At 57.0% G+C, this 57,118-nt stretch carries 58 protein-coding genes (2 of these 58 cut by a window edge); 24 read left to right on the forward strand and 34 right to left on the reverse strand.

Annotated elements, in window-relative coordinates; all coding sequences use genetic code 11:
• From BLW01_RS02755 to BLW01_RS02785, 7 genes are all read right to left on the reverse strand, one after another.
• On the reverse strand, positions 1-894 hold the start of the coding sequence (locus BLW01_RS02755) for an ATP-binding protein (protein WP_092567952.1). The gene continues 1,293 nt to the left of window position 1, outside the view; 894 of the gene's 2,187 nt are visible here — the first part of the coding sequence; the start codon lies at positions 892-894; its stop codon lies off the left edge, out of view.
• A 20-nt stretch (positions 895-914) separates the two neighbouring features.
• A complete protein-coding gene (locus BLW01_RS02760; RefSeq protein WP_229806328.1) occupies positions 915-1,427 on the reverse strand; it encodes a putative pterin-binding protein in 513 nt (170 codons plus the stop codon).
• A gap of 90 nt (positions 1,428-1,517) precedes the next feature.
• Entirely contained in the window at positions 1,518-2,000 is a 483-nt protein-coding gene (locus BLW01_RS02765; protein WP_092567953.1) for a lysozyme inhibitor LprI family protein, read from the reverse strand.
• 71 nt (positions 2,001-2,071) lie between these two features.
• Positions 2,072-2,875: an MOSC domain-containing protein gene (locus tag BLW01_RS02770; RefSeq protein ID WP_092567954.1), complete on the reverse strand. Its 804-nt coding sequence runs from the start codon at positions 2,873-2,875 to the stop codon at positions 2,072-2,074.
• Between the two features lie 85 nt (positions 2,876-2,960).
• Entirely contained in the window at positions 2,961-3,389 is a 429-nt protein-coding gene (locus BLW01_RS02775; protein ID WP_092567955.1) for a universal stress protein, read from the reverse strand.
• A 33-nt stretch (positions 3,390-3,422) separates the two neighbouring features.
• On the reverse strand, positions 3,423-6,020 hold the full coding sequence (locus tag BLW01_RS02780) for a TRAP transporter permease (RefSeq protein ID WP_092567956.1): 2,598 nt from the start codon (positions 6,018-6,020) through the stop codon (positions 3,423-3,425).
• 187 nt (positions 6,021-6,207) lie between these two features.
• The gene (locus BLW01_RS02785) at positions 6,208-7,197 is read right to left on the reverse strand and encodes a TAXI family TRAP transporter solute-binding subunit (RefSeq protein ID WP_092567957.1); all 990 of its coding nucleotides are present in this window, start codon (positions 7,195-7,197) and stop codon (positions 6,208-6,210) included.
• Between the two features lie 382 nt (positions 7,198-7,579).
• Here BLW01_RS02785 and BLW01_RS02790 point away from each other — a divergent pair, with 382 nt between their 5' ends.
• Complete coding sequence (locus tag BLW01_RS02790) at positions 7,580-8,128, forward strand: macro domain-containing protein (protein WP_092567958.1); 549 nt, start codon at positions 7,580-7,582, stop codon at positions 8,126-8,128.
• On the opposite strand, the gene BLW01_RS02795 is transcribed toward BLW01_RS02790, so the two are convergent.
• The 3 genes from BLW01_RS02795 to BLW01_RS02805 form a co-directional block, all read right to left on the reverse strand.
• Positions 8,118-9,419, reverse strand: a complete 1,302-nt coding sequence (locus BLW01_RS02795; RefSeq protein WP_092567959.1) for a TRAP transporter large permease — start codon at positions 9,417-9,419, stop codon at positions 8,118-8,120. The two genes, BLW01_RS02790 and BLW01_RS02795, sit on opposite strands and share 11 nt — an antisense overlap.
• A complete protein-coding gene (locus tag BLW01_RS02800; protein WP_092567960.1) occupies positions 9,409-9,891 on the reverse strand; it encodes a TRAP transporter small permease in 483 nt (160 codons plus the stop codon). Before BLW01_RS02800 ends, BLW01_RS02795 begins: the two co-directional genes overlap by 11 nt.
• A gap of 66 nt (positions 9,892-9,957) precedes the next feature.
• A complete protein-coding gene (locus BLW01_RS02805) occupies positions 9,958-10,968 on the reverse strand; it encodes a DctP family TRAP transporter solute-binding subunit (RefSeq protein ID WP_092568094.1) in 1,011 nt (336 codons plus the stop codon).
• Positions 10,969-11,175: 207 nt separating this feature from the next.
• Between BLW01_RS02805 and BLW01_RS02810 the strand changes: the two genes are divergently transcribed.
• The 3 genes from BLW01_RS02810 to BLW01_RS02820 all read left to right on the forward strand — a co-directional run bounded on the left by BLW01_RS02810 (position 11,176) and on the right by BLW01_RS02820 (position 12,596).
• Positions 11,176-11,838, forward strand: coding sequence for a DUF1722 domain-containing protein (locus BLW01_RS02810; protein WP_175529745.1), 663 nt, complete (start codon positions 11,176-11,178; stop codon positions 11,836-11,838).
• 154 nt (positions 11,839-11,992) lie between these two features.
• Entirely contained in the window at positions 11,993-12,211 is a 219-nt protein-coding gene (locus tag BLW01_RS02815; protein WP_092567962.1) for a helix-turn-helix transcriptional regulator, read from the forward strand.
• Positions 12,174-12,596, forward strand: coding sequence for a hypothetical protein (locus BLW01_RS02820; protein ID WP_092567963.1), 423 nt, complete (start codon positions 12,174-12,176; stop codon positions 12,594-12,596). Before BLW01_RS02815 ends, BLW01_RS02820 begins: the two co-directional genes overlap by 38 nt.
• A 33-nt stretch (positions 12,597-12,629) precedes the next feature.
• Here BLW01_RS02820 and BLW01_RS02825 read toward each other — a convergent pair whose 3' ends face one another.
• Positions 12,630-13,529, reverse strand: a complete 900-nt coding sequence (locus BLW01_RS02825) for a LysR substrate-binding domain-containing protein (RefSeq protein WP_092567964.1) — start codon at positions 13,527-13,529, stop codon at positions 12,630-12,632.
• A 163-nt stretch (positions 13,530-13,692) separates the two neighbouring features.
• Between BLW01_RS02825 and BLW01_RS02830 the strand changes: the two genes are divergently transcribed.
• Positions 13,693-14,034: a DUF1127 domain-containing protein gene (locus BLW01_RS02830; protein WP_092567965.1), complete on the forward strand. Its 342-nt coding sequence runs from the start codon at positions 13,693-13,695 to the stop codon at positions 14,032-14,034.
• Positions 14,035-14,174: 140 nt separating this feature from the next.
• On the opposite strand, the gene BLW01_RS02835 is transcribed toward BLW01_RS02830, so the two are convergent.
• Positions 14,175-15,188 carry a LacI family DNA-binding transcriptional regulator gene (locus BLW01_RS02835; RefSeq protein WP_092567966.1) on the reverse strand — a complete coding sequence of 338 codons (1,014 nt, stop codon included), beginning with the start codon at positions 15,186-15,188 and terminating at the stop codon, positions 14,175-14,177.
• 155 nt (positions 15,189-15,343) lie between these two features.
• Between BLW01_RS02835 and BLW01_RS02840 the strand changes: the two genes are divergently transcribed.
• Positions 15,344-16,216, forward strand: a complete 873-nt coding sequence (locus BLW01_RS02840; RefSeq protein WP_092567967.1) for a DMT family transporter — start codon at positions 15,344-15,346, stop codon at positions 16,214-16,216.
• Here BLW01_RS02840 and BLW01_RS02845 read toward each other — a convergent pair.
• Genes BLW01_RS02845 through modA form a run of 4 tightly spaced genes read right to left on the reverse strand, consistent with a single transcriptional unit; the run spans position 16,213 to position 19,289 of the window.
• Complete coding sequence (locus tag BLW01_RS02845; protein ID WP_092567968.1) at positions 16,213-16,722, reverse strand: DUF192 domain-containing protein; 510 nt, start codon at positions 16,720-16,722, stop codon at positions 16,213-16,215. The two genes, BLW01_RS02840 and BLW01_RS02845, sit on opposite strands and share 4 nt — an antisense overlap.
• A complete protein-coding gene (locus tag BLW01_RS02850; RefSeq protein WP_229806327.1) occupies positions 16,719-17,831 on the reverse strand; it encodes an ABC transporter ATP-binding protein in 1,113 nt (370 codons plus the stop codon). Before BLW01_RS02850 ends, BLW01_RS02845 begins: the two co-directional genes overlap by 4 nt.
• Positions 17,824-18,492, reverse strand: a complete 669-nt coding sequence (gene modB, locus BLW01_RS02855) for a molybdate ABC transporter permease subunit (RefSeq protein WP_092567970.1) — start codon at positions 18,490-18,492, stop codon at positions 17,824-17,826. Before modB ends, BLW01_RS02850 begins: the two co-directional genes overlap by 8 nt.
• Positions 18,492-19,289 carry a molybdate ABC transporter substrate-binding protein gene (modA, locus tag BLW01_RS02860; RefSeq protein ID WP_175529746.1) on the reverse strand — a complete coding sequence of 266 codons (798 nt, stop codon included), beginning with the start codon at positions 19,287-19,289 and terminating at the stop codon, positions 18,492-18,494. The genes modB and modA overlap by 1 nt, the downstream gene beginning before the upstream one ends.
• Before the next feature lie 246 nt (positions 19,290-19,535).
• Between modA and nfo the strand changes: the two genes are divergently transcribed.
• Both nfo and BLW01_RS02870 read left to right on the forward strand, forming a co-directional pair.
• On the forward strand, positions 19,536-20,387 hold the full coding sequence (nfo, locus tag BLW01_RS02865; protein ID WP_092568096.1) for a deoxyribonuclease IV: 852 nt from the start codon (positions 19,536-19,538) through the stop codon (positions 20,385-20,387).
• Between the two features lie 103 nt (positions 20,388-20,490).
• Positions 20,491-20,766, forward strand: a complete 276-nt coding sequence (locus BLW01_RS02870) for a hypothetical protein (protein WP_092567971.1) — start codon at positions 20,491-20,493, stop codon at positions 20,764-20,766.
• A gap of 46 nt (positions 20,767-20,812) precedes the next feature.
• Here the strand turns inward: BLW01_RS02870 and BLW01_RS02875 are convergent, their stop codons facing one another.
• Both BLW01_RS02875 and BLW01_RS02880 read right to left on the reverse strand, forming a co-directional pair.
• Entirely contained in the window at positions 20,813-22,201 is a 1,389-nt protein-coding gene (locus BLW01_RS02875) for a uracil-xanthine permease family protein (RefSeq protein ID WP_092567972.1), read from the reverse strand.
• Between the two features lie 200 nt (positions 22,202-22,401).
• Positions 22,402-23,148 (reverse strand): TIGR01458 family HAD-type hydrolase, encoded by a 747-nt coding sequence (locus BLW01_RS02880; RefSeq protein WP_092567973.1) that lies wholly within the window; start codon positions 23,146-23,148, stop codon positions 22,402-22,404.
• Positions 23,149-23,318: 170 nt separating this feature from the next.
• On the opposite strand from BLW01_RS02880, the gene BLW01_RS02885 reads away from it, so the two are divergent.
• Positions 23,319-23,708, forward strand: coding sequence for a RidA family protein (locus BLW01_RS02885; protein ID WP_092567974.1), 390 nt, complete (start codon positions 23,319-23,321; stop codon positions 23,706-23,708).
• Between the two features lie 254 nt (positions 23,709-23,962).
• Here the strand turns inward: BLW01_RS02885 and BLW01_RS02890 are convergent, their stop codons facing one another.
• The gene (locus BLW01_RS02890) at positions 23,963-24,331 is read right to left on the reverse strand and encodes a phasin family protein (protein WP_092567975.1); all 369 of its coding nucleotides are present in this window, start codon (positions 24,329-24,331) and stop codon (positions 23,963-23,965) included.
• Between the two features lie 331 nt (positions 24,332-24,662).
• Here BLW01_RS02890 and BLW01_RS18440 point away from each other — a divergent pair, with 331 nt between their 5' ends.
• The 4 genes from BLW01_RS18440 to BLW01_RS02910 all read left to right on the forward strand — a co-directional run bounded on the left by BLW01_RS18440 (position 24,663) and on the right by BLW01_RS02910 (position 29,211).
• Entirely contained in the window at positions 24,663-24,821 is a 159-nt protein-coding gene (locus tag BLW01_RS18440; RefSeq protein ID WP_175529747.1) for a hypothetical protein, read from the forward strand.
• A gap of 162 nt (positions 24,822-24,983) precedes the next feature.
• Positions 24,984-25,937, forward strand: a complete 954-nt coding sequence (locus BLW01_RS02900; RefSeq protein WP_092567977.1) for a threonine ammonia-lyase — start codon at positions 24,984-24,986, stop codon at positions 25,935-25,937.
• Positions 25,938-26,214: 277 nt separating this feature from the next.
• Positions 26,215-27,105 carry a glycine betaine ABC transporter substrate-binding protein gene (locus BLW01_RS02905; RefSeq protein WP_092567978.1) on the forward strand — a complete coding sequence of 297 codons (891 nt, stop codon included), beginning with the start codon at positions 26,215-26,217 and terminating at the stop codon, positions 27,103-27,105.
• A 69-nt stretch (positions 27,106-27,174) separates the two neighbouring features.
• Positions 27,175-29,211, forward strand: coding sequence for a CocE/NonD family hydrolase (locus BLW01_RS02910; protein WP_092567979.1), 2,037 nt, complete (start codon positions 27,175-27,177; stop codon positions 29,209-29,211).
• 12 nt (positions 29,212-29,223) lie between these two features.
• Here BLW01_RS02910 and BLW01_RS02915 read toward each other — a convergent pair whose 3' ends face one another.
• Entirely contained in the window at positions 29,224-30,087 is an 864-nt protein-coding gene (locus BLW01_RS02915) for a nitrilase-related carbon-nitrogen hydrolase (protein WP_229806326.1), read from the reverse strand.
• Between the two features lie 61 nt (positions 30,088-30,148).
• Here BLW01_RS02915 and BLW01_RS02920 point away from each other — a divergent pair, with 61 nt between their 5' ends.
• On the forward strand, positions 30,149-31,447 hold the full coding sequence (locus BLW01_RS02920; protein ID WP_092567980.1) for an MmgE/PrpD family protein: 1,299 nt from the start codon (positions 30,149-30,151) through the stop codon (positions 31,445-31,447).
• Between the two features lie 25 nt (positions 31,448-31,472).
• Here BLW01_RS02920 and BLW01_RS02925 read toward each other — a convergent pair whose 3' ends face one another.
• Positions 31,473-32,183 carry a glutathione S-transferase N-terminal domain-containing protein gene (locus BLW01_RS02925; protein ID WP_092567981.1) on the reverse strand — a complete coding sequence of 237 codons (711 nt, stop codon included), beginning with the start codon at positions 32,181-32,183 and terminating at the stop codon, positions 31,473-31,475.
• Positions 32,184-32,548: 365 nt separating this feature from the next.
• Here BLW01_RS02925 and BLW01_RS02930 point away from each other — a divergent pair, with 365 nt between their 5' ends.
• Positions 32,549-34,246: an L-lactate permease gene (locus BLW01_RS02930; RefSeq protein WP_092567982.1), complete on the forward strand. Its 1,698-nt coding sequence runs from the start codon at positions 32,549-32,551 to the stop codon at positions 34,244-34,246.
• Positions 34,247-34,307: 61 nt separating this feature from the next.
• Here BLW01_RS02930 and glcC read toward each other — a convergent pair whose 3' ends face one another.
• A complete protein-coding gene (gene glcC / locus BLW01_RS02935) occupies positions 34,308-35,087 on the reverse strand; it encodes a transcriptional regulator GlcC (RefSeq protein ID WP_092567983.1) in 780 nt (259 codons plus the stop codon).
• A gap of 235 nt (positions 35,088-35,322) precedes the next feature.
• On the opposite strand from glcC, the gene glcD reads away from it, so the two are divergent.
• The 5 genes from glcD (at position 35,323) to BLW01_RS02960 (ending at position 40,419) form a co-directional block, all read left to right on the forward strand.
• Positions 35,323-36,822 (forward strand): glycolate oxidase subunit GlcD, encoded by a 1,500-nt coding sequence (glcD, locus tag BLW01_RS02940; protein ID WP_092567984.1) that lies wholly within the window; start codon positions 35,323-35,325, stop codon positions 36,820-36,822.
• A 9-nt stretch (positions 36,823-36,831) separates the two neighbouring features.
• The gene (gene glcE, locus BLW01_RS02945) at positions 36,832-37,908 is read left to right on the forward strand and encodes a glycolate oxidase subunit GlcE (protein ID WP_092568098.1); all 1,077 of its coding nucleotides are present in this window, start codon (positions 36,832-36,834) and stop codon (positions 37,906-37,908) included.
• A gap of 1 nt (position 37,909) precedes the next feature.
• Positions 37,910-39,163, forward strand: a complete 1,254-nt coding sequence (gene glcF, locus BLW01_RS02950; protein WP_092567985.1) for a glycolate oxidase subunit GlcF — start codon at positions 37,910-37,912, stop codon at positions 39,161-39,163.
• A gap of 32 nt (positions 39,164-39,195) precedes the next feature.
• A complete protein-coding gene (locus BLW01_RS02955) occupies positions 39,196-39,597 on the forward strand; it encodes a heme-binding protein (RefSeq protein WP_092567986.1) in 402 nt (133 codons plus the stop codon).
• 159 nt (positions 39,598-39,756) lie between these two features.
• Entirely contained in the window at positions 39,757-40,419 is a 663-nt protein-coding gene (locus BLW01_RS02960) for a phosphoribosylanthranilate isomerase (RefSeq protein WP_092567987.1), read from the forward strand.
• A 29-nt stretch (positions 40,420-40,448) separates the two neighbouring features.
• Here BLW01_RS02960 and BLW01_RS02965 read toward each other — a convergent pair whose 3' ends face one another.
• Positions 40,449-41,327 (reverse strand): NAD(P)-dependent oxidoreductase, encoded by an 879-nt coding sequence (locus BLW01_RS02965; protein ID WP_092567988.1) that lies wholly within the window; start codon positions 41,325-41,327, stop codon positions 40,449-40,451.
• A gap of 193 nt (positions 41,328-41,520) precedes the next feature.
• Here BLW01_RS02965 and BLW01_RS02970 point away from each other — a divergent pair, with 193 nt between their 5' ends.
• Positions 41,521-41,787, forward strand: coding sequence for a DksA/TraR family C4-type zinc finger protein (locus BLW01_RS02970; protein ID WP_092567989.1), 267 nt, complete (start codon positions 41,521-41,523; stop codon positions 41,785-41,787).
• 42 nt (positions 41,788-41,829) lie between these two features.
• Here the strand turns inward: BLW01_RS02970 and BLW01_RS02975 are convergent, their stop codons facing one another.
• From BLW01_RS02975 to BLW01_RS03000, 6 genes are all read right to left on the reverse strand, one after another.
• Positions 41,830-43,350 (reverse strand): tripartite tricarboxylate transporter permease, encoded by a 1,521-nt coding sequence (locus tag BLW01_RS02975; protein WP_092567990.1) that lies wholly within the window; start codon positions 43,348-43,350, stop codon positions 41,830-41,832.
• Between the two features lie 22 nt (positions 43,351-43,372).
• Complete coding sequence (locus BLW01_RS02980; RefSeq protein ID WP_092567991.1) at positions 43,373-43,849, reverse strand: tripartite tricarboxylate transporter TctB family protein; 477 nt, start codon at positions 43,847-43,849, stop codon at positions 43,373-43,375.
• A 66-nt stretch (positions 43,850-43,915) separates the two neighbouring features.
• Positions 43,916-44,860 (reverse strand): tripartite tricarboxylate transporter substrate binding protein, encoded by a 945-nt coding sequence (locus tag BLW01_RS02985; RefSeq protein WP_092567992.1) that lies wholly within the window; start codon positions 44,858-44,860, stop codon positions 43,916-43,918.
• A 121-nt stretch (positions 44,861-44,981) separates the two neighbouring features.
• A complete protein-coding gene (gene hpaI / locus BLW01_RS02990; RefSeq protein WP_092568099.1) occupies positions 44,982-45,803 on the reverse strand; it encodes a 4-hydroxy-2-oxoheptanedioate aldolase in 822 nt (273 codons plus the stop codon).
• 31 nt (positions 45,804-45,834) lie between these two features.
• The gene (locus tag BLW01_RS02995) at positions 45,835-47,310 is read right to left on the reverse strand and encodes an NAD-dependent succinate-semialdehyde dehydrogenase (protein ID WP_092567993.1); all 1,476 of its coding nucleotides are present in this window, start codon (positions 47,308-47,310) and stop codon (positions 45,835-45,837) included.
• Between the two features lie 24 nt (positions 47,311-47,334).
• The gene (locus BLW01_RS03000; RefSeq protein ID WP_092567994.1) at positions 47,335-48,870 is read right to left on the reverse strand and encodes a UxaA family hydrolase; all 1,536 of its coding nucleotides are present in this window, start codon (positions 48,868-48,870) and stop codon (positions 47,335-47,337) included.
• A 121-nt stretch (positions 48,871-48,991) separates the two neighbouring features.
• Between BLW01_RS03000 and BLW01_RS03005 the strand changes: the two genes are divergently transcribed.
• Complete coding sequence (locus BLW01_RS03005) at positions 48,992-49,924, forward strand: LysR family transcriptional regulator (RefSeq protein ID WP_092567995.1); 933 nt, start codon at positions 48,992-48,994, stop codon at positions 49,922-49,924.
• Positions 49,925-49,943: 19 nt separating this feature from the next.
• Here BLW01_RS03005 and BLW01_RS03010 read toward each other — a convergent pair whose 3' ends face one another.
• From BLW01_RS03010 to BLW01_RS03025, 4 genes are all read right to left on the reverse strand, one after another.
• A complete protein-coding gene (locus BLW01_RS03010; RefSeq protein WP_092567996.1) occupies positions 49,944-50,792 on the reverse strand; it encodes a carbohydrate ABC transporter permease in 849 nt (282 codons plus the stop codon).
• 18 nt (positions 50,793-50,810) lie between these two features.
• Positions 50,811-51,698: a carbohydrate ABC transporter permease gene (locus tag BLW01_RS03015; protein ID WP_092567997.1), complete on the reverse strand. Its 888-nt coding sequence runs from the start codon at positions 51,696-51,698 to the stop codon at positions 50,811-50,813.
• Between the two features lie 73 nt (positions 51,699-51,771).
• Positions 51,772-53,013: an ABC transporter substrate-binding protein gene (locus BLW01_RS03020; RefSeq protein WP_308428087.1), complete on the reverse strand. Its 1,242-nt coding sequence runs from the start codon at positions 53,011-53,013 to the stop codon at positions 51,772-51,774.
• A 50-nt stretch (positions 53,014-53,063) separates the two neighbouring features.
• Entirely contained in the window at positions 53,064-54,293 is a 1,230-nt protein-coding gene (locus BLW01_RS03025) for an ABC transporter ATP-binding protein (protein ID WP_229806324.1), read from the reverse strand.
• Positions 54,294-54,465: 172 nt separating this feature from the next.
• On the opposite strand from BLW01_RS03025, the gene BLW01_RS03030 reads away from it, so the two are divergent.
• Both BLW01_RS03030 and BLW01_RS03035 read left to right on the forward strand, forming a co-directional pair.
• A complete protein-coding gene (locus BLW01_RS03030) occupies positions 54,466-56,052 on the forward strand; it encodes a bifunctional GNAT family N-acetyltransferase/carbon-nitrogen hydrolase family protein (protein WP_092567998.1) in 1,587 nt (528 codons plus the stop codon).
• 3 nt (positions 56,053-56,055) lie between these two features.
• A complete protein-coding gene (locus BLW01_RS03035) occupies positions 56,056-56,925 on the forward strand; it encodes a M90 family metallopeptidase (protein ID WP_092567999.1) in 870 nt (289 codons plus the stop codon).
• Here the strand turns inward: BLW01_RS03035 and BLW01_RS03040 are convergent.
• A protein-coding gene (locus BLW01_RS03040; protein WP_092568000.1) for a LysR substrate-binding domain-containing protein crosses the window boundary here: on the reverse strand, positions 56,862-57,118 show its 3' end. Its footprint extends 616 nt past the window's final position; the window shows 257 of its 873 coding nt (coding positions 617-873); the start codon falls outside the window, past its right edge; the stop codon is at positions 56,862-56,864. The two genes, BLW01_RS03035 and BLW01_RS03040, sit on opposite strands and share 64 nt — an antisense overlap.

Genomic DNA, 57,118 nt, shown 5'->3' on the forward strand with positions numbered 1-57,118 from the left:
ACGCTCGATTTCCAACCGCCCGGCTTCGATCTTCGAAAAATCGAGAATATCGTCGATCAAGCTCAATAGCTGGCCGGCGCTATCATGAATCGTATGCGCATAATGCCGTGAAGCCTGATCCAGGGGCTGTTCGAGCAACAGATCGCTCATGCCGATGACGCCATTCAACGGCGTACGTATTTCATGACTGACAGTCGCCAGGAACTCCGACTTGGCCTGACTCGCCGTTTCCGCTCGATGAGCTGTCGCTTCCAGCTCACCGCTCAAGCGCTCCAGATCACCACGTGCACGCACATTGTCGCGCACTTCACGAAACAGAAAGACCACGACCAACATGGCCGCCAGGCTCATGGCGACGATGAGCGCGAGGAGCAATCCATAAAGCTGGTTCAACGAACGTCGCTCGGCGGTCGTGGTATCGGCGATATGTGAATTGATCGCGATGAGTAGCCGCTCGGTATATTGACCCAACTCCTGCAATACACGATCGATACGTTGCCGACGCGCTTCATCGAGCTCCTCCAGTGAGTCGAATTCAGCGTCGAGCTGTTCCAGACGAGCTTCGATTTGCGGCATCAGTTCCCGGGTATCGGGGATCGAGGAAAATAACTCGCCTATCTCGCCACGCCGCAGAATATTGATCCGGCTGTACAGCAATTCAAAGTGCAATTGCAGGTCATCCACTGACTCCGTATCGTCGCTCATCGCCAGCAGATTGCGTAATTGCACCGCCTCACGATCGAGTTTATAGGCCGCCCAGGCCGTGTCACCGCCGACGCTCTCGGCAAGGCTCTCCTGACGCCACAAGACCAATCCCACTACCACCACCGCCGCGGTGAACAGCAGCAAGGCCGCAAAGGCTCCAACTTTCAGTCGTAATGGGTTGCGTAGCATGAACAGGTGACTCTCCGATGTCACTCAATATGGATTTCCGACACCTGCCACACTGAGCGAAAACGGATCGTTTCGTTATTCAGGTCAGGATGATCGTCAAACGGATAGAGAACGAAAATCGGACCATAATCGCGGATCGGCATGGGTTCCCCATCACGCTCCATGGCCAGAATCACGTCATACTCCTCGAGGTCCGATCTCGGCACATCGGCAGCGAAATCATTCAAGGCTCGAACCTTGAGCCAGCCTCCTCTGGCACCGGCAGCCTCAAGGACTGCCGTCGCCAAGGGCCCCTTATAGCGGCTTTTTCCATCCGTCCAGGGGGTATGGGTTTCGATCACGCGGGAGGGCAGTTCATCGAGCATTGCCCGATCGAAATGGGCTTCATCACCCACATTGGTGTTATGCAAGTCACCACTCAATTTCAGTATCACTGCTCCCTGAGGTCGAGGTAGTTCATGCCCCCATACCGGCACGACGAAACAGAGCAACACCAAGCTCATCACAGTGGCAGACGCAACACCTCGGATCATGACGGACGCTCGATTCAACAGTAACAATACATAATAAAGGCAAGGTTACGCGATCTCTGATCACGGGTCAGTGTCTTGTTCCAAAACGGCTCATTCACGTACCTCCTCCAGGCCGTCAAGGTAACGCTGTAGCTGCGCCGCTCTATCCTTGAGCACGGTATTGCGACTCATGATCTCCGATACGGACAGCAGATCGCCCTGCCCCAGTTCCGCTTTCCGAAGTTCTTCATGGTAAGCAGAGATGAAACGGAATTCGGCGTCGCGGCTCGCTTCCCAAGCCTCCTGCGATGCATCAAACGCATCCCTGGCATCGCCTGCCAAGGCCCGAGAAAGGCGCCCCCTCAAGGCGTCCAGCTCGTCTTCCCACTCATCAGAGGCCTTACTCGCACATTCGCGCATGGCATCTGCCGTCCAGTCACCCTCTTCCATGCATAGATCGAGCTGGTGTTCAATCTGCCGGGAGACATCCTCCCTATCGGCCTCGTCAGGGTTGGTTTGCGCGTGACCCGTCGAAATCATCAGACTCGATAGAATCAGCCCGCAAAGGCAGCAAGCTTGGCGTACGTGCTCCATTTCCGTTCTCCCATCGTTGCAACGATGCCCACCATCGATATTATCTTGTCGTTGGGTCGCGCCCGGCCCGTTTATGCCAGCACCTCTACCGTATCGCCCACTGCCACTTCCCCCGGTGTCAGTACGACCAGGTTCTGCCCGAAGAGAATCTTGCCATCAACTCCACGTCGATATGAGGCCAAGGTGCGCAGCGGCTCTCGATCAGGCAGGAAGCGACCGGTCGCCGGATCGACGGTCACCATCACGCACCGAGAACAAGGCTTGTCCACTGCCAGTTCGAGCTGCCCGATCCGAATCCGGTGCCAGTTATCTTCGGCATAAGGTAATGTTCCAGTGACGACCAGATTGGGACGAAACTGTGACATCTGTTGTGGTGTGGATAATCGTGAGTTGAGTTCATCAAGGGACGACTCTCCGATCATCATCATCGGATACCCATCGGCAAAACTGACCCGTTTGCCGATGGCCTGACGGTAACGCGGTGAACGTTCACCCAACCACAACAATCTGACCGGTTCGCCCAGTGCTTGACTCACCCATTCGTCCGCTCGGTCTGTCGTCGTCAGGGCATTGACGGCATCACTCCATACCTGGGTTGTGAAACGTGCTTGCTCGAAAGCGTCATGCGCCACGGACAGGGAAGATAATTCAGGGTGACTGAGCACCAGACCAGCAGGCTGCAATGTCACTCTCACCCGTTGCAGATGAGGGTGAGTACGAGCGGTGACGAAGGTGCCGTCGGGTTTCACGACCATGTAACGTCGATCACCAACGACCCCCTCCTCACCGACCTGAGTGCGGGCCAATGCTTCTCCGGCTGTCGATTTGACGGGATAGCGGTATAGGGCTGAAACAACTGGAGCCGTTTCTGTCATCCTTGCAATTCCTGGCTAGTGATTTGGGCGACACCGTGCCCCAGCATAGCGTCGAACAAATGCGACTAGCCAGCGAATTGCCCCGTTATCGCACGATCATGACGGATGCCTTGGCATGATGCACGACATGTTCCGCGTTCGGCCCGAGTACATAGTCAGCGAACTTGCGCTTGGTATGTGAAGCCATCACGATCAAATCGGTATCGAGTTTCTTTGACGACTTGACAATGGCCTCCCAAGGGGAGCCATCAACGACCGAGTTCTTGACCGTGATATCCTCGGGGACATGTGCCTTCACGAACTCTTTCTGTGCCTCGATAACGGCGTCACGCGCATTCTTGGCAAAGTCTTCGGGAAAATATGAGCCTACCATCGGTAAGCGATAGTCCGGTATCACGGTAACGATATGCAGCGAAGCCGAGAAGGTGCGGCACAATGTCAATGCCGTCGGTAACGCTTTGTTCCAGGAGGCCTCTTCATTGAGGTCCACCGGCAACAGAATCTTGTGGTACATGTTGCGTTCCTCTCGTTAAGAACACCGCTCGAGTCATGATGCCGTTGCGGGTTCGCCGCTGGCATCCCGTCGGCGAAGCTGCAAGAGTACGATACCTCCAAAGACCAGAAATGCCGGAATCCACATCAGCTCCTTGGGCCAGGTATCCACAGGAGCCTGTACCTGCATGATCTCCTGGTCGAAATCGAAGCCAAGATCTTCGGCTTCACTACCATACTGGATCATATCCACGATCGTACGACCGTCCTCGTTCAACAGCTCCAATCCCAGATTTTCAAGCCGTTCTTCACCGGTATCGCCCTCGGGAACCGGGACCAGTAGATACGTCTCCATCGGTGCGCCAAAATCATCCTCACCGGCAATTCTGACGCGCAGATTGCTGTCTTCGTCGACCTGTTCCAGCGCTTCGACGAACTCGCTCCCCGGCATCGTTTCATAGGGGTCATGAATTCTGTCCATCCAGAACCCCGGCCGGAACAGCGTAAAAGCAACCAACAACAGCAACAGGCTTTCGTACCAACGGTTGCGTGCCAGAAAGAACCCCTGTGTGGCAGCTGCAAAAATCAACATCGCAATGGTCGCGATTATGAAGACCAGCACGCCTTCGAAGAGCGACACATCGATCAGCAACAGGTCATTGTTGAAGATGAACAGGAAGGGCAGTGCTGCCGTACGCAGACTGTAGTAGAACGCCTGGAACCCCGTGCGCAAGGGCTCTCCTCCAGATACGGCCGCGGCCGCAAACGAGGCAAGGCCCACCGGTGGAGTGACATCCGCCATGATGCCGAAATAGAACACGAACAAGTGAACGGCGATCAATGGTACCAGCAAACCGTTCTGCTCACCGAGCTGGACGACGACAGGGGCCAGCAGTGCCGAGACCACGATGTAGTTGGCCGTGGTCGGCAACCCCATGCCCAGGATCAGGCTCAGCACCGCAGTAAACAGCAGGATCAACAACAGATTGCCCATGGCCAGGGTTTCGACCACATCCGCCAGTACGAGCCCGACGCCGGTCTGGGAGACTGCGCCGACGATGATCCCCGCTGTCGCCGTTGCAATACCGATACCGATCATGTTGCGGGCGCCGGTTACCAGGCCGTTCCAGAGATCCAGCAGCCCCTCCTTGATATCCTCTGCCGGTCGGCTACGGTTCCGAAACAAGGCGGTAACAGGCCGCTGAGTGACAATAATGAAGATCATGAAGACCGTCGCCCAGAATGCCGACAGCCCCGGTGACAACCGCTCGACCATCAAACACCATACCAGCACCACGACAGGCAGGATGTAATGCAGTCCAACCATCACCGTGGGCTTTGTCTGTGGAAGCGATACCACTTCCGAGTCTGGATCGTCCATTTCAAGTTCGGGGTAGCCAGCCCCCAACTTGAGCAACGCAATATAGACGGCCAGCAACAGTATCCCCACTACCACGACGGCAGCATCCCCAAGGACCGGTTTCAGCCAACCGAGGCCATAATAGACGGCGAAGGATAATCCCATCAGCATCAACAGTCCGGCCAGGAAGCCAACGACTTTTCTGACCAGGGGCTTGGGAGGATTGCTCGTGGGCAACCCTCGCATGCCAGCTTTCATGGCCTCAAGATGAACGATATAGATGAGTGCAATGTACGAAATCAGCGCGGGGAGAAAGGCGTGTTTGATGACCTCGATATAGGGAATACCAATGTATTCCACCATCAGGAAAGCAGCTGCCCCCATGACCGGTGGCATGATCTGACCATTTACCGAGGAAGCCACTTCCACCGCTCCGGCCTTTTCCGCCGTAAACCCCACACGTTTCATCATCGGTATCGTAAAGGTTCCGGTGGTCACGACATTGGCAATGGACGATCCAGAAATCACCCCGGTCATGCCCGAAGCGACAACGGCGGCCTTGGCAGGCCCCCCCTTGTAATGTCCCAATAGCGAGAAAGCCACCTTGATGAAATAATTGCCTGCGCCCGCTTTGTCCAGCAAGGCGCCGAACAGCACGAACAGGAACACGAAGCTGGTCGAGACTCCCAGTGCGATTCCGAATACCCCCTGTGTGGTCAGCCACTGGTGGTTGATCAATCCCGAGAAACTGACACCGCCATGCGCCAGGATGCCTGGCATGTAGGGGCCCGCCAACGAATATACGATGAAGATTGACGCGATAATCATCAAAGGCGGTCCCAAGGCACGTCGTGTTGCTTCAAGCAATAACAACATGCCCATCACCCCGATAACGACATCTATGGTGATCGGTGCACCCGGGCGTTCCGCCAATTGAGAGTAAAACAGGCAAATGTAGGCAGCGCAGAACGAAGCCATCAGTGCCAGAATCCAGTCCTGAACGGGGATGTGGTCTCTGGGCGAGCGTTTCAAAGCCGGATAGGCCGTATAGGCAAGGAATAACGCGAACGCCAGATGAATGGAGCGTGCCTCAGTAGCATTGAATGACCCGAACCCGGTCACGAAAGGCAGTGGAGAAGCAATCCACAATTGAAACAGTGACCAAGCTGCCGCTACACCTATCAATATCTTGCCTGGTGTTCCCAACGGTTTACGCGCCCCGCTGTCCGTCGACGCCACCAGTTCTTCGAGTTCTTCGTCCGATGCCGGAGATGTCTTCTTGTCATCAGCCATGGGATGCCCTGCTACAGTCAGCCAACTTGTTGGAATATCAAGAAATTCGCTCGTGCACGCTACCTGCTCATGTCCACATTATTCTCCATACCCGTAATGTAACGGGTACCCAAAACCGAATGCGCGGCCCAAGGGAAGGGCCGCGCATCCATTTCACATCGTATCGGTCACTCGACAAGGCCGACGATCACTCTTCATCCAGCCAGCCGCGTTCTTCATAGTAACGCTTGGCTCCCTCATGAAGCGGCGCTGACAGACCCTCGGAGATCATTTCTTCTTCATCGAGATTCTCGAATGCCGGGTGCAGTTGCTTGAAGCGGTCGAAATTCTCGAACAATGTCTTGACAACTTCATAGACCAGGTCGTCATCCACATCGGCACTGGAAACCATGGTGGCCGACACGCCAAAGGTAGTGACATCTTCATCATTGCCTTCGTAGAGTCCGCCAGGAATGGTGGTATAAGTGTAATATGGGTATTCATCGACCAACTCATCGATTTCCCCGCCTTCGATGGGGATCAACCGTGAATCGACAGTGGTCGTTGCTTCCTCGATGGAACCATTCGGGTGGCCAACCACATAGACCATGGCATCGATATTGTTATCGGACAGAGCGGCTGCCTGCTCCGCTGCTTCCAGCTGCTCGGCACGAGCAAACGTATCGGTATCCCAACCCATCGCATCCATGACGACTTCCATGGTATTGCGTTGTCCGGAACCGGGGTTACCGATATTGACGCGCTTGTCCACCAAGTCTTCCAGAGTCTCGATACCGGAGTCAGCGCGTGCCAGGAGGGTCAGAGGTTCCCCATGCAACGCGAAGACGGAGCGCAGATCCTCATATGCATCATCTTCGTACTCGCCCTCTCCATTATACGCTTGGTACTGAACGTCGGATTGCGCCACCCCCATATCCAACTCACCGGATTTGATACCGTTGATATTGGCGACTGAGCCTCCAGTCGAGGGAGCATTACACCGGATGTTGTGATCATCACTGCCTCTATTGACCAGACGGCAAACCGATTGACCGACAACGTAATAAACGCCGGTCTGGCCGCCGGTACCGATAGTGACGTAGTTTTCTTCTTCCTCTGCGATCGCCGGTGAAGCGAAAGTGGCTGCACCCAGTAGCGCCCCGGTAAAGGCGGCTGTGGTAAAGGCGTAGCGTTTCATGAAGACACCTCTTTGATGTTGTTTGTCCCTTATTCCAGCACGGTTTTCCTGTTCGATCAGGACCGCAGCCGGATCACAACTCACTATTATTACAGCTTACTTCATTCGTCATCCACTACTTTAGCGAATCCAGCAAGCACTTGCTCCCTGAGCATTCACATTTCATGTATCTATGAGCCTAGACTCAAATCAACGTTTAGGGAGCGTTAATTCGCGTACCCCTCAACTGACTCCCATGTCATACATGTCGATGGGAGTACATCAAGGCGCGCTGATCACGTCGGCATCCAGGATCAACGTGAGTCGATATTGTCACCCCCTCCCCGATACCACTTCCTCCTGCTAGGCTGAGATGCAACCTCAATATCCGGAGGATGCCGAGATGACAACGCCCTTCTCGATCGAATGCATTCAGGGAGATATCGCACGCCAGGATGGGTTCGACGCTGTCGTCAACGCCGCCAACGCCGAACTGCAGATCGGCGGCGGTGTCGCTGGCGCCATACACCGTACCGCAGGCCCCGGTCTTGCCGAGGAGTGCCGTCCACTTGCGCCGATTCATCCCGGACAGGCTGTCATTACCAGCGCCCATCAGCTACCCAACCGCTATGTCATTCATTGCCTGGGCCCGATATACGGGATCGATGAACCCGCCGATACACTGCTGGCCGACTGCTATCGCCATGCAATTGAGGTGGCCGAACGTCATGAGATCACGACACTCGCTTTCCCTTCATTGTCGACCGGCGCTTTTGGTTATCCCATGGCCGAGGCTGCGCGTATCGCTCTGTCGACAGTCATGAAGGCGAGAGACAACGCCCGCCACCTCCAACACGTCCGTTTCGTCCTGTTTGACAAGAGGTCGGCCGAATTGCATCAAAAAACGCTGACCACATTGGAAAACCACGGTACCCAAGGAACTAACCGCTAACGTTGTAACCGAGGATACGGGGCAGCCACAGAGCGATCTCGGGGAAAATGGCTACCAGCGTCAGGGCGGCAGCCATCGCAGCCACGAACACCAACGCCCATCCTATGGTTTGCTCCAGGCGAATCCGGGCGATTTCGGTCGTCACCATCAGGTTGACGGCGACAGGTGGAGTGAACTGACCGATGGCGATATTCATTGCCATGAGTATGCCGAACCAAACGGGATTCCACTCGAAATGCTGCATGACCGGAATCAGGATCGGCATCATGATCAGATAGATGGAAATCGCATCCAACAGCATCCCGGCGGCCAGTACACCCAGCATGATGAGCACCAGCAACAGCGTACCGTTGTCCGAGAGAGCGATGATCCATTCAGCCAGATCACGAAAGGTGCCTAGAGTCGTACCAGCCCAGGCGAAGATACCTGCCAGCGCGATGATCAACATGACCACGCCTGATATCGCCGCCGCTTCTCCCACGAGGTTCCACAATTCACGCCAATCCAGCTCCCGGGTCACGAACAGGCCAATCAGGACACCATAGGTCACCGCCGCTACTGCCGCTTCGGTCGGCGTAAAGAGGCCACTACGTAATCCGCCAAGGATCAGAACCGGGGCGAAGAGTGCCGGCAGCGCGAGTCTGAAGCTCGTACCCAAGGCCGGACGCTCGACTTCCTCGGGCGCTTCCCAGCGGTAACGACGCGATAGCCAGAAGGAGGGGACCAGCAATGCCAGACCTGCCAGCACACCAGGGAACAATCCGGCCGCGAAAAGCGCACGTAAATCGACGCCAGGCACCACAATGGAATAGAGGATCAACGCCACGGACGGCGGAATCAGTATGGCTGTCGAGGCCGATGCAGCGATCAACGTCGCCGAGAACGGCCGAGGGTAGCCAGCCTTGGTCATGCTGGGCAGCATCACCATGGCCACGGCAGCGGCATCGGCCGGACCAGAACCACTCATGCCCCCCATGATCATGCACACCAGGACGGCAACCAGCGCCAGTCCGCCGTGGCGGGGACCGATCAGCGCCTGGGCAAACTGAACCAGTCGACTTGCCACGCCCGCCCTTTCGAAGATCAGTCCCGTCAGAATGAACAGAGGAATCGCGATCAAGGGATATTTGGCGACGCTGTTATAGGTATTGGTCCCCAGGGTGGCCAGCATATGAGGGGGCAAGCCGGCAAGAATACCAATCGCGCCCGACAACGCCAGGGAGAAGGCGACAGGAACCCCTGCAATCAATAATCCCACAAAGGCCAACAGCATCCAGAGATCAGGACTCATCGCCGAGCTCCCTTCCCTTGAGGCGATCGACCGCCTGCTGGGTAAGTCTCAGCAACATCAACGCCGCCAGTATCGGCAACCAGACGATATACCACCATTGAGGGAGGCCGAGACCAGGGGATCGTGACTCCCATTGGAACTCCTGCCAGGCGAGCAAACCGCCGAACCAGACAATGAGGCCCAGTACGGTCGCTCCCGCTATCCATTGCAGTACTATCAACACACGCTTGGGGCCCCTGGGCAATGCGCGCTCCAGCAGCCCGATGCGGATGTGTCCGTTACGGCGCAAGGCCACCGAGGCACCTGCGAACGTCAGCACTACCAGGAGAAAGACGGAAAACTCCTCGGTGAAAGCAAAAGAACCGCCGGTGATATAACGCACCACGACATTGGCCAAGCTGATCAAGGCAATGATCACGAGTGACAAGGTCGCCAGAACGCGCTCCAGACGGGCATCAGGGGACGGTTTCATGGATTTCTCGATCAAAGGTACCGGCCCCCACCTCCGGTATGAGGCGAGGCCGATAGCGTGGACATGTCAGCGGTTATCGATGGCTTCGCGAGCGCTCTCGACCAGGTCTGCGCCGATTTCCGGCGTCCAGTCGTCATATACACTGGCCGTGGCGTCAACAAAGGCGTCGCGTTGCTCCTCATCCAACTCCACGACCTCGACACCGCGATCCTTGATGGCTTCCAGGCGTTCGCTCTCTTCCGCTCGGGTTTTCTCGATCTCCCATTCACCGGCATCGATCGCCGCTTGTCGAACCAGTTCGCGTTCCTCATCCGTCAGCTCCTGCCATACGCGCTCACTGACAGCAAAGATCAAGGGGTCGTTCATGTAATCCCAGCGGGTCAGATACATCTGCTCTGCCTGATCGATGCGCGCGACATCGAACACCGACAGCGGATTCTCCTGCCCGTCGACCGCCCCCGTCGTCAACGCGGGTTTGGCATCCGCCCAACTCATTTGGGTGGGATTGGCCCCCAATGCTTCGAAAGTATCCTGGAACAAGGGCGACCCAACCACCCGAATCTTCAGACCCTCAAGATCCTCGGGAGCATCGACCGGACCATTCGAATTGGATAATTGGCGGAAACCATTTTCCCCCCAGGCGAGCGGCACGACACCTTTCGACTCGATAGCATCGAACACCATTTCGCCGGCCTCACCGCCAGTGACGGCATCGACTGCCTCGTAATCAGGCATCAGGAAAGGCAATGAGAAAAGGTTGAGCTCAGGCACCTGGGGTGACCAATTGATGGTCGATCCTACCGCCATATCGATCAATCCTGAGCGCATGGCGGAAAACTCCCGGGTCTGATCCCCATTGACCAACTGCGAATCGGGATAGACCTCCAGAGTGATAGCCCCGTCGGAGCGTTCCTCCACCAGTTCCGCCCACTTCTCTGCGGCTTCTCCCCAGGGAAAAGCATCCGATAGTACCGTGGATACCGAATATTCACGTGCTTGTACACTGAAAGCCGTGCATAGCAGTGCAGCGCCAGCCAGGCAAGCAGCGCTACGGGAGAAACAATGCTTATGTTTCATGGCGTGTCCTTGAATGCGTTCGTCCCGATCCATGATCGGTACTTATTGGTATCAATAGGGAATCCATCGATTCCCTACCGCATTGTAAACAGACGTGCGTTGAAGGGAAGGGTCACGGGAAAACGGCCATGATGTCCCGGCTTCGCCGATCGAAGGCAACGTACTATCATGCGTGCACGACCATTCACGGGACCTTGGACGCCGCCCATGGCTTCTTCTCCTCAACATCGCATTGCGCCCGGTTACCTGGCACTGCCCGACCTCGCGGCCGAGCAGTTGGAGCTCGATCAACTCTCTGCGAGACATGCGCCCCCGGCTGGTAACTGGACTGACGTACGACGGCGGCAAGTCAGTCATGAGATCATGTTGCGACACGACAGCGAGGTTAGCCTGGCGGGCAGTGAGAACATCGATTTACCGTCCTGCTGGCCGGCATCCGCCCACATCGACGTAAGCGAGCAGATTGACTGGCTGACGACTCGTTATAGCGGCACTCGCGAAGCCCGGATTCCACTCCCCCGAAGCGCCCAACAGTTATGGGGGCAGCACAAGTACTCGATACTCGCGCGCGATCAGAATCTCTACAGACAGCTGGGACGGCAGCTCGCCGACAAGGCGATCGACTTCTCTGAACTCGCCGACCTGTTGACATCCACACTGTTGGAACGCCCCACCTCAGGCGGAATATGCAATGCCGTACAGCATATGTGGGGATATGTGTCGCAACGCCCCGAGCATGCACGATGCTATATCGATAGTTGGTCGACCCGGGAACTGCTGCATGAAACCCAGCAGCGCGCCAGGACAACGGGCCCGTCCTACTTATGGGAATCCACTGCATTGAGTGAACTCATGGCGTGGCTCGATTGAACATCGATGTCATCCCTCACAGGCGTCATGTCTCCTACCTGATCTATTCTGATGAAAGCGCCACCAAGCTGGGCGATGCCACACTGCAGCGATATCCGACATGCAAAATGACAAGCCAACTTGACATGACGAATATGACAAGCATACTTGTCATATGTTCAATCATGTTCGCGCCTTGCGCAAACGACATGGTATGACCCAAGCGGCCCTGGCCGAGGCCATGGGCGTTTCTCGTAATACCATCAATTCCATCGAGGTCGGCCGTTACGTGCCTTCGCTGCCCCTGGCATTCAACCTGGCTCGGTTCTTCGGCAAGCCCGTCGAGGAGGTATTCGATGATCAGTATGAAGAAGGTTCCTCACCCGACCGCTGACAACACTCCGCACCGCCCCCTGGTGGTCCCCCTGGTCAGCGTGATGCTGGGAATCGTGATGTTCGTGGTTTCCTGGCTGGCAGCCGAAGCTCCCGAGATCGGCTTGGCAATGCTGATCATCATGCTGATCTATGCCGGTATCATGCGCTTTGGACAACGTTTCGAGTCCCTACAGTTACTCGGCAATGATCAACCTCTCGACGAACGGCATGGGCTGATTCAACTTCGCTCGTTGGCAATCGCCTATATGGCCGTACTCACGGTCGCTTTGGGAGGTTTCTTCTGGGAAATCGCGCAAGGCGAACCGGGGGCATTCACCCTGATATGTTTTATTGGTGGCTCCACTCACATTCTTACCACCGTGATATTGCGCCGGAGGGTATAGATCAGCCGCGCCTTGTCATATGCTCGGCAAGATTCAACCATACATATCCCGAAATGCTTCGAAGACGTACCCCAATAGCGCCTCACTGGCTTGGCTACCGCCACCGCGTTTCACCAGTTCCAGCTGATAATCACCAAGCGGTGGTAATGTATCCCTGTCGAGTTTACGCAATGGCGCCTTGATCAGACTCTGGGGAAACGGAGCCACGGCGAGATCGGCCAGCATGGCAGCCTCCTGGCCGGCACAGTGCTCGCATGTATAGGCTATTCGGTAATCGATACCGGCACGGTCAAGGGCGTCGAGTGCCATACCGCGCCAGGCACAACCATGATGAGCCAGGGCAACCGGTAGCGGCGAGCGTTGGGCCGCCAACCCCCCATCACGCCCCACCCAAACCAAAGGTTCACTGTGCACTCTTTCGCCGCGCGCCGGTTGCCCCACATTCCCTGCCGTGACCAATACCAGGTCGAGCTCACCATCATCCAGGCGCGACAGCATGTTGACGCTACTGCCTACCACCACATCGACCTGAACGGCCGGATGTGTCCGCGCAAACTGGGCCAGTACATTTGGCAGAATCCGTGTACCGACATCATCCGAGGTACCGAACCCCACACGCCCCTCCAAGGAGGGGGCCAGAAACTGGGTCACCGCCTCTTCATTGAGCTTGAGCAGCCGGCGCCCATAACCGAGTAATACTTCACCTTCCGGGGTGAGGCGAACCTGGCGTGATTCGCGCACGAAGAGCGTCTGCCCGAGCGTATCTTCCAACCGCTTGATCTGCATGCTCAATGCCGATGGTGTTCGAAACACCTGGCGAGCAGCGCGGGTGAAACTACCGCTCTCGGCAATCGTGACGAAGGTCCTCAGCACCTCGGTATCCAGCAACGGCAGAGGCGCATTATTCGCCGCGAAAGAGGCAGGTGTCGTCATGGCTCATACCTTTCAATAAAACTTAAAACACAATGTAGTGCTTTTCGTTTGATTGATCAATAAGCCCAGGCCATGCTGTTCCCCAGAGGTCGCGACCCTCCATTCAACACAACGAGGTTTTCGGTAGCCGTTCGAGACTCGGCTACCCAAATGGAGGTGTGAAATGAGCCAACATGAACCGATGCGCCGATTGCAATTGGTCGCTGACAAGCCGAGGAAACCGCCCGAACCGGATTTCTATATGCCGGCCATGCCGCCCCTGGAATTGATCAGCAAGCTGGAGCACTGGTGGCACATGTACCGTCGCCGGCGCCAATTCCGGCAACGCTTCCTGCCGCTGTTGGCTCACGACGACCATGTTCTCGAAGATATCGGTCATCACCGCAGCGATATCCTGTGGGCATCACAACTACCGCTGAACATCGATGCCCTGCACGCCTTGAGTGCATGCCGGGAAATGCGCAAGACGGACCCGCTGTCGTCATCCCAATCCATCTCGCGTTGAGCAACAGGACACCTGACTCGAGTGGCCAGGTGTCATCTTCCTCCTGAATGGCTGCTGCTCACGTGCAGCCTGGAGATGAAGACGACTGGGCTGAACATGGAGTTCTCAAGGCCGGTCACGCATCGGCCTGGCGCCGTTGATCAATGCCGGGCTACATCGATGGTTGTCGTGCTCTCACGGATGACGAGTTCATATGGCAGTACGAGATGGGAGGTCTCGGGCATTCGGTCTTCCAGCACATCGATCAACATGGCAACGGCCTCTCGGCCGAACGCTTCGGCGGGCTGGGAGATAGTCGTCAATGGTGGATCGCTGTAGGACGCAAATGCAATATCATCGAAGCCAACGACCGAGATATCGTCGGGTACCGACAACCCCGCCTGCTTGATACGCTGAAGCGCTCCGATGGCCATCTCGTCACTTTCGCAGAAGATGGCCGTTGGCCGGTTCGGACCATGGACCAACAAGGCGGCTGCTTCGAATCCCGATTTCGGCGTAAAATCCCCCGGCAGCATCAACGTTTCATCGATAACGATACCCGCCGCATCGAGAGCATCCCGATACCCGGCGACTCGATCCCGTGTCAGAGGACTTCGCCTCGGCCCTTTGATCATGCCGATACGTCGATGCCCCAGAGCGATCAGGTGCTCTATGAGTGATCGCGCTGCCGAACGATTATCCAGCTTGACGGTAGGACAGGGCGCATTATCGAGAACCTCACAGGCATTGACCATCGGTAGCGGCGCGCCGGTGGGCAAGTGGCTACCGGAAAAAGGGTTGTACGCTCTCAACTGGATGACACCGTCGGCCTGTCGTCTCGTCACCATGCGTGCATATGCCTCTTCCGAGTCTTCCCGCCCCAGGGTATTGCAAAGCAGCACACGATAGTCACGCTGATGAGCCGCTTCCTGAATGCCGCTGATGACTCGGGCAAAGAATGTATTGGCAATCGTCGGCACCAGTACCACCAGGTTGCGCGTCCGGCGTGAGCGAAATTGCACCGCGATCATGTTGGGTTCATAACCCGCTGCCTCGACCGCTTCGAGCACCTTGGCGCGTGTCGCCGGCGTGACGACATCCGGCGATTTCAGCGTGCGCGACACTGTCGCCACGGAAACGCCCGCGAGTTCAGCAACCTTGCGTATGGTGGTCATGATGCCTCTATCTACCGCCGGTATCGGAATGCAACAACAGCGTTTCATCTTATACGCGATGGGATCACAACTCATTAGTCCCGCCCACCCCATCAATCAGTGCGGACAAACTGATATGCTATAGGCGTTGCATCAATGCTCTTCAAGGATGAACCGTGCCGCTTCGTGATCTACTACTCGGATTGACCGTCATCGCGCTTTGGGCGCTGAACATCATCGTCATCAAACTGGGAGTGGAGGAAATTCCACCGTTACTCCTGATGACGTTACGCTTCACGTTGGTTGCCGCGCTACTTGTCCCCTTAAATCCGGTCTCTCGGTATCATCTTCCGTTTCTGCTGTTGCTGTCGGTGACCTTCGGCACGATGCACTTCGCTCTGCTGTTCATCGGCCTGGGGCAAGCCGAAGCGGGAACTGGCGCAATCCTGGTGCAGATGGGTACCCCATTCGCCACGTTACTGGCCGTGATCTTCCTCAAGGAAGTTCTGGATGCACGCCGTCTCACGGGGCTGGTCATGTCATTTGCCGGCGTTGTCGTCCTGGCGGGGGGACCGACGCTGCCTTCCCCACTGCCCTTGATACTGCTACTGCTCAGTGCCATGGGGTGGGCAATCTCGCAACTAATGATCAAGCGAGGCCCTTCGATCCCACCCCTGGCACTGGCGGGATGGATTGCGCTGTTTGCCGTCCCTCAAGTCGCCTTGGGATCATGGTTGTTCGAACATGATCAGTGGCAAGCGCTGGCCTCTGCCGGTCTGGTGGGCTGGGGGGCCGTTGCCTATACCGCGATCATGTCTTCGATCGTGGCCTACGGTCTCTGGTATGGCCTGCTACGCCGCCACCCGGTCAACAAGGTCGTTCCCATGACGCTGCTGGTACCGGTGCTCGCCGTCGTGCTGGGGGTCGTATTGCTCAACGATGGCCTGGGGATTCACAAGATCACCGGTGGCGGCCTCGTCGTCGCCGGGGTGGGGCTGATCATCCTCAAGGGCGGGAAACGCAGCCGGTCCGAAGGGTCACGTTCCTAACGCTCACCGTCGCGGCCGACACTTTCACCATCGAGCGCGACACGATCACCGATGTCGATACCGCGTTCCTCGAAATAACCGGCGTTGACCTCCAGCGCCGCGACATAGGCCACCCCGGCCTCATACGTTGGACACCCACCAGGGGATTCGGCCTCGCAGGGGGGCATTCGACGCATCGCGGCAATCTCGCCAGCGCCATCAATGAAGGCAATATCCAGGGGGATCCGGGTACGATACATCCAGAAACTCGTCCTCGACGAACGTTCCTGCTCATAAAGGAAAAGCATGCCGGCGTCGTCATCCAGATGGTCACGCTCCATCAGCCCGCGCGACCGTTGCTGCCCCGTTTTCGCCAGTTCCACGCTCAACCGTTCTTCACGCTCGCCCGTATCAATGGTGAGCGTGCCGGTATCGAATGCCATGTCACTCGATGCGTGTTCCCCGGCGCTAACCGCCGAAGTCAACGACAACCAGAGAACAGTCACAAGCAGGCGACGCGGTGTCATGACATCTCCTCATGAATCGGTGTATCGGCCATCACGTGAATGCCACCAGCGAGTAGCGTCACGACCACGCTTTCGCCCTTGGCCAATCCGTTGCGTCGAGCGGCATGCGTGGATATCTCGAAACGCAGAGTATCGCGGCTATGGGCAAAAGATAAGGTCACCAGCGCCATTCCCCCCAGTACGATAACTTCGGTGACAAGACTCTCGACGGGGTTTTCACGCTCTCCCCGCGAGGGACGTCCACGCCTGTGAAGGATGACATCCGATGGGGGAACGTACCAATGCACCCTCTCGCCCGGCGCGAAGCTGCCGAGATCGGCATGGACCTCCAATTGATAGGGCCCCCATTCGAGATGCCGTTCGCCCTCGCACTCCACGATGTCGCCCTGGAAGACATTGTGCTTGTCGAGGAGCCGAGCCACCTGCGGTGAGTCGGGCCGCCGGAACAATGTTTCCGGCGGACCGGTCTGTAGCGTTTTCCCCGCTTGCAGCACGCATAGCCGGTCCGCCAGTGCCGTGGCCTCCTCCAAGTCATGGGTAACCAATACCATGGGTATATCGATGGTTTCGCGCAGCAACGCCAGCTCGCGTTGCAAGCGTCGCCGTGTCACCTGATCCACCGCCGAGAAGGGTTCGTCGAGCAACAAGACCCAGGGATCCCTCGCCAATGCCCGAGCGACGGCGACCCGTTGACACTGGCCTCCGGAAAGCGTGTTCGGATAGCGATCCTCGAGCCCATTCAGCCGCACACGCGCCAACCACTGTACCGCTCGCTCACGACGCTCCTGGACCGGAACATGCCCCATGGCGATCATCACGTTCTGGCAGGCCGTCAAATGAGGAAACAACGCATAATCTTGAAACACCACCCCGACACGTCGCTGCTGGGGCGTCAAACAGTAGCCGTCGTCGGTATCGAACCAGACCCGGCCCGCGCAACGAACCCAGCCGTTCGTCGGCCGATACAATCCAGCGATGGTACGTAGCAACGTTGTCTTACCGCTACCCGACGGCCCCACCAGTGCCAATAATTCTCCCGGCTGACAATGGAACTTGGCTGCCAGAGGGATAGGAGTCGACTGGAACAAGGCGACATCGAGTTCAGACACCTGGGCCTCCCTTGCGCCTGGCCAGGCCATAAACCACTCCGATGGTCACGAACGACACTATCAACAATACCGATGACATGATTCCCGCCCCGATCTCGTCGAAAGCCTGTACCCGGTCGTAGATGGCAATCGACAGGGTTCGCGTTTCACCATCGAGCGATCCGCCTACCATCAATATCACGCCGAACTCACCCAGTGTATGCGCAAAGGTCAATGCCACGGCCGAGATCAGTCCCGGCCAGACCAAGGGCAGTTCGATCCGCGTAAAGGTCTCCCACCATGAGAGCCCACTGCACCATGCAGCTTCACGCAGGTGGCTGGGGACGGTTTCGAAGGCTCGCTGGATAGGCTGCACGGCAAAGGGTAGGTTGATCACCAGAGAGGCCAGTAGAATGCCCGTGAAGGTAAAGTTGAGACCGCTTCCGGTCATCGCGTGCCAGAAAGCACCCAATGGTGCCTCGCGGCCAAAGGCCAGCATGAGATAGAAGCCAAGTACGGTTGGCGGCATCACCAACGGCAAGGCGATCAATGCTTCACCGAGTGGACGCCCGCGAGACCGCGTCACGGCAAGCGTTCGACCCAGCCACAGCGCCAGCGGCAACAGCAAGACACAGGTAGCCGTCGCCAACTGCAGCGAGACGGAGAGCGCCGCCCAATCCATCAATCGTCCTCCAAGGAATCGGGTGGATCAAAACCGTGATCGTCGAAAATCGCGCTCGCCTCGTCTCCTTGCAAATAGGCATAGAAAGCCCTGGCCGCATCACCGGCACCATCGAGAAGTACCATGCGCTGATACAACGGTTCATGCCAGTCGCGAGAGATCGGCACGAACTCGCTGCGTTCATCCAGATTGGGTGAAACCGCCAGTGAATAGGCGACCAGCCCGCCCCGCGAGTCGTCTGACAAGGCGAACTGTGCCGCTTGGGCAACATTTTCACCGATTACCTTGAGTGGCTGCATCTCCTGCCACAATCCGGCATGTTCCAGCACTTGCCGAGCAGCCACGCCGTAGGGAGCATGCTCCGGGTTCGCCAGTGCAATACGCTCCCTCGCTTCGTCCCTCTGGTAAGCCGTGACCGCGGCTTCGATGGCCGACAGAGGGGTGGATTCATCAGGAAGCGTCTTCCCCGAACGCTGTATCCACGCCAGGCGACCACGCGCGTAACGCACACCGTCATCCAGGGTCAGGCCCTGATCATGCAATGCCTCGACATAGGCCTCATCGGCGGAGATGAACAATTCGAATGGCGCTCCCTGGGCAATCTGTCGCCGGAAATTGCCCGACGAGCCGAAGGTCATGCGTACCGAGATTCCTTCTTCGGCCTCGAAGCGTGCGGCTATTTCTTCCAGGGCAAACTGTACATTGGACGCGGCAGCAACGCGTAACGGCTCGGCCTGCCCCACCAACGGCCACCATAGCAGCAAGCTCATCACCAAACAGAGACGCCAATGGATCATATCGGTCTCTCCCGACCACTAGGCAGATTACGGTCATAAATATTGACCAATCGGTCAATATCGCCATTTTACGCTATTGTCCGGCATCACACATGGGCTGGCAAAAGCTGGATCGAGAAACTACCCAAAGCCGCCTCCCCACACCATGACGAGACATCGCAGAGCGTTTCACTGCACAATATGGCATCCAACACCCATGTGGCCCTGTCGCATGGATTCATGTTACGTCTCAAGGGAATCCAAGCCATGAAATATCTCGGCGCGCATGTGAGTGCTGCCGGAGGCCCGGATCAGGCGGTGAAACGTGCCGTCGATATTGGGGCCGATGCCTTTGCCCTGTTCACCAAGAACCAGCGCCAGTGGAAGGCCAAACCCCTGACGGATGAAGCAATCGAGTCGTTTCGTAACGCCTGCAAAGCATATGGATTCGAGCCGAAGCAAATCCTTCCGCATGACAGTTACCTGATCAATCTCGGCCATCCCGAAGCCGAGGGGTTGAAGAAGTCACGCGATGCGTTTCTTGATGAGATGCAGCGTTGTGAACAACTCGGCTTGACCCAGCTCAACTTCCACCCCGGCAGCCATCTTAACAAGATCAGTGTCAGTGAGTGCCTGAGCCGGATTGCCGACTCTATCAACGAGGCACTCGCACAGACCCGAGGAGTAACAGCGGTTATCGAAAACACCGCCGGCCAGGGCACCAATCTGGGTTGGCATTTCGATCATTTGATCGAGATCATCGAACAGGTGGATGACAAGCCGCGGGTCGGTGTATGCATCGATACCTGTCACGCATTCGCCGCCGGTTATGACATGCGTACCGCAGAAACGTGCAAGGCCACGTTTGATGACTTCGAGGCAACCGTCGGTTTCGAGTATCTCTGTGGTATGCACATCAATGACGCCAAAAGCGAATTCGCCAGCCGTGTCGACCGCCATCACAGTATCGGCCAGGGTAACATCGGTCAGGATGGCTTCACGGCACTGATGCAGGAATCGCGAATCGATGATGTCCCCATGATTCTGGAAACCATCGATCCCAGTCTCTGGGCCGACGAGATCGCCTGGCTACGGGCACAACAAGCCAGCCAAGGGTGAATACCGACCCTTTTACGATGAACCATGGACATGTTTGTATATTGCCATGAGCAGGGACGCCAAGGGGAAGTGTCGCAATCACCCATTACAGGAAGCCGACGTCATGGATATCATCATTGAGAATCAGGGACTCGAGGACGACGAGTTTCATGCAATCGCCAGTGGCGATACCGGCAATGCGCTACGCCAGAGTGCCAAGAATTACTTGGGCAGCATGAATATCGCGGAACGTCAGTTGGAAGAACTGAAAATGCAGGGCGGCAGCGAGTACGAACAGCTGTGTAAGGACATGACCGATCACGCGCTTCGTATCGTCAGTCTGGACCCCTCACTCCCTGTCAGCCTTGAGATCAGCTTCAACGGCGGCATCAAGTCCTGATCTTCACACGACAAACAGCCCGGTTTGCTTACCGGGCTGATGTCTTTCAAGGGGATTGCCGTGCCCCGGTATCCACAAGCGATGCGTCGGTTTGCTGCGCCAATTGATTGCGCTCATCCTCTTCATCGGCCAAGGTCGTCTTCGGCAATAACAGATTCAATGTAAACGCCGTGAATGCCGCAATCACGATCGGCGATCCGCCCACGATGAGTTGCACTTGCTCAGGTAGCCTTTCAACCGACTCGGGCACGGCATAAATACCCAACGAGAGCGCCAACGACACACTGGCAATCGTCATGTTCCGGGCCGACATTTCGTCCTTGGTCAACAACTGGATGCCGGTCATGGTAATCATGCCGAACACCGTGATCGTGGCACCACCCAGGACCGGGTAAGGAATGGTCGTCATCACGGCACCAAATTTGGGAATCAACCCCGCCGCAAGCATGAACACGGCTGCCAGGGCCAGGACGTAACGGCTGATGGCTTTGGTCATGGCAACGATGCCGACATTCTGACTGAACGTCGACGTGGGCAACGCCCCGAACAACGACCCGATCGCCGTGCAAACGCCGTTTCCCAATAATCCCCCCTTCAGTTCCTGAGCGTTCAGCTCCCGGTTCATGCCGCCGACCGTCGTGGCAGAGAGATCACCTATCGTCTGCACGGAATTGACCACACAGATGACGATCAAGGAGGCGATAGCGGCAGAGTGGAACTCGAGTTCGAAAGGGACGAAACGTGGTGTGGTGAACCACCCTGCGTCATGCACCGGCGTGATATCGACCATACCCAATATCAGGGACAGTATATAACCGACAGCAATACCGCAGATGATCGCCGCCAACTTGAGGAATCCCCGAGTGAACTGCGAAATCGTCAGCACCACACCCAACGTCACGATCGCAACGGCCCATTGGCTGGGAGCGCCATACTGGTCGCTGTCAACACCGCCGGCCATGTAATTGATCGCGACATCGTAGAGCGATAGACCAATGACCAGGACCACGGTACCCGCGACGACAGGGGGAAAGAGGTGACGGATACGGTGAATGAACAATCCGGACAGAATCATGGCAATGCCACCGACCACCTGTGCGCCCAGAATGCCACCGATACCGTATTGCGCTCCTACCGCCGTCAGCGTCGGCACATAAGCAAAGCCGACCCCGAAAATGGTCGGCAGTCTGGCGCCGAGTCTACCGACGCCATATAGCTGGATCAGTGTCGAGAGTCCCGATGCGACCAGGGATATCTGGATCAGCATCATACGTTCGGACTGAGGCAACCCCACCGCGCCAGCCACGATGATGGGAACGGCAACCGTACCCATGATCATGGCCAGGATATGCTGCAAGGAGAGAGGTAGAGCGATACCCAAGGGTGGCTTGCCATGGAAATCGAATACCGAGGTGTTGCTGTGCGCTGTGCTCATGACCCATCCATCATTTGACTGTTTTTATGTATACAAATAAAGGCTGGAATAAAGAACATTACAATGCAACTTATAAGCAACATTTGCTGTATACAATATTGTCGAAAAATAATGAAGATACGCATGCGTCAATGCATGATGGATAAACGACGACATGAGTTGCCCCGAACATCTACGGGTAAGCGGAAGGGGCAAGACATTCAATCCAAGGCAGCCACCAGCGACATCAGACTGCTTTCCAGCCGACAGTCGGGAGCCCACCGCTCATCACCATCGCGGTATTTTCCGGTCTGTACCAGACAACCCTGAAGGCCCGCCTGCATAGCTGCTGCGACATCGGCTTCGGCATCGTCACCGACCATCATTGCCTGGTTGGCCTCGATACCGACTTCCTCCAATACGCCATGGAAGAAGCCGGCAGCGGGCTTGCCCAACACCAGCGCCTGGGTATCAGCGGCATATTCCAGGGCTTTGACGAAGGGACCGGCATCAAGGTGCAACCCGCCACGCTGATGGAAATAGCGGTTGGTTCCCACCGCAAGCAGCGGTGCTCCCTGGTTCAGAACCTGGAACGCATCATCCAGGTGGGCGTAGTCGAAACGATGCTCGGCATCACAGACGACGACGGCATTGGGGGCGGTACAATCCAGATCGTCGAACTCGGGGACCAGATCATCATGGATCAAGAGGTAGGGACGCAGCCCATGCTGCAGGATATAGCGTTTTATCACGGAGGGAGCTGTGTGGATCTGCGAACGCTCCACCTCAAACCCCATCTGCAATAACTCTGCATAGACCGTCGCCCCGGTTTTACGTGACGTATTGGTGATGAAACGCAACGCTATACTGGCTTCCTGAAGGCGCCTCACCGCTTCCACGGCATAGGGCAACGGTATGCCATCCTCATGGAGAACACCGCTGATATCGAGTAGCACGGCTTGGGGCATTGTTGCACCTCCATCGACCTGGCCAACTGATTCACAGCCTAGTCCGCGATAGTGATACCGTGTGAACGAAGTTCCTACGCTGTAGTCACGGGAGACAGGGACCCTCATCATCGGCACCGACCGAAGCCAACCCCATGTCATGGCGCATTAACCCATTACAGGAGAGTTCGATGCCCGATTTTCGTAACGATCCCACTCTGCCGTCTCCCGCGTTTCCCGGCAGCCACATGGTGCTGGACGATCAGTATGTCTTTCTGTCGGGCCTGACAGCAGGAGATATCCAGGGCGGCGAGACCGTCATCGGCGATATCGCCGAAGAAACACGCAGTGTGATGCGTAAGGTCGAATACATGCTCCACAAGGCAGATTGCGAATTGGCCGATATCGTGCGTGCCGATGTCCATCTGACCGATCTGAACGAGATCTCGACCATGGATGCCGTCTACGCCGAGTTCTTCACTGAAGGCCAATATCCGGCTCGCACCTGTACCGAATCCGCCAAGCTGTTCGGCGAAAGCCACGTCGAAATCACGGTAATGGCAAGGCGGAATCAGAGCTGATGAAAGCACGCGAATAACAGTTCGCCATTCCCGGCCGGTACGTTGTACTGTCTCAAACGTGCCACTATATCGGATCAAAGCCGATGGTCTCGCCATCCCTCGGTTTGCGGTCCAAGATCAGCATCCCCAGATCGATATCACCACGTCTCATCCTATCGGCGACATCGGGGCTGGGCCCGCAGTCGACGATCACCATAACAAAACCGCCGCCCGATTGGGCGGCGGCTCGATTCATGCAATGGTCGGGGACCGGTTTACTTGGTCGCCTTGGATGCGGTCTTGGAAGCCGTCTTGACGTTCTCTTCCGTCAGCTTCTGACCTTGCTGGACGAAGTCCTGATTCATGGCGACGACTTTCTCGGCGTCCGATTTCATGCGCTCGCCCAGATCCTTGGCCACTTTTTGCTGCTCTTCGACATAGGAGCGAAGCGTTTCGGCATCCTTGATGTCCAGCGCGGCGCGAGTCTGGCTCAGGCCGATATCGGTATACGTCTTGGCAGCCTCATACTGGGCTGACAGCAGCTTTTCGGTATAGTCAATGGTCAGCGCTGCATAGGCGCGAGCCGGACCGAAAAACAAGGATTCGAACTGTTGAGTCGCTTGATCGAATGTTGCGTTACTCATGGGTCACCTCCGTAAGGATGTTGATAGCGAAGGCGTCTTGACCTCCGTTGCAGTGCAACATAGCAAATCATTTTGTGCAGTGCAACATTATTTTCGTATATCGCATCCATTCAAGAGGCACGGGACAACACAAAACTGACGCGAGTGCCTGTATCGGCCCGGCTGACAATGGACAAGTGAGTGCCATGGCAAGTACAGATATCGCGAACGTTCGGCATATCGACGAGCCGGTCAACGCTTTGCATCAACGGCATTGTGCACTGCCGTCATCGGCACGAGTTTATGGTGGAGTACCGCTGTCCTGGCAGATCAACTCGGTGCATCCACTCAGATGGAAACCATCAACGGGGCGTCACAAAGCAGCCAGAAACCCTATGTGAGTCTGGCCATGACGGCATCTGCCGATACAGCGGACATTATCCAGAGTGACGGCGATACCAAACGTCCACTCAAAGCCAAGACCACCATGCGGGAGGGAACACGTGGGTGATGACATCTCGATCCCCGTATCGACCTCATTCCTGAAAGTTGCCCGGTCGGCGAAGGTGCTGCCGGCCGGGCACACAGCAGTCTGACTTGATTCCAATCCCTGCTGTTGTTTTGCTGGGCACAGTACGGCAAGCGCGTGCCCCGACCATGCAGGAGCCTAGCCATGATCACTCTCGAGACTGTCCAACACGCTCGCGACACCATTGGCGATACGCTACTTCCCACGCCCGTGATTCTGGATCACGTCTTAACGGAACGACTGGGTAGAAGAGTCTGGCTCAAAGCGGAACTGTTTCAACGGACCGGGTCCTTCAAACCTCGCGGCGGACTCAACTGGATTCGCACCGCCAGCCAGGACGAACTCGCCGGCGGCCTGGGAGCCGTATCAGCCGGTAATCACGCCCTGGGGCTGGCCTGGGCGGCACGCGAAGCCGATGTCCCCGTCACCATCGTCATGCCCGATAACGCGAGCCATTTCAAGGTCGAGGGCAGCCGAGCCCTGGGCGCCGAGGTCATACTGCACGGTGATATCAATGATGCCTGGACATTGATGCATGAGCTGGTCGTGCAACGCGACCTGACACTGGTCCATCCTTATGACGATCCACGTATCATCGCCGGTCAGGGGACCGTGGGGCTGGAAATTCTGGATCAAGTCCCGACCGTATCGTGCATTGTGTGCCCCATCGGTGGCGGCGGCCTGATTTCGGGCCTGGGTACCGTGACAGCATCGTTACGCCCGGACATTCATGTCGTCGGTGTGGAACCGGCCGATGCCGCCAGCATGGCCTTTGCGTTGGCATTGGGCGGTCCCAAGCATCTGGACCGAGTCGACACCTGCGCCAAGAGCCTGGCGGCCGCCGTCGTCGGCGAAAATACGTATCACATCAGCCGTCAGGTGACCGATGAATTGATGGCCGTCAACGAGGACGCCATCGCTCGTGCTGTACGCCATCTGGTCCAGAACGCCAAGCTATTCGCTGAGCCTGGCGCTGCTGTTGGTATCGCCAGCCTGCTGGAATCCGTGAATACGCTGCCGACCGAAGGCGATATCGTCGTCGTTATCACCGGGGGCAACATGGACCGCCAGGAATTCGAGACACTTTGGCCAGCCTGACGCCTCGCTAATCATGCCCACCGGCCCCGCCGCCGTCATGGCTCCACGTCGATCAACATATACTGCATGGACCATCTACGGCGTGGGGTACCGGATGCCTGGTTGGTACACCGAGAGATCTCCTTGCCCGCACCCTGTTGAAGGCGACGTGAACGTGGTTGCGCGCGCTCCGCTTATCGCTGGCATTGCAGATTTTCATAAATCCCCTCTCATCAGTGCGTTATCCTGGCCTTACGACAAAAATCGATAGCCGAATGACCATAGGATGACAACTGACATGAAATACTCGCTTTCCACACTGACACTCTCGCTGGCACTGCTCCTTCCTGCATTCTCGGCGCAGGCGCAGGATGACCCCATCGTGGTTGGGGGACTCAATTACACCGAACACCTGATACTCACGTCGGCCACGACCCAGTTGCTGGAAGAAAACGGCTTTACGGTCGACCAACGCGATGGCTTGGGCACCAGCGTACTGCGACAGGCACACGAAAACGGGCAGGTCGACCTGTATTGGGAATATACCGGCAACTCAGTCATCCTGTTCCATGATCAGGAACAGCCGGACAATGCCGAAGAGACCTATCAGCAAGCCAAGGAGCTCGATGCCGAACTGGGACTGATATGGCTCGAGCCTTCCGATACCAACAACACCTACGCGCTTGCCATGCGTGAGGATGATGCCGAAGAACGAGGGATCGAAACGCTTTCCGATCTGGCCGAGGCGGTAAACGACGGTGCGGAACTGACCCTCGCCTCGAATGCTGAATTCTATTCCCGTGACGATGGCCTGCGCCCCTTGCAGGAAGCGTACGGCTTCGAGTTTCCACGCGACCGGATCAAGCGCATGGATTCCGGCCTGACCTACGATGCCTTGCGCAATGATGATGTCGATGTGGCACTGGTCTTCGCCACCGACGGTCGCAACGGCGCCTTCAACTTCCGTGTCCTGGAAGATGACAAGCAATACTTCCCGGTATATGCCCTGGCTCCGGTGGTGCGTGAAGAGGTACTGGAAGCTCACCCGGAACTGGAAGACTTGCTCAATGAGATGTCATCCAAGCTCGATGATGAGTTATTGATCGACCTCAACAGCCGTGTCGATATCGATGACCAGTCCATCGAAAACGTGGCCCATGACTTCCTGGTCGAGCAGGATCTGCTTTAATCACACTGTCCGATCGTCTCAACTGCCGGGTGACGCGCTGACGTCACCCGGCGTTCTTCAGGAGTTCCCATGTTCCCCAGTGGCGCTCAGCCTGATAGCCGCGAAGTCACGACCTTTCCGCACGACATCGTCGAGATACCGGATCTCTGGATTCCCCTCCCTGACGGTACGCAATTGGCAGCACGACTCTGGCGTCCGATAGACGCCGATTCAACGCCTGTTCCCGCCATCATTGAATGCATCCCGTATCGCCGCCGTGATGCCACCAGTGCCGATGACGAACGGATGCACCCGTATTTCGCCGGCCATGGTTACGCCGCACTGCGCATCGACCTGCGTGGCAGTGGTGATTCCGACGGCGTGCTGGAAGACGAATACCTGGCCAGTGAACAGGATGACCTGATTGCCGCGATCGAGTGGATTGCTGCTCAACCCTGGTGTACCGGGCGTGTGGGGATGATGGGCATCTCCTGGGGTGGATTCAATTCGCTGCAGGTTGCCTCGCGTCAGCCCTCGCCGCTGAAGGCCATCATCGCCGTGGGCGCAACCGTCGACCGCTATCACGACGACGTTCACTACAAGGGCGGCAGCATTCTCAATGAAAACTTCGGCTGGGCCGCCTCCTCACTCTCTTTCATGTCGCGACCACCGGATCCCGCGATTCGTGACGACTGGCGGGATTGCTGGCGGCAGCGGCTCGAGAAACAGCCCTTTGTGGCGGAAAACTGGTTCGATCACCAAACTCGAGATGCTTACTGGCAGCATGGCTCGATCTGCGAAGATTATTCACGCCTTCAAACTCCCGTTCTCGCCGTCACCGGATGGGCCGATGCCTATGTCAACTTCGTGGCCGAACTACTGGAGCATGCGAGTTGTCCACGCCTGGGCATCGTGGGTCCCTGGCCACACGCCTATCCGCATATCGCCATGCCGGGACCGACCATCGGCTTTCTTCAGGAGGCACTGCGTTGGTGGGATTACTGGCTCAAGGACCAGGATACCGGAATCATGGAGGAGCCCATGTACCGGGTCTATCGGCAGGAGTTTGCCGGTGCCGACCCCAATAGCTTGACGACTCCGGGGCGTTGGATCGCCGAGTCTTCCTGGCCGAGCCAGCATGTCCGACCGACGCGGTATGCGTTGGGAGGAACAGGCCTGTATCGAGGCGATCAGGCCACCGAACCGCGGCACAGCCGGCTGCGCGCCCCCGAAGACAACGGCCTGCAGTGCGGCGAATACATCCCCCATTGCAGCGGTCCCGAAATCGCCGGGGATCAACGTCGTGACGATGCCCACTCACTGCTATTCGACACTGCTCCGCTAGCGACTACGCAGGACATCCTGGGTCGACCGGTGCTGCACGTGCGCGTCAGTGTCGATCAGCCGCAGGCCAATCTCATCGTGCGCCTTAGCGATGTCTCGCCCGACGGTATCTCACAGCGTGTGTCCTATGGCGTCCTCAACCTGTGCCACCGCAACGGCCATGAGATGCCGAGCGCGGTGCCCTGCAATGAGCCCGTCGACGCCACTATTACGCTCAACCAGGCCTGCCACAGGTTCTCGGCCGGCCATCGGGTAAGACTCTCGATCACGACCGCCTATTGGCCGCTGGTCTGGCCCAGCCCCCGGCCGGTGACATTGACCTTGCACGAAGCCGATTGTCACTTGACGCTTCCTGTTCGAGACGACGTGACGAGCCCATCGGTGTCATTCGAAGAGGCCGAGTTTTCCGGCCCGCTACAGCACCGGATCACACGGCGGGGAACGCATCGTCGCGACGCCATCAAGGAACTGGCGACAGACTGGACGCGTCATGAGATCGTCGACGATTTTGGGGAAATCACCTATGACCACGGTCTGGTCAACACGGCATCGGCCGACGAGCGTTACGTCATCCACCCCGATGACCCGAGCACGGCAAGGATGAGCAAGAGTTGGAAACAACACTTCCGGCGTGAGGGGTGGGAGGCACACACGGAAACCTGGGCGGAACTGAGTTGCGACAGCGAGTGGTTCTATCTCGAGGCCCGACTTCAGGCCTTCGAGAACGGTGAGAGATTCCTGGACCGCCAATGGCAGACGCGGCGGCGTCGACACCACGTATAACGCATACCGGACTCAATGACCACGCTCTCTCTCAGCCCGACGCGCCAGCAACGAGGCCACCAGCGGCGTGTCGGCATCACGATGGGTCGGCATGGCAAAACGTGCCGCATCGATCGCCGTCGTGTCGATATCGGCCACCGCGATGCCAGTGCCATCGTCGGCACGAGCCAGAACGGTGCCATCGGCCCCGACGATGCAACTGCCTCCCCAGAACCACGACTGCCCTTCTCCACCATAGCGATGCGCCATGATCATCGGCGTGCCGTACATCATTGCGTAGAAACGCAGGCAAGTCAGCCAGTTGGCCTCGTCATCGAAGTCGCCCTCCACCATGCCGGACGCCGCATTGACTGGTGCCAGCACCACATCGGGGCGTTCGAGCATCGCCGCATGGGCCAGTCCCGGGTTCCACAGGTCGGCACAGATCAACACACTGCAGGACAAGCCCTGATGCGCTACCGTCGTCAGGGTTTGTCCCTTGGTAAACACCTTCCCTTCCTCATGGCCGCCGTAGGTGCAAAGATTGACCTTGCGATGGACCCCTTCGATGCGCCCCTGACGCAGACAGGCTGCGGCATTGGCATATTCACCACGCCCGACCCGTTCGACGAAACCGACGACCGTCAGCATGTCGCCGCTTTCCCGGGCCAGCCACTGCAGGCGCGGATCATCCGCATGCATGGCGACATCGGGTACGCGCGATTGCAGGTCATAACCCGTCAGGGAAAGCTCCGGGAAGACCAGTACGTCGACTTGCTGTTCCCTCGCCTCGGCGATCAGCGATTCATGAACGGGAAGATTGGCCTCCACATCGCCGAGCTCGCAATTCATCTGTGCCACGGCAAGGCGATAATCGTGCTGCTGACTGGAATTCACGGTATACAGACCTCGATACTCAACACAACGAATCACGCTAGATTAGCGAGTCACTGACATCATGACCACCGCACATCCCCTCGATTGGATTCATCGCTTCGACCCCGAATCACTCAGCGACGCTCACTATACCCATGCCAAGCGATGCCTTCTGGATCTGCTGGGCGTCGCCGCCGGCGCCTCCCGGACGCCACTCGCCCGTATCGCCGAGCGCTATGTCACCAGCCAGCACGGCGGTGATCGGCCGCTGCTATTCGCCGATGCCAAGGCCTCCCCGACCGGCGTCGCCCTGCACGGCGCCTGGATGATCGATGCACTCGATGCTCATGACGGCCAGGTCCTCACCAAGGGGCATTGCGGCGTTGCGCTCCTGCCTGGCCTGTTGGCGCTGCCAGACGTGGAACGACTATCCGGACGCGAATTTCTGGGGCTACTGACACTCGGCTATGAAGTGGCAACCCGAGCCGGCATTGCCCTGCATGCCACGGCATGCGACTACCATACTTCCGGAGCCTGGAACGCCCTCGGTGTCGCTGCGGTCACTTCACGACTGTTGCAACTCGACCGACAAACGCTGAATGAAGCGCTGGGGATCGCTGAATTCTACGGTCCACGCAGCCAGATGATGCGCTGCATCGATCACCCGACGATGGTCAAGGATGGTTCCGGCTGGGGCGCCCAGGCAGGCGTTGCCGCGACGCTACTGGCGCGGGAAGGTTTTACCGGTGCCCCTGCCATGACGATCGAGGACATATCCACCGCCGAGTACTGGTCGGATCTCGGTCAACGCTGGTATCTGTTCGAACAGTACTTCAAGGCCTATCCGGTTTGCCGCTGGGCGCAACCCGCCGTTGAAGCGGTGCTTTCCCTCGTCGACAGCCGAGGTGATCTCCAGCGGATCGAACGTATCGATATCACGACATTTCATGAAGGCAAGCGCTTGCATGTAACACGACCAACCACCACGGAACAGGCACAATACAGCCTGCCCTGGTCGGTGGCCTGCGCCTTGCAGTTCGGTACCATCGATGTCCATGGCATTACCGAGGCACTCAATGATCCGACCGTCCAAGCCCTGGCCGAACGCGTCGTCATCCAGGAAAGCGACGCCTTCAACGAACGTTTCCCGCAGGAACGGTGGGCCAGTGCTCGACTGCATTTCAAGGACGGCGATGTGCTGGAAAGCGCCCCGTACGAGGCTCGTGGCAACCCGACCAACCCACTCAGTGACGACGACATCGTCGCCAAGTTTCATGCGCTGGCCGATCCGACATTGGGCCGATCTCATACCCACGAACTGAGGAGCATTGTGGATACTCTTGAGGCTCGACCCATGCGGGATTTGCTGGTGTATTTGTGAACGAGGCAATCCATCGGTTCAGCCATCAATTCTCATAGGCCCCCTCGATATCGACAATCCGCTTGGCATTGCGCCCCAGGCCGCCATACAAGTCCAGCATTCGCTCCATCCACCCATAGACGGGATCGGCGTTCGATACCAGGTCAGCCGTGGAGACGACCCGAGCCCACATGAAGGGAGAAAAGGTCAGGTAATCCGCTGCCGCCGGCGCATTGCCATCGATGAAATCACTCTCTTCCAGGCGACCACGCAGGGGTTCCAATGCCTTGTCCAACAGGCTCAACCCCTGACTGGGAGAGTGCAGGTCTTCGAGCGTACGTCCGAAGGCTTTCTCACGGGTCTCGCGGAAATACTCTCGATCCTCGGGATGGATGGCATTGAGAAGGTCCATGACGATAGTCCGCAGTATACCTGGCGCCAGGCTTCGTTCCGCGTAGAACTTGAAGAAACGCGCTCGTGCTTCGGCCGTGGCATCACCCAACAATGGCGCGTCGGGATAGGTGCGGTCGAGATAACGGAAGATTTCGTAACTGTCGCTGACCACCGACTCGCCATCCACCAGCACTGGCACCTTGCCCTGACCGGAGAATTCGATAGCCTCCTTGTCGGTGAAGTGCCAAGGGTGCGTTTGAACCTCCAGCCCCTTGTGAGCAAAGGCATACTTGACCCGCCAGCAATACGGCGAGAAACGCAAGCCTTCGTCGGTACCACATAAATCGTACAGTTCTCGTGTCATGTTCAGTCCTCCAAGTGCCCCTCTTGCACACCAGCATTCGTTAATGGTTTCTCCCAGTTTGCCCGAAATAGCGGGCCGACGCCCAGTCATCAGCCATTCAGATGTTGTCCATTAGTCGTAACTCAACTGTTGCAAGTGCCCTAACCCGCTTGTCGATATTTCATTATTTTATTTTAAAAACAATGAGTTAGTATTTTATGCCAAACAACACCCTACTGGTAATACCAATTTTCCAAGTATGGTCAAACTGGTCCTCCAGCGATTATCTTGCTGCTACTCGAGACGGAGGCTCCTCCCCTCATCACCAGGAAGGGGCGAGCCACCAGGAATCGTGAATTACCCAAGCACAAGAGGACATCGCCCTCATGAACGAAACGCTACTCGGGTTGCTAGCCTTCGTACCGCTATTGCTGGCCGGGGTCTTGTTGATCGGATTCCGCTTCCCCGCCAAGGTCGCCATGCCGATTGTATTCATCGTCACGGCGTTGATCGGTCTACTGGCCTGGGAAATACCGTTCAACCGCATTCTGGCATCGACCTTTCAAGGATTGATTCAGACAGCATCACTATTATGGATCATCTTCGGCGCCATCCTGCTGTTGAACACGTTGAAGCATTCCGGAGGCATCGCCGCCATACGCAACGGATTCTCGGGTATCAGCCCCGACCGTCGGGTGCAGGCCCTGATAGTCGCCTGGCTGTTCGGCTGCTTCATCGAGGGGGCATCCGGCTTCGGCACACCCGCGGCTGTCGCCGCTCCCCTGATGGTCGCACTGGGATTCCCGGCCCTGGCAGCCGTCATGGTCGGCATGATGCTGCAGTCCACGCCCGTCTCGTTCGGTGCCGTTGGCACGCCCATCGTCGTCGGTGTGAGCGGCGGCCTCGACCGTGCCGGCATTACTGAAACCCTCGAAGCCAACGGATCAAACTGGGAAACATTCTTCCAGCTGATAACGAGTGAAGTAGCCATCACCCACGGTATCGTCGGCATCCTGATGCCATTGATCCTCGTCACCATGATGGTACGTTTCTTTGGTGCCAACCGTTCCTGGACGGAAGGCTTGTCGATCGCTCCCTTCGCGATTTTTACCGGTCTGGCCTTTGTGATCCCTTACATGTTGGTAGGCGTATTTCTGGGACCGGAATTCCCGGCCATGATCGGTGCCATGATAGGCCTGGCCATCGTGGTTCCCGCCGCTCGCAAGGGCTTCCTGCTACCCAAGGATACCTGGGACTTCCCCGAATCGAGTTCCTGGCCGGATGATTGGATCGGCAACCTGCAGATCAAGGTCGATGAAGTGACCGACCGCGCTCCCATGTCAGTATTCCGTGGCTGGATGCCTTACGTCCTGTTAGCGGTCTTCCTGGTCATCTCACGCACCATGCCGCCGGTAGAAGACGCCCTGACATCTCTCAGCTTCGCCTGGAACAACATCCTCGGTGAAGAGGGGGTCAGCGGTAGCCTGGAACCCTTGTTCCTGCCAGGCGGTATCATGGTCATGGTCGTGGCCGTCACCTTCTTCCTGCATCGCATGACACCGGCCAGGTTGACATCCGCAATCTCCGAATCGAGCAAGACACTGCTCGGTGCCGGCTTCGTATTGATCTTCACGGTTCCCATGGTGCGCATCTTGATCAACTCTGGCGTCAACGATGCCGACCTGGTTTCCATGCCAGTCGCCATGGCGCGCCTGGTCGCTGATGGCGTAGGTGATGTCTACCCGCTATTCTCCCCGGCCATCGGCGCGATAGGCGCCTTTATCGCCGGTTCGAATACCGTTTCGAACCTGATGCTGTCGGACTTCCAGTTCAACGTGGCAGAACAACTCGGCGTCTCCACTGCCATGATGGTGGCACTGCAAGCTGTCGGGGCAGCGGCGGGTAACATGATAGCGATCCACAACGTCGTTGCCGCATCGGCGACCGTTGGATTACTGGGCCAGGAAGGCACCACGATCCGCCGAACCATTCTGCCGACGATCTACTATCTGATCGCCAGCGGTCTGATCGGCCTGATCGCGATCTACGTGATAGGCGTCAGCGATCCCTTGCTGGGCGGCTGAGCCCACCTGTCCAGCATTGACATCGTTCCACGCCCCGGTATTCGTGTTGCCGGGGCGTGGATCATTCGTAAGCTTCCAATCGCATCGCCGAGCGTTCCAGGCGTTCGTTTTCGGCCTCGATCTCACGCAGGTTGTGACCGATGCTGGTCAAGTGTTCCAGTGCCGACTGGCGTGCCTGTTCCGGCTGGTGGTCCGAAACGGCCCGATAGATCATTTCATGCTGGCGATTGATCTGCTCGCGCGGCCCCGGACGGTGATAGAGATTCTTGACCGAAGCGAAGACCGAACTCAGCAGCAAGTCGGTCAAACTTTGCAGCGTATGGACCAATACGGGGTTGTGGGAGGCCTGGCAGATAGCCAGGTGGAACCCATGATCGAGTCGGGCCAGGTGCTCGACATCGACATCCGACGTGCTTTCCACATAGTCATGCATCGCTTCATAGCGACGACGGATCAGCACCATATCCGCCGGTGTTCCGCGCTCTGCCGCCAGACGAGCGGATTCACCCTCCAACAGCGAGCGCACTTCCAGCAGATCGTAGAGCGTCCGGGGATGATCTCGGAATAGATACATCAGGGGATTGTCATCGCGCCCCGGCACCAACTGGGCAACGACGGAGCCCCGTCCCTGCCGGGTCTCGATGATGCCCTTGCTCCGCAAGACTCGCAGCCCCTCGCGCAGCGACGACCGTGATACGCCCAATCGATCACAGAGCCGACGCTCGGATGGCAGCAATTGGCCCGGACGGAACACGCCGTCGAGGATCAGTTGCTCGAGCCTGGCCGCCACGGCATCCGGCGTCCGCGGTGTCATACCAATATCCTGCGAGTTCGATACCATCCCGATACTCCTTGGCGACTTGGGAGCGGAAGTTCCCCTGTCATCGTTGAAGACTGCTACTATTCTACAGGATCATAAAATTGGAAATCATTTCCAAAGTACATGACAATTAGTGGTCTTACCAGTACACCAAAGACTGGACAGTCGCGTCGGAAATTTAGACATTGGTAAGCATAAGGCCGATCAAGAAGACTTTATCAACGACATGGCCGATCTGGATTGATGAGGCATCACCATGAATATCCTCTATGACGAGCGACTCGACGGTGAGTTGCCGGCCAATGACAAACAGCAGGTGCTGGAACGACTTCAGCACGCCTTGCCGAGCCTGACCCTGCTGCACCGGGAGGAGGACCTGCGCCCCTTCGAATGCGATGGGCTGTCCGCCTATCGCGTCCTGCCCATGCTGGTGGCACTCCCGGATACACTGGAGCAGGTCGAGCAACTCATGCGCACATGTCACGACATGGGCGTTCCAGTCGTGACTCGCGGCGCCGGCACCGGCCTGTCCGGCGGTGCACTCCCGTTGGAACAGGGAGTTCTGCTGGTCATGTCGCGCTTCAAGCAGATTCTCGAGGTCGACCCGGATGCCCGTGTTGCCCGCGTACAACCCGGTGTGCGCAACCTGGCCATTTCCGAGGCCGCCGCTCCCTACGGCCTGTACTATGCACCGGACCCTTCGTCGCAGATCGCTTGCTCGATCGGCGGTAACGTAGCGGAAAATGCCGGTGGCGTGCACTGCCTGAAATACGGCTTGACCGTTCACAACGTGTTGAAGATCGAGGTCATTACCATCGAGGGGGAGCGGATGACGATCGGCTCCGATGCCTTCGATTCCCCTGGCTTCGATCTGCTCGCTCTGTTCACCGGCTCCGAGGGCATGCTGGGTGTGGTGACTGAAGTTACCGTCAAACTGCTGCCCCAACCGGAGAACGCCAAAGTCTTGATGGCCAGTTTCGATGATGTCGAAAAAGCCGGGAAAGCCGTCGGCGATATCATTGCAGCGGGCATCATCCCCGGAGGGCTGGAAATGATGGACAAGCTCGCCATCAAGGCCGCTGAAGATTTCGTGCACGCTGGATACCCGATGGAAGCCGAAGCCATCCTGCTGTGCGAATTGGACGGTGTGGAAGCCGACGTGGACGATGACTGTGACACGGTGCGCGGTGTGCTGGAAGGGGCTGGTGCCATCGATATCAGCCTCGCTCGTGATGATGCCGAACGCGCCCGGTTCTGGGCCGGTCGCAAGAATGCGTTTCCCGCTGTCGGCCGCATGGCACCGGATTATTACTGCATGGACGGCACCATCCCGCGACGCGAATTGCCACGTGTCCTCAAGGGTATTGCCGCCCTGTCGGAGGAGTCCGGTTTACCGGTCGCCAACGTCTTTCATGCCGGTGACGGCAACATGCACCCTCTAGTGCTGTTCGATACCAACAAGCCCGGCGAACTGGAACTGGCCGAAGAGGTCGGCGGCAAGATCCTTGAACTCTGCGTCGAGGCAGGCGGCAGCATTACCGGTGAACACGGTGTCGGTCGGGAGAAGATCAATCAGATGTGCACGCAGTTTCAGCCCGATGAAATCACGGTGTTCCATGCCGTCAAGGCGGCCTTCGATGAACGCCGCCTGCTCAATCCGGGCAAGAACATCCCGACACTGCAGCGCTGTGCCGAATTCGGCGCCATGCATGTGCACAACAATGAACTGCCACACCCCGACCTGCCACGCTTCTAAGAGATGACCATGGCACGACAGCATCAGGACATGGCCGAGGCGCTCTGCGAACGCGTGCGCCAGGCCGATCACGACAAGACACCGCTCAAGATCGTTGGCGGTGACACCAAAGCTTTCTATGGGCGCCGAGTCGAAGGCGACATCCTGTCGACCCGCGATCATCACGGAATCAGCCACTACGACCCGGTGGAGTTGATCATCTCCGTGCGAGCCGGAACACTGATCTCGGAGTTGGAAGCCGCCCTGGATGCGGAAGGCCAGAGGCTGCCCTTCGAGCCGCCCCATTTCGGTGAAAGCGCCACCGTTGGCGGCATGATCGCGACCGGGCTGTCCGGACCCCGTCGACCCTGGGCAGGCAGTGTGCGTGATTTCGTGCTCGGCTCACGAATCATTACCCATGAGGGCAAGCACCTCCGTTTCGGCGGCGAGGTCATGAAAAACGTGGCCGGTTACGACCTGTCGCGGTTGATGGCCGGCGCCCAGGGAACCCTCGGTCTGCTCACGGAAGTCTCTCTCAAGGTGCTTCCCAAGCCCACGGCCACTCATAGCCTGCGCCTTGCCATGCCGTTGGCCTCGGCCCTGGAATCGCTTGCCGAGTGGGGAAGACAGCCCTTGCCGATCACCGCCGCCGCCTATCACGACGGTGCACTGCATCTACGTCTGGAAGGTGGCCCCAGCTCGGTGGCTGCCACGCGAGAACGGCTCGGAGGCGACGTACTCGACGACGAATTCTGGACGCAACTGCGGGAACATCAACTGCCCTTCTTTGCCGATACGGACGAGCGTCCGCTCTGGCGGCTCTCGCTGCCCAACAACACGCCGGCGCTGGAACTCGAAACCCGCAGCGATACCGACGTGCTCTACGATTGGGGGGGCGCTCAACGCTGGGTTCGCACCTCCATCGATGGCCGCTCCCTGCGTGACGCCGTGGCCACAGCGGGAGGCCACGCAACCTGTTATACCCCGGGAGCCAGCGACCCCTTCATGCCCTTGGCACCCTCAGTGGCCAAATATCATCGCCGCCTGAAAGCCACTCTGGACCCCAACGGCATTTTCAATCCCGGTCGACTCTACGCGGAGGTCTGACATGCAGACGAATTTTTCTGAAGAAGACCTGAAAAAACCGCACATTCGCGAAGCCGACCGCGTGCTGCGCTCCTGCGTGCACTGCGGGTTTTGCAACGCCACCTGCCCGACCTATCAATTGCTCGGCGATGAGCGTGACGGCCCGCGTGGTCGCATCTATCTCATGAAGGAATTGCTGGAAAGCCGAGACGACGATGATCAAATCACTGAAGAAACACGGCTGCACCTGGATCGATGCCTGACCTGCCGTAACTGTGAAACCACCTGCCCGTCCGGGGTCGAATACCACAAGTTATTAGATATCGGGCGCGCAGAGATCGAACGCAGGGTACCTCGCAAGGCCACCGAGCGCGCGTTTCGCTACGGGCTGCGCAAAGCGTTGGTCGATCCCCAGCGCTTTCAGGCACTGCTCAGGCTCGGCCTGACGTTCAAACCGCTGGTTCCCGGTATGCTCAAGGACAAGATGCCACCGGCTCCGCTCGATGCCGGCACCCGACCGGACCACCAACGTCACGAGCGACAGATGCTGATCCTCGAAGGCTGTGTCCAGCCTGGCCTGTCACCCAATACCAATGCGGCGACTGCGCGTGTGCTCGACCGTCTTGGCATTGGCCTGACGCCGGTGAGCGAAGCCGGCTGCTGCGGTGCCATCGATTTCCACCTCAATGCCCAGGCAGACGGCCGTGAGCGTATGCGTGCCAACATCGACGCCTGGTGGCCACACATCGAGGCCGGTGCAGAGGCGATCGTTCAGACGGCGAGCGGCTGTGGCGCCTTCATCAAGGAGTACGGCGACATGCTGGCCGATGATCCGCAATACGCGGAGAAAGCGCAGCGGGTCAGTGAACTCGCCAAGGATCTTGCCGAAGTCCTGCGCAATGAATCGCTCGATGCATTGACCGTCAAGGAACACAAACGCCTGGCGTTTCACTGTCCTTGTACCCTGCAACATGCCCAGAAACTCAACGGTGCCGTGGAAGGTGTTCTCGGACAACTCGGCTTCTCGCTGACACCGGTTCAGGATCCGCATCTCTGCTGTGGTTCGGCAGGAACCTATTCGATCACCCAACCAGAGCTGGCCACACAACTGCGGGACAATAAACTGGATGCGCTGGAAGCCGGCGACCCGGAGGTGATCGTCACGGCCAATATCGGCTGTCAGACGCATCTTGCCGGGGCCGATCGCACCCCCGTCAGGCATTGGATCGAAATCGTCGACCAATCACTCGCACCACAAGGCGCTCATCGCCCATAGCTCGTCATTTGACACTGACCAAGGAGACACCCATGCAGACCAAACCCATGCTCACCCTCGACGACGTCAACGCCATCCTGGATGCGGCTCAGCAAGAAGCCGCAGCCAACAGTTGGAACGTCACCATTGCCGTCGCCGACGACGGTGGCTATCTACTCGGTTTACGGCGTCTTGACGGTGCCGCTCCATTCAGCGCGGGCGTCGCCGGCGAAAAAGCGCGCAATGCCGCCATCGGGCGCAAGGAGACCCAGGTCTTCGAAGAGATGATCAACAATGGTCGCACGGCTTTCGTGACCGCACCGATGCAAGCCCTGTTATCCGGCGGCGTACCGGTTCTCGTCGACGGTCAGGTCGCCGGCAGTGTCGGTGTCTCCGGCGTCAAACCCGATCAGGATGTGCAAGTCGCCAAGGCCGGTGTCGCCGCCATTGGCTAAGCACGCTTGCCACACACTCTCCTGACTTCCCCAGGCGTCCCGTGCCTGATACGGCGGCGCCTTTTTTGTGCACTGGCCGACTGTGGCCGGAGGATATTTCTCTCACTGCCAGGTTACGTATAGTGACTCGCCAGCAGAGTCACACAAGCGAGGGAAACCATGCGCGTCAAAATCTGTTGCATCAGCTCAACCGCAGAAGCCCATCTCGCCATACGGGCCGGTGCCTCGGCGCTCGGCCTGGTCTCGGAAATGCCCAGCGGGCCGGGCGTGATCAAAGAACGGCACATTGCAGATATCGCAGGCGCGGTTCCGCCGCCACTCGGCCGTTTTCTGCTTACCAGCCAGACGAATGCAAACGACATCATCGCGCAACAGCAACGGTGCGGCGTCAACACGCTCCAGCTTTGCGATCGAGTGACCGTGGACGCACTACACACGCTGCGCCGTTCGTTACCCGGCATTTCATTGGTGCAAGTCATCCATGTCGTCGACGATACCTCCGTGGCGGAAGCCGTCGGTATTGCGCCAGAGGTCGACGCCCTGCTGCTCGACTCAGGTAACCAATCACTGGCGGTCAAGGAACTGGGTGGCACAGGACGTGTTCATGACTGGTCATTGAGTGCGCAGATCGTTGAACGTTCCCCGGTGCCGGTATTTCTGGCGGGCGGCCTGAACGCCGACAACGTCGGCGAGGCGATACGGGCGGTCAACCCGTTCGGCGTCGATATCTGTACCGGAGTGCGGACGGACGGCAAACTGAATGAGTACAAGCTGAAACGGTTCATGGCCGCCGTGCGTGCAACGTCAGAGAAGATGTCCTGACCTTCAGGACCTCTCCACACCCACAGGGCTCAAGCATTCAGTCGCCGCAGTTCACGGATCAGGCCACTGTGATCGAGATCGCCATCACCGTGTTCAACCATGGCCTCGAATAATTCATCGGCGACAGTCGCCACCGGCAATTTCAGCCCCAGTGTTTCGGCTCGCTCCATGGCAGTATGCGTGTCCTTGAGTTGGTATTTGGCAGCACCTCCAGGTGCAAAGGATTCCTCGATCATGCGCAAGCCATGTTGGCGCATGATCGGCGAATCGGCGAATCCGCCGGACAGGGCATCACGCACTTTGGCGGGATCGGCGCCACCCCGCTCGGCAAACAGCAGTGCCTCGGCAACGGTGGCGATAGTACTGGCCACGATCATCTGATTGGCCAGTTTGGCTTGCTGTCCGGTTCCCGCCGGACCGACATGTACCGCCCGCCCCATCGCGGACAACACCGACTCAGTGGCCGAAAACGTTTCAGCATCGCCTCCGACCATGATCGCCAGAGTCGCTTCCCGGGCCCCCTGCTCGCCACCGGACACTGGCGCATCCAGGTACCCCAATCCTCGCTCACGACAGCGTTCGGCCTGAACTTGAGACGTCTCGACAGGAATCGAACTCATGACGACCAGTGTCGACCCCGTTTTCATGGCATCGACGACACTCTCGCCTGTGTTACCGAACAGCACCGCATCACAGGTCGGCCCATCACTTAACATGCAGATCAATACATCCACATCCACGGCCGCCTGTGCCGGTGTATCACAGACCTCACCACCTGCAGCAGCAACATTCCGAAGCTTCTCCGGAGATCGGTTCCACGCCTGCAATGGATAGCCCGCCGCCAGCAGATTATGCGCCATGGGAGCTCCCATCACCCCGGTGCCGACGATCCCGACTTTTCTGTTCATTGTTCACCTCATGAGGACATTGTGACCATCGATTGCCTTGGCGTTCGACCAATCAGCATACGCATGAGCCGGAAATGAAGCGAAATCATGCGCTGGCACGGAAAAGAAACGCTGTTGGCTGCCCGCAGCTGCTATTCCAAACTATACTAGTGAGAACAAGATAGCAGGCTATGCGTATCCAAAGGAGGTGACAATGGCTGGTGGTTGGGCAAAGGATGGTGCCGTACAGGATCAGATCGACAGCACGGTTGAAGATGAACTGGAACGAGCACGTCGTCGGTTACCGCAGGGCGAGAGCCTGATGCACTGCGAAGAGTGCGGGGAGGAGATACCGCAAGCGCGCCGCGACGCCATCCCCGGTGTCAGGCTGTGTATCGTCTGTCAGAGTGAACGCGACAGGCAACAATCCGCGGTTAGCGGGTACAATCGACGCGGCAGCAAGGACAGTCAGTTGCGTTAAGCATGGCTCTTTTACGCATCACAATCACGCTTGGACTACTGTTCATAGCGGGTTTTCGGCATTGCTCTCCACAGTCTTGTTTTTACCGCCATGTTTCCAATACCGATAAAAAGGTAATGCAATCGCAAATACCGATAGCAGAATAAAGCACAAGCTAATCGGTCGAGTGAAAAACACTGTCCAGTCACCGCCATGCATTGTCATACCTCGGCGATAGTTGGATTCCACCATATATCCCAGGATCATTCCCAATACGACCGGAGCAGAACTGAAACCATGGCGATTCAGAAAATAACCGAACACTCCAAAGAATAACAGCACCCACACAGCGTTCATAGTACCACTAATCCCGTACGCACCGAGCATACACATGACTAGAATAAATGGCATTAAATAGGATCGAGGTATCTGCAGAACGCGTACGAATAGCTTGATACCTACAGCCTGGAAACTGAACATAAAAATATTCGCTATAAAGAAAGCAATGATGATTCCATAAGCAATATTGGCTTGTTCATCAAAGAGCATGGGGCCCGGTTGCAACCCATGAATCAACAACCCTCCCATCAGTATCGCGGCAGCCGCATCTCCCGGAATGCCAAGCGTCATCATTGGAATCAATGCACCGCCAGTCATGCCATTATTGGCCGACTCGCAAGCAATAACTCCTTCATCATGTCCTTTTCTAAATTTCTCAGGTGTCTTCGACATACGTTTCGCCTGATCATATGCCAGGAAAGAAGCGATACTTCCGCCGGCACCTGGTATGGCTCCAACCAATGAGCCTATGAACGAACTGCTCGACCAAACTTTCCAGTGGCGCAAGGTCTCGCGAAAACGAGGATAGGCTTTGCTGACTTTTATATTTACACCATCACCTCTCTTATCATGAATTTTCGTAACATCGCTAATGATTTGTGAAAGTGCAAATAGCCCAATTAGTGCAGGCATAAAATCGACCCCACCTGTCAAGCTGGAAAAACCAGCTGTAAGGCGTACCGTACCGGTCATTGAGTCGATACCGATCAAAGAGATCAGGACCCCAACCAAGCCACCAACAATACCTTTTATAATTGAACTATCGGATATGGAAGCAATAATAGTAAGGCCAAAAACACCAAGAGAAAAATACTCAATAGCACTGAATTTAAGAGCAACACTCGCAATTAATGGTGACATAAGAGCAAGAACCGTTACACTTATCATTCCTCCAATCATGGATGCTACAATACAAAGCCCTAACGCCCTCCCTGGTTCACCGTTTTGGGCCATTGGAAATGCATCTAATGTCGTCGCTACTGAAGAGGGTGTTCCTGGAATATTTAATAACGCCGCAGGAATGGATCCACCAGAAATAGCGCCACAATAGACACCTAAAAGCATGCCCATTCCAGTTGTTGGTTCCATACCATATGTTAGAGGCAAAAGGAGAGCGACGCCCATCGTTGCTGTCAACCCCGGGAGCGCCCCGAAAACCAAACCAAGAACTGTTCCAAAGGCGATGGCCAGGAATATATGAATATTGATGAAGAGGTTTGCAGCATCAGCAAAATTGGAAAACATGACTAAGATCACTCTTGTGGCATCAAGGCAACGCAAGCTCAAATATCACTGAAAAAACAGTATATATGAGACTAGTGGCAGAAACGGCAAAAACTGCCGATTTAGCTAAAGTAATTAAGCTTATATCAGACCCGGGAACAAACAAGTCAACAACTGTCCTAAACAGGAAAAGAAAAAAAACAGTACTCAAAAAGAACCCTACCAACATCAACATAGTTAAGTATAAAACTATCAATGACAAGGTTATAATGAGAGCAATAGCCTCACTCCTCGAAAGGTTCACTAGATCCCCTGAAGGTCTATCAAAAACCGTTTCCATAACAAGAAGATAGCCGACGAGGAATATTATTATCAGGCTCACCCAGAAAGGAACGGACCCCGGCCCGGGATCACCACCTACTCCCATTGAAGTGGGAATACTATGCGCCATGTGGAGGAAAAACCCTGCTCCGAGAATTAATATGAGATAGAAGATTTGGCGTTCGTCAATCTTCAACATGGCTGCTCCCCTTTCTGACTAGGTTTTCAAGTCAGCCCCACAGACACGGGGCCGACCCGCGAGACACTACTTGATCTTCTCGGCCGTATTGATAAATGATTCAGCCAAGTCAGCCATGCGTGCGTCGAGCTTCTCACCTGAGGGCATGAAATCGACTTCGCCGCCCTGTGCTGCAATTGCCTCCCGAACCTTTGGGTCGTTAGTGGCTTTTTCTAATGCGGCGGACCACGCTTCTTTGACTTCGTCATCGACACCGGCTGGAGCCGCGACGCCACGCCAGTTGGATAACGAGATATCATGACCCAGTTCCTGCATTGTGGGAACATCCGGGTAGTCTTCCAATGTTTCGCTACCTAAAGTGGCCAGTAGTCGCAAATCCCCAGATTTCAGACCAGATGACAAATCTGCAAGATTCAAAAGCAGAACGTCGATATGCCCTCCCAAGGCTGCAGCGACGGCGTCTGACGAGCCATCATGCGGAACCTGTTTCGCCTCATATTCTGCAGTATCGGCTAGAATCTCACTGGCAACATGCGTCGATCCCCCAGCCCCAGAAAAACCGAATGTTACCTCACCAGGATTGTTTCGCATCTCGTCAGCAAGTTCTTCCCAGCTATCCCATTCACTCTCATCACTGACAGCCACGACATAATCGTCATTGAGTACATTTCCCAGGTAATCAAAATCAGAGTAGGTATAGGTCGCGTTTCCCATACCCTCTGTCGCAAAAATGACGTTATTCGGTATTGTGACGGTATACCCATCAGGATCGGCATTAGCGACTTCCGTAAATCCTAATATACCTCCCCCACCAGGCTTATTTGACACGATGATATCTTCGCCCAAGGACTCTTCAAGTGCAGGTTGAAGATTACGTGCCAATACATCCGTACCTCCGCCGGCACTATACGGTATCACCATGGTTATGGATTTCGTCGGATAGTCGGCATTGGCCACGCCGGCAGTGAGCATACCGACGAAGATAATAGACATCTTATTCATATTTTCCATGATATTTCCTCGTGCTCTTTCAGATTATTCTAATGATAATATATTTATATTAAAAATAACTAATTAAAAATCATTAATATCGAATATTCAAACACCACCTCCTCACGTAAACGCATACGTATCAATAGACATTACCTTCCGACGACACATCAAAACTCAAGTCAAATTCCTCACTTCTCTGACGCACTGCCTGCATCAATAAAGAGATATCCAGACCAACAGCGACAAAAGTGGCACCTAAGGAAAGAAAGCGTTTTGCCTGGTCAACACTTCCTGTCAATGTGCCAGCCGCTTTGCCACTAGCCACGATGGTTTGGATTGCATGATCAATGGCTGCCTGAACATCCGGGTGCCCAGGATTACCCAAGTACCCCATTGAAGCCGCCAAATCCGCAGGGCCGATGAACACTCCATCAACACCATCTACGGCACAGATGGCTTCAAGATTATCGAGTGCAGTTAGCGTCTCTGCCTGTACCAGCAAGCAGACTTCGTCGTTGGCTTGGTGGACATAATCGGAGCGTCCATTCCAACGCGACGCACGAGCGACTGCCGCTCCCACACCTCGTATCCCCTCCGGCGGATAACGAGTTGCTGCAACCATATGAGCGGCCTGTTCAGGTGTATCGACCATAGGTACCAACAATGTCTGTGCACCGATATCGAGTAACTGCTTGATCAGTGCCGGTTCCCCTTGAACCGCTCTGACGACTGGATGACTCCGGTAAGCAGAAACCACTTGCAATTGAGCCAAGGTACTATTGATATCATTGGGTGCATGTTCCCCATCTATCAGTAACCAATCGAAGCTGGCCGTAGCGCACATCTCAGCACAATAACTGCTACCCATGGACAACCAGAAACCTATTTGGGGCTGACGATAGGCCAAGGCTTCCTTGAAAGTGTTTCCTGGTTCCAGGCCGGTGATACGTGAACCTTTCATACGCTCTCCGCTATCCATCTTAGGGTGCGTCTCAGCCCAAACTTCCTTGGCAGAGATATTTTATGTGCATGTAATCATCGAGCCCGTACTTTGAACCTTCCCGTCCGTACCCGGACTCTTTTATACCGCCAAAAGGAGCGACCTCAGAAGCGACGACCCCCTCATTTATGCCAACAATGCCAGTTTCCAACGCATCGGCAACTCGCCATATTCGGCTGATATTTCCCGAGTAAAAATAACCAGCGAGTCCATATGGTGTGTTATTGGCCATTCCGATGACTTCCTCTTCGCCAGTAAATCGACATAGCGGTACTACTGGACCAAAGGTTTCCTCCTGACACAGTTGCGCATCGCTGCTGACATCAGCCAGCACCGTAGGTGCCACATAATTCGGCCCTATGTCCGTGCGTACCTGCTGACCACCCACCAGAATTTTGCCCCCCTTGGCCACCGCATCATCAATGTGCTTCATGATCTTTTCGACAGCTCGCGTGTTGATCATCGGTCCTATCTGGCTGTCCGTTTCACTCGCTGGGCCGACGCGCAATGCCGCAACGCGATCCGTAAGTTTGTAAGCAAAGGTATTGAAGACTGTTTCATGTACATAGACACGATTCGGGCAGACACAGGTCTGTCCCCCATTGCGAAACTTTGAGGCCATCAATCCTTCCACCGCGGCATCGAGATCCGCATCATCGAAGACAATAAAGGGAGCATTGCCCCCCAGTTCGAGTGAGAGTTTCTTGAGAGTAGCGGCGGACTCTCTCGCCAGCTGTTTGCCCACTGGCGTCGAGCCGGTAAAGCTGATCTTGCGTACTCTAGTATCTCGCAGCCAGGCATCGGCCACAGCAGGTGTACATTCGCGGGAAGCGCAGACGACATTGATCACTCCGGCCGGGATACCGGCCTCTTCAGCCAGATGGATCAACGCCAGAGAGGTCAGCGGTGTATCCTCAGCAGGTTTGGCGACCACAGTACAGCCAGCAGCCAGTGCGGGGGCCATCTTGCGTGCAATCATGGCTGCCGGGAAGTTCCAAGGTGTGACTACGGCAACCACACCCACCGGTTCCCTGACAGCCAACATACGACGACCATCGACCGAAGGTTCGATCAGATCACCTTCGATACGCGGTGCCTCTTCAGCAAACCATTCGATATAGCTGGCCGCGTACTGGATTTCTCCTCGTCCCTCAGCCAGCGGTTTTCCTTGTTCCAGTGAGATCAAACGACCGAGATCATCCTGATGAGACATGACCAAGGCATGCCATTGTTTCAATAATTGACCGCGCCGCTTCGCGGGTGTCGACTTCCACGCCTTGAATGCTGACTGAGCAGAATCTGCCGCTTGCCAAGCATCATCATGAGTACTATCGGGAACCGATGCTATCTGGCGCAAATCGGCTGGATTATGCACACCGAACGTACTACCACCGTCACTACCAACCCAGTGCCCGGCTATGAAATTTTCAGTGCGAATCAGTGAACTGCGGGATAGGGTCAAGCTCATGCCTGAGCCTCCTGAGTCATTCATTTAGCTGACGATACCGACATGCCAAGGCACGAACTCATGGTCACCAAGGCCTAGTGCCTCACTACAGCTCGGTTTCCCAGAGGCCACTCGCAGCATGTATTCGAATATTTCTTGCCCCATTGCTTCCATGCTCAACTCACCATCCAGAACTTGCCCACAGTTGATATCCATATCCTCAGTCAGACGCTGATACATGGGCGTATTCGAGGCCAATTTGATCGTGGGCGCTGGTTTGGAACCAAACATCGAACCACGTCCTGTGGTAAAGCAGATGAGATTAGCACCGCTGGCAATTTGCCCGGTCGCTGCCACCGGGTCGTATCCGGGGGAATCCATGAAAACGAATCCGGACGTGTCGATCGGCTCGGCATATTCGTACACGGCTTGCAGCGGTGTCGTGCCGCCTTTCATCGCGGAGCCCAATGACTTCTCGAAAATATTCGCCAGCCCGCCTGCCTGGTTACCCGGACCTACGACGCCATTGAACTGGCCGCTATGACCTCGGGTGTATTCTTCCCACCATGCCAGGCGGTCCAGTAACTTCTGGCCGACTGCCGGTGACACGGCTCGGCGTGTAAGCATGTATTCAACACCATGGATTTCCGGGGTCTCGGACAGGATGGCGGTACCGCCCTGTCGTACCAGAATATCCATTGCGGCCCCCAATGCCGGATTCGCGGAAATGCCTGAAAACCCATCGGAACCACCGCATTGCAGTCCAATGCTCAGGTGGCTGGCGCAGACCGGCTGACGCTCGACTCGATTGGCCTCGGGCAACATCGCTTCGACCGCGGCGATGCCTGCCGCAATCGATTCTCGGGTCCCCCCCATATCCTGCATCACCAGCGTTCGAATCCGCTCATCGGTCTGCAACCCCTGTGATTCCACCAGACCGGACACCTGATTCCGTTCACAACCCAAACCCACGATCAAAACACCGGCAAAATTGGGATGGCGTGCATAACCGGCCAGCGTTCGTCGTAGTAAATCGAAGTGGTAGCTCGGCGATGACATACCGCACCCGCTAGTCTGCGCAAAGGCGACGACACCATCGACATTGGGATAATCGGCGAGACGCTCCGGTGTGAAATGTGCGGCTATATGATTGATGACGGTGGCCGAGCAATTGACGGAAGAGAGAATGCCTATGAAGTTGCGAGTCGCCACCCGGCCATTCGAGCGGACAATTCCATCGAAAGTGGCACGTTCACTTTCCGGCACGTACTCGACAGGCTGAACGTCTTGGCAGAACGCTGGATCACGGTCGAAGTCGATAAGTGTCAGATTATGGGTATGGATGTGATCGCCGGCTTCGATATCACGTGTCGCCGAGCCGATCACGGTGTCGTATTTTCTTACTGCTTCACCAGCAGCAATATCACGCCTTGCGACTTTATGACCGGCGGGAACCTGAGATCGCATGTGGAGCCCCAGCTCGGGAAACTCCTGCCCTAGCGTTACAGTGTCACGAGCGATCAGAACATCGTCGTTGTGATGCAAACTGATCAATGGCGGGACGGAAGAAGCGCTTTCCATGGAGATGGCCCAGTTCCTGCAAATGTGATCGAAGAATGACTTGCAGTATGGGGCGGCAATACATGACGATAAAATAAAACAATAGACACTCTTCATAACTTATAAGGAATATAAGCCACTCATGAGTGATATCGACCGGGTACTGCGCTCCAATCTCAAGCTTCGGCATTTGCAGCTTCTAGTGGCCTTGGACGAGTTTCGCCACATTGGCCGAGTGGCTGAATTTCTGATCCTCACACAACCCGCTGTGTCGAAGATGCTGAGTGAAATCGAACGCATGTTTGGGCTGGAATTGTTCATACGCTCGACACGAGGTACTGAGCCGACCGCCTATGGTGCAACAGTGATACGATTTGCCCGCTCGGTGCTGGCCGACTATAGCCGGACATGCGACGAAATTGCCGCCGTTGCGAGTGGTGCAGCAGGCAGTGTCAATATTGGAGCCATGGTAGTGGCCACTCCCGTTCTACTGGCCAGTGCCATGGAAAAGCTCAAGGCCCGTTCGGCCCAGAGCACGGCATTGATTGAAGAAGGCGACCTCAAGCGGTTGCTACCACGTCTGAGGATGGGAGAGCTCGATCTGATCGTTGGCCGGCTGGAGCCCGGCTATGCCGCCCCCGACCTGGAAACGGAGGCATTATACGATGAGCCCATGTGTGTCGTCGCGGATCCAAGACATCCCATTGCTACCATGCAGGAACCACAATGGGGCGATCTAGCCGACATACCCTGGGTCGTGCCACCGCCTTGGGCATCATCGCGCGTCAAACTCAACCAGATGTTCTATAAACACGGGCTGACCCCACCGGCCGATATCATCGAATCCGCATCCTTTCTAACCATCATGACCTTTATTCAACAACGGCCGGCCATCGGCTATCTTGCCCACAGCGTGGGGCGCCATTACGAGCAATTGGGGCAACTCAAGGTCCTGCCGCTAACGATTCCCATTGAACTGCCTCCCGTCGGGATCATCACCATGCGCGGAAAAATGAAAACACCGACCTGTCTGCAATTGATGGAGTGCTTACGTCTGACAGCGGCATCTGACTAAGAAATGATAGCGTGGGAATTCACCGAATCCCAACGCGTAGAAACGATTGCACGAACTGGCGTTGGAATAGCAGGAAGGCGATGAGCAATGGTGCGATGCTCAGCAGCGTGGCGGCGCTGATAGTGGCCCAGTTGACGCCGGTCTCCGGGGCCGAAAAGATCGCGAGACCAACGGTCAGGGGTCGGGTTTCCACCGAGTTGGTGACCACCAATGGCCAGAGAAAGTTGTTCCAGTGGTGACTTACCGACACTAACCCGTATGCCAGGTAAGTCGGCTTGGCCAAGGGGACGTAGACCTTGAGCAGGACCCCCATCCAGCTACACCCTTCAATCCGGGCGGCGTCCTCGAGTTCTCTCGGTATGGTCTTGAAGGTCTGACGTAGCAGGAAGATGCCGAAGGCACTTGCGATGTAGGGCAAGCCAATACCCGCGATGGTGTCGACCAGTCCCAGTCCGCTGGCAATACGGTAATTCTCGACGATCAATACCTCCGGAAAGACGAAGAGTTGAATCAAGACCAGCATGAACAGTACGTCCCGTCCCGGCACCGGAAAGCGAGCGAAGGCGAATCCAGCCAGGGTACAGACGATGAACTGTCCGATCAGGATCCCGGTGACCATCAGGAATGTATTGAGGTAATAACGCATGAACGGTGCTTCATTCCATGCGTCAATGAAATTCGATGCCGTCAATGGCGCGAACAAGTCGAAACTGGCGACGAAGTCCGAAGGATGAATCGCGGCCCACACGGCATAGAGCAACGGGAAAATCCAGACAAGCGCCAACAGCCATGCCGCCACCGTTTCCAGGCTCGGCATCTGGATCCGTGAGGCTGATATAGAGGGGCTGGCGTAGGTTGACCGGGACATGAAGTCAGCTCCGTCGACTCATTGATAATGAATACGGCGATCCAGCACCGTGAATTTTACTGTCGCCACAATCGCCAGCACGACAAGGATCACGACTGTGATGGTGGCGGCATACGGTCGATCGAAGAACGAGAACGCATTCTCATAGACGTAGTACAACAGCAGGTTGGTCGCATTGTTGGGACCGCCCTTGGTCAGAATGAACAGATGATCCACCACTCGCACGGCATTGATCAGCGCATTGATCATCACGAACAGCGTCGTCGGCATCAGCAACGGGAAGGTGACTCGCCAGAAGAAGCTCCATCGAGTCGTCCCTTCGAGGTCGGCGGCTTCCTGAAGATCCGGGGGAAGGCTCTGCAATGCAGCCAGGTAAAAGATCATGAAGAACCCGGCCTCCTTCCAGATGGTCATCATGATCACCGAGAACAGCGCTATACGCGGATTTCCCAGCCAGTTGGGACCATCGATGCCGAGCACGTCTAGCAGGTTATTGAACAGCCCGATCTGAGGTGCATAGAAAAACATCCAGATATTGGCCGCGGCGATCATGGGCAGGATCGTTGGCGTGAAATACGCCATCCGTACGAATCCACGCCCCGGCAGTCGTGCATTGACGAACAAGGCCATTCCCAGCGCCAGGGCAATCGATGTCGGAATCGTACCCAGCGCATAGACCAGGTTATTTCGCGCGACTTTCCAGAACGTCGCATCCTCGATGAGTGCCTGATAATTCGCCAAACCACCGAAGGCGGGCGGTTCGCCACGAATGCCGGGGAGGAACAGGCTATCGATCAGTGTGGCGATCGTCGGTAGATAAGCGAACGTCCCGAGCAGGATGGCCGCGGGAAGCAGTAGCAAGGCACCGTAAACCTGCATTCGTCTGTCGCTGTTCACCGCCCGCATGCCGGCTCCTTGATTCATACCACCCACGGAGGAGGGCTAGAGGCCCTCCCGCTCTCGATGTTATATGGGAAGCTCAACGGGCATAGCGGCGCAGCGCTGCATCAGCTTCTTGCTGGGCCTGTTGCAGCGCTTCCGTCGGCGCCATGTCACCTGCCAGTGCCGCCTGAATCGCGTTGTCCAACGCGCGGCGAACACGCCCTCCCTGATAGGTGGACAACTCCGCGGTACTGTGCTCGAGCTGATCACGAGCAACGGCCGCTGCCGGGAATTCCTCGACATATTCGCGCAACGCTTCCGTCTCGTAGGCCGCTTCGCTGACTCCCATGTAGCCGGTTTCCATAGACCAGGCCGCCGCCCGTTCCGGATCGGTCATCCAGCGAACGAACGTCATGGCCGCTCGCTTTTCTTCGTCTGTACTGTCCTTGAACAGGTAGAAGTTCCCTCCCCCTGTCGGGCTGCCGGGTTGCTCTTTGGCCGGCAACATCGCCACTCCGAAGTCGAAATCGGCCTCGTTACGAACCGCCGTGAGGTTGCCGGTGCTATGCCACATCATGGCCGTCGACTCTTCGAGGAAATTCTGGCGCAACGTGCCCCACTCGATGGTGCCGTCCGGCATCGCATCGTGCTCTTCCGCCAGCGCCACCCAGTACTCCAGCGCCTCTATCGCAGCCGGGTCATCGAAGTAGGCTTCCGTACCATCGTCGCTCATCAGGCGATGACCGTTCTGGAATGCCAGTGCCTGAAACATCCAGTAGGGATATCCGGTCGAGGGAATCATGACGCCCCATTGGTCGTCGTCATCGTGGGCCTCTCGAACGGTACTAGCCATCTCGGCCATCTCGTCCCAGGTCTCCGGGGGTTGCTCGGGATCGAGTCCCGCCGCCTCGAAGGCATCCTTGTTCCAGTAGAGCACGATGGTCGAGCGCTGGAAGGGAATGCCATACGTTTCACCGTCGAGTTGCCCGTTCTCCATCAGCCCCGGATAGAAACTGTCGAGCCATTCGCGCTCCTCGTCGGTCTCGACCACATCGTCGAAAGGCACGATGGCGTCCTGTTCGATCAACTCGAAGAGATCGATGGAAAACAGCACCGAAAGCTGCGGTGCATCGCCCGCCTCGATGGCCGATAAGGCGCGCACCCGGGTGTCATCGTAGTTGCCGGCATATATCGCATCGACCTCGATATCCGGATGCTCGGCCTCGAAATCCTCGACCAGACCATCGATGACATCGGTCAAGGCACCACCGACGGCCACGGGATAATAGAGTGTCAATTCGACAGCATCATCTTGAGCACTCGCCTGCGTACCGGCCATCAGTACGCCAGCCAGCGTCACTCCCTGCAGTATCGATTTCATGGATGTCGTCATCGTTTGGCTCCTTGATCCGGGAACGGCTGAGCCGTATCACGGGAAATGGGCGAGCGGGAGTTTGCCGTGGCGGGGGCAACGGCATCGATATCATCGCGGCGTTCGCCACTATCCGCGGTGAAGAAATGGGCGGCGGTGACGGGCCAGTCGACTCGACAATGCTCGCTCGGCATCGACTGTTGCCCCGGCAGGCGCGCTCGCAGTGTCTGATTACCGACCCGCACTCGGACGATGGTATCGGCGCCCAGATACTCCTCGTCGATCACCTGGGCAGGCATCCCGGCAGCACTGCTGGGTTGAATGACGATATCTTCGGGACGCAAGCCCAACAGACAATGACCGGCATCGCCCCACGCGATGGGAACCGTCGGCTCCTTGGCGATGAACGTTTGCCCTTCCATGGCCTCGAGCTCGATCAGATTCATCGCCGGACTGCCGATAAACGATGCGGCGAACGCGGTTGTCGGCCGGTTGTAAAGCTCGGCAGGCGAACCATCCTGAACGATGCGCCCGGAGTGCATGAGAATGACGCGATCACCCATACTCATGGCCTCGACCTGATCATGGGTGACATAGACCACGGTCATGCCCAATCGCTGCTGCAATGCCTTGATCTCACGACGCATGTCGCCACGCAGGCGCGCATCGAGATTGGACAGCGGTTCATCCATCAAACAGATGGCATTCTCTGCGATGATGGCACGCGCCAGCGCGACACGCTGGCGCTGCCCTCCGGACAGTTGCGCCGGCTTACGATCCAGATAGTCCTCGAGTCCAACCATCCGGGCGACGCGTTCGAGTCGCTCCTGTCGCTGCGGTTTCGGCACCTTACGGCTGCGCAGCCCGAACACGATGTTGTCGGCAACACTCAGGTGAGGAAACAGGGCATAGGACTGGAAGACCATGCTGATACCGCGATTCCCCGGCGGTTCCCGGGTCACATCCCGGTCGCCGATGACAATGCGTCCGGCAGTGGTCTGTTCGAGGCCCGATATCATTCGCAACGTCGTGGACTTGCCACAGCCAGAGGGGCCGAGAAGAATGACGAACTCTCCCGGCGAAACATCGAATGTCACCTGATCGACGGCAGCCAGGCCATCCCAAACCTTGCTGACATCCTCAAGGCGGATGCGCTTGTTATCGTTATTCTTGGTATCGACCATGGCACGCCCTTCAGTGGCAAAAAGGGACACAGCATCAATGCCGGCCAGCACTCTCCTGATCACTAGCGTAGCCCTTCTCACGACAATGTCATGAAAAAATCGTGGCAGGGGTTGATGACAAAATGGTGACGATCCCATGACGATGGCATGTCACACGCCTTGGCTGGCGGGGGGAAACATCGTGCTAGAATAGCGCTTGTCGTGCCCACTTCATTCGTTCAGGAATGCGCCGCCCATGTCTCTTGACGACCTGCATCTCAACCTCCGCAATCTGACTTCAGAAGACTACCCTCAACTGAAAGAATTGATGGACAGCGTCTATGACGATCTCGGGGGCGCCTGGCCCCAACTGACCATCGACAAGTTGATCAACGAGTTCCCCGATGGTCAGATCGTGATCGAGGACGACGGCCGCCTCGTCGGCGTGGCATTGACGGCATTGGTGGATTACGACGAGTTCTCCAACCCGCATCAGTACGACGACCTGATCGGCAAGCGCGAGATCATCCTCAACGATCCCAATGGCGACGCCATGTACGGACTGGATGTCCTGATCCATCCCGACTATCGCGGCTACCGTCTGGGCCGCCGCCTGTACGAGGCGCGCAAGGAGTTGTGCCGCTCGATGAACCTGCGGGCCATTCTGGCCGGTGGCCGTATCCCTCAGTATCACCAGTATGCCGATGAGCTCACACCGACCGAGTACATCGACAAGGTCTCGCGCAAGGAGATCCACGATCCGATCCTGTCGTTCCAACTGGCCAACGACTTCCTGGTCAAGCGGTTGCTGCGCAAGTATCTGCCCGAGGACGAAAAGTCTCAGGGGTTCGCCACCCTGCTGGAGTGGAACAACATCCTGTACGAGCCCGCCGAACGGGTGCTGGAAACGCGCAAGACTCAGGTGCGGGTCGGTGCCGTGCAGTGGCAGATGCGGGAGTTCGACTCGGTGGAATCGGTGCTGCAGCAGGTGGAGTACTTCGTCGACGCGCTCTCCGATTACCAGAGCGACTTTGCGGTATTCCCCGAGCTGTTCAACGCCCCGTTGATGGGCCTGCAGGATCGTGCCGCACAACAGGACCAACAGGCGGCCATCCGCTTCCTGGGCGGTTTCACCGAACAGTTCGTCACCGAGCTCTCGCGCATGGCGGTGGCCTACAACATCAACATCGTCGCCGGCTCGATGATCGAGATGCGCGAAGACGAGCGCCTTTACAACGTCAGCTACCTGTGTCATCGCGACGGCACCATCGAGCATCAGGACAAGCTGCACATCACTCCCCAGGAGCGCCGCGACTGGGTCATCGACGGCGGTGATGAGCTACGCGTTTTCGATACCGATGCCGGCCGCATCGGTATCCAGATCTGTTATGACGTGGAATTCCCGGAGCTGTCACGGGTCCTGGCTGAACAGGACATGGACATTCTCTTCGTCCCCTTCTGGACCGACACCAAGAACGGCTATCTGCGGGTCCGGCATTGCGCCCAGGCCCGAGCCATCGAAAACGAATGTTATGTCGTACTGTGCGGTAGCGTGGGCAATGTGCCCTCCATCGAGAATCTTGACATTCAGTACGCCCAGTCCTCGGTGTTCTCGCCTTCGGACTTTGCCTTTCCCCACGATGCCGTGCTCTCCGAGACGACACCCAACACCGAAATGGTGATGTTCTCGGATCTCGACCTGACACGGCTGACCATCGTGCGGGCCGAGGGCTCTGTCACCAATCTCAAGGATCGTCGCAAGGACCTGTTCGATCTACGTTGGCGCGACTGGTCCTGGAAATCCGGGGGCAAGCCGGGCGGTGTCAATCCGGAAGAGACCTGATCGATGTTCCGTCATCTGCGTCATTGGCAGGCCCGCCATTTCGCGCGTCGGCACCCTTTCCCGGAGAACGAATGGACCGAAGCCCGTGCACGACTCCCGCTGTTGTCAGCACTGGCTGAGGATGACGCGCAACGGCTGGGTCATCGGGCATGGCGCTTCCTGCATGACAAGCGAGTGAGCCTTCATCCGGACCTCGTCGAGTCATCACCGCTCGATTTGCCGGCCAATCTGGCACTCGCTGCGCAGGTCTGTCTGCTGACACTGGGTTGGTCCGACGCCGATCATCGCGAGGCGTTCGCCAATGTCCACGAGATCCAGATCCTTCCGGATGCCTTCCGGCGACGGGTGGAAGAGATGGACGAGTTCGGCGTGATGCACGAATATGACGATGAGCGGGCCGGGGAGACGTCCTTCCAGGGTCCGGTGGTGGTCTCCTTTCCCGACCTCATGGCAAGCGGCGAGTGGAACGGCTTCAATGTGCTGATCCACGAGTTCGCCCATAAACTGGATCTAGGCAATGCCAGTGATGTGGATGGTTTCCCGCCGCTCCCCCGGGAGCTCGACCCCCGCGAATGGCATCGACGCTTCACTGCCGTCTGGGATGACCTTCAGGCCCGAATCCAGCGCAGGGAGGCGACCCCCATCGATGACTACGCCACTACGCATCCCGGCGAATGCTTTGCCGTCTGCTGCGAATATTTCTTTAGCGCCCCGGACACATTGAACGACGCCTATCCCGCGCTTTACGAACTGCTGTGCCGATACTTTCGCCAGAATCCGCTGACCCGGCTCCCCGACGATACGCCCCATCAGCCATCATCCAGCGATGCCACCAGCCAGTCCCAGAGCAACGACGCCTCGTCGCGCGGTTGACGTCTGAGCGGCCGTACCAGCCAGAAGCTCTCCATACTGGGAACGGCCAGGTCGAACGGCGCGACCAGATCCCGTCGGCTCTCCAGCAGACGATGGTGGGTCAACGCCACTCCCCCGCCCTGGCTGGCCAACGCCAACGTCATGACCTGATTATCGCAGGTCAAGGCGGGGCATTGGCGTTCGATTCCCGCCA

It is taken from the genome of Aidingimonas halophila, from assembly GCF_900106955.1.
Taxonomy (GTDB): Bacteria; Pseudomonadota; Gammaproteobacteria; order Pseudomonadales; family Halomonadaceae; genus Aidingimonas; species Aidingimonas halophila.

Coding starts and splice junctions, on each gene's coding strand:
- BLW01_RS02760 (WP_229806328.1), bottom strand. CDS start 1,427: ATGATCCGAGGTGTTGCGTCTGCCACTGTGATGAGCTTGGTGTTGCTC.
- BLW01_RS02765 (WP_092567953.1), bottom strand. CDS start 2,000: ATGGAGCACGTACGCCAAGCTTGCTGCCTTTGCGGGCTGATTCTATCG.
- BLW01_RS02770 (WP_092567954.1), bottom strand. CDS start 2,875: ATGACAGAAACGGCTCCAGTTGTTTCAGCCCTATACCGCTATCCCGTC.
- BLW01_RS02775 (WP_092567955.1), bottom strand. CDS start 3,389: ATGTACCACAAGATTCTGTTGCCGGTGGACCTCAATGAAGAGGCCTCC.
- BLW01_RS02780 (WP_092567956.1), bottom strand. CDS start 6,020: ATGGCTGATGACAAGAAGACATCTCCGGCATCGGACGAAGAACTCGAA.
- BLW01_RS02785 (WP_092567957.1), bottom strand. CDS start 7,197: ATGAAACGCTACGCCTTTACCACAGCCGCCTTTACCGGGGCGCTACTG.
- BLW01_RS02790 (WP_092567958.1), top strand. CDS start 7,580: ATGACAACGCCCTTCTCGATCGAATGCATTCAGGGAGATATCGCACGC.
- BLW01_RS02795 (WP_092567959.1), bottom strand. CDS start 9,419: ATGAGTCCTGATCTCTGGATGCTGTTGGCCTTTGTGGGATTATTGATT.
- BLW01_RS02800 (WP_092567960.1), bottom strand. CDS start 9,891: ATGAAACCGTCCCCTGATGCCCGTCTGGAGCGCGTTCTGGCGACCTTG.
- BLW01_RS02805 (WP_092568094.1), bottom strand. CDS start 10,968: ATGAAACATAAGCATTGTTTCTCCCGTAGCGCTGCTTGCCTGGCTGGC.
- BLW01_RS02810 (WP_175529745.1), top strand. CDS start 11,176: ATGGCTTCTTCTCCTCAACATCGCATTGCGCCCGGTTACCTGGCACTG.
- BLW01_RS02815 (WP_092567962.1), top strand. CDS start 11,993: ATGTTCAATCATGTTCGCGCCTTGCGCAAACGACATGGTATGACCCAA.
- BLW01_RS02820 (WP_092567963.1), top strand. CDS start 12,174: ATGATCAGTATGAAGAAGGTTCCTCACCCGACCGCTGACAACACTCCG.
- BLW01_RS02825 (WP_092567964.1), bottom strand. CDS start 13,529: ATGACGACACCTGCCTCTTTCGCGGCGAATAATGCGCCTCTGCCGTTG.
- BLW01_RS02830 (WP_092567965.1), top strand. CDS start 13,693: ATGAGCCAACATGAACCGATGCGCCGATTGCAATTGGTCGCTGACAAG.
- BLW01_RS02835 (WP_092567966.1), bottom strand. CDS start 15,188: ATGACCACCATACGCAAGGTTGCTGAACTCGCGGGCGTTTCCGTGGCG.
- BLW01_RS02845 (WP_092567968.1), bottom strand. CDS start 16,722: ATGACACCGCGTCGCCTGCTTGTGACTGTTCTCTGGTTGTCGTTGACT.
- modB (WP_092567970.1), bottom strand. CDS start 18,492: ATGGATTGGGCGGCGCTCTCCGTCTCGCTGCAGTTGGCGACGGCTACC.
- modA (WP_175529746.1), bottom strand. CDS start 19,289: ATGATCCATTGGCGTCTCTGTTTGGTGATGAGCTTGCTGCTATGGTGG.
- nfo (WP_092568096.1), top strand. CDS start 19,536: ATGAAATATCTCGGCGCGCATGTGAGTGCTGCCGGAGGCCCGGATCAG.
- BLW01_RS02870 (WP_092567971.1), top strand. CDS start 20,491: ATGGATATCATCATTGAGAATCAGGGACTCGAGGACGACGAGTTTCAT.
- BLW01_RS02875 (WP_092567972.1), bottom strand. CDS start 22,201: ATGAGCACAGCGCACAGCAACACCTCGGTATTCGATTTCCATGGCAAG.
- BLW01_RS02880 (WP_092567973.1), bottom strand. CDS start 23,148: ATGCCCCAAGCCGTGCTACTCGATATCAGCGGTGTTCTCCATGAGGAT.
- BLW01_RS02885 (WP_092567974.1), top strand. CDS start 23,319: ATGCCCGATTTTCGTAACGATCCCACTCTGCCGTCTCCCGCGTTTCCC.
- BLW01_RS02890 (WP_092567975.1), bottom strand. CDS start 24,331: ATGAGTAACGCAACATTCGATCAAGCGACTCAACAGTTCGAATCCTTG.
- BLW01_RS18440 (WP_175529747.1), top strand. CDS start 24,663: ATGGAAACCATCAACGGGGCGTCACAAAGCAGCCAGAAACCCTATGTG.
- BLW01_RS02900 (WP_092567977.1), top strand. CDS start 24,984: ATGATCACTCTCGAGACTGTCCAACACGCTCGCGACACCATTGGCGAT.
- BLW01_RS02905 (WP_092567978.1), top strand. CDS start 26,215: ATGAAATACTCGCTTTCCACACTGACACTCTCGCTGGCACTGCTCCTT.
- BLW01_RS02910 (WP_092567979.1), top strand. CDS start 27,175: ATGTTCCCCAGTGGCGCTCAGCCTGATAGCCGCGAAGTCACGACCTTT.
- BLW01_RS02920 (WP_092567980.1), top strand. CDS start 30,149: ATGACCACCGCACATCCCCTCGATTGGATTCATCGCTTCGACCCCGAA.
- BLW01_RS02925 (WP_092567981.1), bottom strand. CDS start 32,183: ATGACACGAGAACTGTACGATTTATGTGGTACCGACGAAGGCTTGCGT.
- BLW01_RS02930 (WP_092567982.1), top strand. CDS start 32,549: ATGAACGAAACGCTACTCGGGTTGCTAGCCTTCGTACCGCTATTGCTG.
- glcC (WP_092567983.1), bottom strand. CDS start 35,087: ATGGTATCGAACTCGCAGGATATTGGTATGACACCGCGGACGCCGGAT.
- glcD (WP_092567984.1), top strand. CDS start 35,323: ATGAATATCCTCTATGACGAGCGACTCGACGGTGAGTTGCCGGCCAAT.
- glcE (WP_092568098.1), top strand. CDS start 36,832: ATGGCACGACAGCATCAGGACATGGCCGAGGCGCTCTGCGAACGCGTG.
- glcF (WP_092567985.1), top strand. CDS start 37,910: ATGCAGACGAATTTTTCTGAAGAAGACCTGAAAAAACCGCACATTCGC.
- BLW01_RS02955 (WP_092567986.1), top strand. CDS start 39,196: ATGCAGACCAAACCCATGCTCACCCTCGACGACGTCAACGCCATCCTG.
- BLW01_RS02960 (WP_092567987.1), top strand. CDS start 39,757: ATGCGCGTCAAAATCTGTTGCATCAGCTCAACCGCAGAAGCCCATCTC.
- BLW01_RS02965 (WP_092567988.1), bottom strand. CDS start 41,327: ATGAACAGAAAAGTCGGGATCGTCGGCACCGGGGTGATGGGAGCTCCC.
- BLW01_RS02970 (WP_092567989.1), top strand. CDS start 41,521: ATGGCTGGTGGTTGGGCAAAGGATGGTGCCGTACAGGATCAGATCGAC.
- BLW01_RS02975 (WP_092567990.1), bottom strand. CDS start 43,350: ATGTTTTCCAATTTTGCTGATGCTGCAAACCTCTTCATCAATATTCAT.
- BLW01_RS02980 (WP_092567991.1), bottom strand. CDS start 43,849: ATGTTGAAGATTGACGAACGCCAAATCTTCTATCTCATATTAATTCTC.
- BLW01_RS02985 (WP_092567992.1), bottom strand. CDS start 44,860: ATGGAAAATATGAATAAGATGTCTATTATCTTCGTCGGTATGCTCACT.
- hpaI (WP_092568099.1), bottom strand. CDS start 45,803: ATGAAAGGTTCACGTATCACCGGCCTGGAACCAGGAAACACTTTCAAG.
- BLW01_RS02995 (WP_092567993.1), bottom strand. CDS start 47,310: ATGAGCTTGACCCTATCCCGCAGTTCACTGATTCGCACTGAAAATTTC.
- BLW01_RS03000 (WP_092567994.1), bottom strand. CDS start 48,870: ATGGAAAGCGCTTCTTCCGTCCCGCCATTGATCAGTTTGCATCACAAC.
- BLW01_RS03005 (WP_092567995.1), top strand. CDS start 48,992: ATGAGTGATATCGACCGGGTACTGCGCTCCAATCTCAAGCTTCGGCAT.
- BLW01_RS03010 (WP_092567996.1), bottom strand. CDS start 50,792: ATGTCCCGGTCAACCTACGCCAGCCCCTCTATATCAGCCTCACGGATC.
- BLW01_RS03015 (WP_092567997.1), bottom strand. CDS start 51,698: ATGCGGGCGGTGAACAGCGACAGACGAATGCAGGTTTACGGTGCCTTG.
- BLW01_RS03020 (WP_308428087.1), bottom strand. CDS start 53,013: ATGGCCGGTACGCAGGCGAGTGCTCAAGATGATGCTGTCGAATTGACA.
- BLW01_RS03030 (WP_092567998.1), top strand. CDS start 54,466: ATGTCTCTTGACGACCTGCATCTCAACCTCCGCAATCTGACTTCAGAA.
- BLW01_RS03035 (WP_092567999.1), top strand. CDS start 56,056: ATGTTCCGTCATCTGCGTCATTGGCAGGCCCGCCATTTCGCGCGTCGG.